The sequence below is a fragment of the Mixta sp. BE291 genome, assembly GCF_031457955.1.
GTDB lineage: Bacteria > Pseudomonadota > Gammaproteobacteria > Enterobacterales > Enterobacteriaceae > Mixta.
The window spans coordinates 285073-334653 of record NZ_JAVDXN010000006.1 but is presented as its reverse complement, the minus strand read 5'-3'; the positions used below and the strand labels follow the sequence as shown (position 1 = coordinate 334653).

The window sequence follows — 49581 nt, the reverse complement described above, 5'->3', positions numbered from 1 at the left end:
CAGGGCGAAGGGTAAAGCGGGCGGGGCGCATAAACGCACTTAACGCTGTAAGTCATCCAAACGCGACAACATAGCCTGAAAAGGGATGCCTCAAATACCGAAAGCTAAGGTGGCGGGAGGTCAGGGCGAAGGGTAAAGCGGGCGGGGCGCATAAACGCACTTAACGCTGTAAGTCATCCAAACGCGACAACATAGCCTGAAAAGGGATGCCTCAAACACCGAAAGCTAAGGTGGTGGGAGGTCAGGCCGAAGAGTAAAGCGTCCCGCGCCAGGGATGGTGCGGGTCGAGCTGTCAGGGATGACGTTGTTTGCGTCTTTACGATCGGCCTGACCTCCTGCCGCAGACACCTCGCTGTAAGAGGCGTCCCAGTCCCAAAAGCCGCAGCGATAAAACCGCAGACACCTCGCTGTAAGAGGCGTCCCAGCCCCAAAAGCCGCAGCCACAAACCGCCCCACAAAAAAAGGCGGCCCAACGGCCGCCCTCTCATTGCACTACTTCACAGCCATCCACGATCAGCTAAGGCTCTTCGCTGCAGCACGCTGATCTTCCGCCTGACAAACGGCGGCGGTAAACAGAATATCGGTAGATGAATTCAGCGCGGTCTCCGCCGAATCCTGCAACACGCCGATAATAAAGCCCACCGCCACCACCTGCATGGCAACATCATTAGGAATACCGAACATATTACAGGCCACCGGAATCAGCAGCAGCGAGCCGCCCGCCACGCCGGATGCGCCGCAGGCGCATAGCGAAGCCACCAGACTCAGCAACACCGCGGTCGGCACATCAACATGAATGCCCAGCGTATTCACCGCCGCCAGCGTCAGCACGGTAATGGTAATCGACGCGCCCGCCATACTAATGGTTGCACCCAGCGGAATAGACACCGAATAGGTATCCTCATCCAGATTCAGCCGCTTCGCCAGCGCCATATTCACCGGAATATTCGCCGCCGAACTGCGGGTAAAGAAAGCAGTCACGCCGCTCTCGCGCAGGCAGGTAAACACCAGCGGATAAGGGTTACGACGAATCTTCCACCACACCAGAATCGGGTTAAACACCAGCGCCATCAGCAGCATACAGCCAATCAGCAACATAAGCAGATGAGCATAATCCCACAAGGCAGAAAAACCGGTAGAGGCGAGAATCGAGGCGACCAGGCCAAAAATCCCCAGCGGCGCACAGCGAATCACAATACGCACCACCCAGGTCACTGCGTCAGACGCATCGTTCAGCAACTGCTTAGTGGTATCGCTGCTGTGACGGAAAGCGATACCCAAACCAATCGCCCATACCAGAATGCCGATATAGTTGGCGTGCATCAGCGCATCAAACGGATTTGCCACCATGCTCATCAACAGGCCGTTTAACACCTCCAGAATGCCGGAAGGCGGAGTGATCTCCGTTTGCGCCGCGCTCAGGGTCAGCACCTGCGGATAGAGATGGCTGCACACCACGGCGACCACGGCGGCAAAAAAAGTACTCAACAGATAAAGCAGAATAATCGGGCGAATATTACTCTTATGCCCTTGCTTGTGGTTGGCAATTGAGGCAATCACCAACACCAACACCAGCAGCGGCGCGACCGCCTTCAGCGCACTAACAAACAGCGTGCCGAACAGGCCTACCGCCAGCGCCGTATCTTTTGAGAACCAGGCAAGCGCAATACCGGCTACCAGGCCAATCATAATTTGTTTTACCAGACTGCCGCCAAACAGGCGCGCAATCAGCGTGGAAGAACGTTTTTCCATCGTCAGAACCAATAATAGTTATTGTGTCCGCCGCGGCTTTATAAGGCCACGAACGGCATGAGTGTTTGCCTGGGGGAGTATAAGGAAATGCGATGGCAGGAAAAGAAGAAATTATGGCTATTAGGGCGCGATCGAATTTTTTTATTTCTGTTTAATGGAATTGTGACAGTGATTACAATTGCTTCATTTGGTCTGAGCAAAATAATCAACGGGACGCTAAGCGTCCCGCAGCATATTACTTTGTTACTACGATTTACTGATTTTACCGCGATCTTTTCGGTGATTTACCCAGGTATTAATCAGCAGCGTCAGGCCCAGAATGGTGCCTACCACCGTCAGGGAAATCGCCACCGGGATATGCCAGATATCAACAACCAGCATCTTAATACCGATAAAAATCAGCACAATCGCCAGGCCATACTTCAGCATCGAGAAACGCTCCGTCACGCCCGCCAGCAGAAAATACATGGCGCGCAGACCAAGAATGGCGAACAGGTTAGAGGTCAACACAATAAAGGGATCGGTGGTCACGGCAAAAATAGCCGGGATACTGTCAACGGCAAAAATAACGTCGCTCAGCTCCACCATAATCAGCACCAGCAGCAGCGGCGTCGCATAGAGCAGGCCGTTGCGCCGCACGAAAAACTTCTCGCCTTCAAGGTTATCCGTCATGCGTAAATGGCTGCGCAGCCAGCGCACCACCGGCTTATCACCCACTGAATGCGCGTCATCCTCCTTGCTGAACGCCATTTTAAGGCCGGTAAGCAGCAGGAAAGCGCCGAACAAATAGAGGATCCAGCTAAACTGGGTCACCAGCCAGCTACCGGCGAAAATCATAATGGTACGCAGCACAATGGCGCCCAGCACGCCGTAAATCAGCACCCGCCGCTGATAGGCGGCCGGTACGGCGAAATAGCTGAACAGCATCAACCAGACAAAAACGTTATCTACCGCCAGCGCTTTCTCCAGCACATAGCCGGTCAAAAACGCCATGGTTTGCGTATTGGCTATTTCACGACTGCTGGAGCCATCGAGATACCACCAAAATGCGGCGGCAAAAAGCAGAGAAACGGAAACCCAGACCAGCGACCAGACAGCCGCTTGCTTAAAGGTCATGGTTTGTGCGCCGCGTCGCCCTTGTAAAAAGAGGTCGATCGCCAGCATGATCAGTACCACAACGGCAAAGCTGCCCCAGAGTAATGGTGTGCCAACGGTTTGCATAAATAATATCCTGTCAGTAAACAAAAACGGCTAACGTTGAAAGACGTCAGCCGTGCTGTTTATTGCAAGCAAAGCCCCGCCTTCCGGCAAGGTCTCACTTACAACGCGGAATGCATTCCGGGTTGCCCGATGACCGGATGCGTAACGCACCGTAATGACGATCAATCGGCTAACAAGTTACTCCCCTTTGCTGTAAAAAAAGATAGAAGGGCGCAGGGCAATAAACAACGGCGCTGGAGTCATATTTTGAAATATTTACATTAATTAGAATTGTTTACTTTATCGGCCGGGAACACCACGCCGGTTTGTCGGCGAATTTCTGTCAGCAGACGCGCCGTGCTGCGTGCCAGCGCCACGCCGGGATGCATAATCTGCCGCCTGGCAACCAGCCCGGCGAAATGCTCTGCTTCATCGCGCATGGTGTTGCTGTGCTGCACCGGCGACAGATCCTGCGCTGCGCCGCCGCGTGGGATAAAGGTGATGCGCTGCATCTCTGAGAGTTTCTCTATCACCAGCGAGCCCGCTTCGCCCTGGATCTCACTGGGTATCTGCGAGTCACTGACTTTTGAATGCAGCAGCGTGACGTCGAAATCGCCGTACTGCATGATCACTGAACCGTGTGCATCGACGCCGCTTTCCAGCAAGGTGGCCTGCGCCTGCACCTGCTGCGGTTCTCCCCACAGCGCCAGCGCGCTGGCCATGCAGTAATAGCCAATATCCATGATCGAACCGTTAGACCAGCGTGGATCAAAGGTGTTGGGATGCTCGCCGTTCAGGTAACGTGGATAGCGGGAAGAGTATTGGCAATAGTTGAACAGGGCCTTACGCAGCCTGCCAAGCTGCGGCAGCGTCTGCTGAATAACCTGAAAACCAGGCAGGGCGGCGGTTTTAAATGCCTCAAACAGCACCACCTGATGTTCTGCGGCACAGGCGAGCATGTGTTCGACTTCCTCCAGGTTAGAGGCCAGCGGCTTTTCACAGATCACATGCTTGTGATGACGTATAAACAGCAGCGCCTGTTCGCAGTGCAGGGCGTTGGGGCTGGCGATATACACCGCATCGATCTCCGTGCTGGCGGCCATCTGTTCCAGTGAAGTAAACAGATGTTCGGCCGGACAGCTTTTAGCAAATTCCTGCGCCTGTTCCAGCGTGCGCGAGTAAATAGCGGTCAGCGCCATCTTTCCGGTTTGCTGTGCGGCCTCGACAAACTGCCGGGTAATCCAGTTAGTGCCTACAATAGCGAAGCGAATCATAGAATTCCGACTCCAGAGCCTGAATAAAGAAGAGCAGAGTACCATGCGCGTTGGGCTGCGCCACGGCAAAGCGCGGTTGCTGATTTGATCCTGCGATCCGCCTTCCAATATCATGGTCTATTCCCCAATAGAGCAACCGCAACAGAAGGATGCGATGTGAGCGTTAAACATGTTCTTAACTGGACCAGTATTCTGGTCGCGATCCCGGTAGGCTGCGCGGCATCGCTGGTAACGCTGGGCTTCCGTCATCTGATTGAATTAATTAACCAGTTACTGTTTCATACCGATCGCGACATTACCGTGGCGATGACCGTCTGGCCCTGGTATTGCTGGCCGCTGATTGTCGGGCTGGGTGGCGTGGTTGCCGGTTTTTTTCTGCGTTATGCCATCAGCCTGGAGCGCCAGCAAACCAGCAAAACTGACTATCTGGATGTAATTAACGCCCGGCTGGACGCGGTGCCGACCAGAACCTCGCTGTTCCGTGCGCTTTCCTCGATCGCCAGTATCGGCAGCGGCGCGTCAATTGGTAAAGAGGGGCCGATGGTGCAGCTCTCCGCGCTGTGCGGCAGCCTGCTGGGGCGTTTTTGCTTTAAATCTACCGCGATTAACAACAGTGAAATTGTGGCGATGGCCGCCGCTGCCGGTCTGGCCTCGGTTTATCATGCGCCGCTTGCCTCGGCGATTTTCGTCGCGGAGATCGCCTTCGGCATCACGGCGCTACAGCGGCTGATCCCGCTGATTATCGCGGCGGCAACGGCGGTAATGACCATGTGGTCGCTGGGCCTGCGCAACGCGCTTTATCCGTTTGCTGACGTACAGTTTCAGCTGGATGCGACCACGCTGCTGCTGACGGTCGCCGTCGGCCTGCTATCCGGCCTGTTGGGCTGGCTGCTGATTAAAATGATTGGCCGCAGCAAAGCGCTTTTCGCTTATATCTCGTCGTTGCCGCTGCGCCTTGGCCTAGGCGGCCTGCTGGTGGGGACGCTGGCGCTGGTCTCCACCGATATCCTTGGCAACGGCTATGAAGTGATTGTGAAGATTATGGCGGGAGACTATCTGCTGCCCGCGCTGCTGCTGTTGCTGGTATTGAAAATGAGCGCCACGGCGCTGTCGGTGGGATCGAATGCGGTGGGCGGCCTCTTTACCCCTTCGCTGCTGGTGGGCGCGCTGCTGGGGGTGATTATCGCCACGCTGGGGCAGCAGGCCGGGCTGCCGATCGGCAATACGCTGCTGTTTGCGGTGGTGGGCATGGCTGCGGTGCTGGCGGCGATCAGTCAGGCGCCGCTGATGGCGATGCTGATGGTGCTGGAAATGACGCTCAACAGCAGCCTGCTGTTTCCGGTGATGATCGCCGCCGTGCTGGCAGCGATGGTGGCCTGGCGGCTTCAGGCCAGCAGCACCTATCCGGTAGTAACACAGCATTTTAATCGCGCCGACGCCAAGCTCGATTTCGATAACAGCATTATTGAGCAGCTTATTGTGCCGGGCGCCGCTTTACAGCCGCATGAGTCGGTAGGGCGCGCACTGGCGGTCAGCTCGCTGAAAAAAGAGCGCTATGTCTACGTGATTAACGATCTTGGCCATTTTCTTGGCGTGGTGTCGATTCACGACATTTCACGCAAAATTCTTGACCATGAAATTACGCTCGATTCGCCGGTGATTCTGGTAATGGATGCGCAGTTTCCCTGCGTGTTTCGTAATCAAACGATCCGCGAGGGATGGGAAGCCTTTGCTCAGGTGACGCTGGAGCGCCTGCCGGTATTAAACAACCCGCAGGAGCGCAAATATCTCGGCGCATTGACCAAAACCAGCCTGATAAAAAAAGCGAAAGATTTTATTTAACCGGCGTTGCCCTGCAGCGCCTGGTGCGTCAGCCAGAGGCGGGTATCAAACTCCAGCTGATGATAATCTGGCTCCATATGACAGCAGAGCTGATAAAAGGCTTTGTTGTGTTCTTTCTCTTTAATATGCGCCAGTTCATGCACCACGATCATGCGCAGAAAGGCTTCCGGCGCCTGGCGGAACAGCGTAGCGACGCGGATCTCCGCGCGGGCTTTCAGCTTGCCGCCCTGCACCTGGGAAACCGCCGTGTGCAGGCCGAGGGCATGTTTGATGACGCGGATTTTGCTGTCATAGATCACTTTATTCAGCGGCGCGGCGTTGCGTAAATAGCGGTTTTTTAACGCCAGCGTGTAGTCATACAGCGCTTTATCGCTGGTGACGCTGTGCATGGCGGGATAGCGCTGTTGTAACACTTCGCCAAGGCGTTGCTGTTCGATAAGCGTTTGCACCTGGCGCAGCAGCGTTTCAGGATAGCCCTGTAGATAAATTAATGACGACATGACGCGGCTCGAATAAAAAGGCAGTATACTGCGCCCCCGCTTTCGGGGCGAAAAGATGCGCAATAGTACCACGCCGAGGAATCCATGAGCCAATTAGAACTGAGCCAACGTACGCTGACCTTACACCGCTTTCCGCGTATGCAGGAAGAAAACCCGCTGCAGGCGTGGGACTCCGCCGACGAGTATCTGCTGCAGCAGACGCTGCCCGCGTCGGAAGAGGGGCCGCTGCTGGTGTTTAACGACAGCTTCGGCGCGCTCGCCTGCGCGCTGGATCGCCCGCTCTACAGCATTAATGATTCATGGATTAGCCAGCAGGCGACGCGGCAAAACCTGCGCGATAATGAGTTGGATGAGGATCGGGTTACGCTGCTGGACAGCATGGCGCCGCTGCCTGCAGCACCCGCCTGCGTGCTGATTAAGATCCCCCGTACGCTGGCATTGCTGGAGCAGCAGTTACGCCAGCTGCGCGAGGTGGTGACGCCGGAAACGGTGATTATTGCCGGTGCGCGCGCAAAAGATATCCATACCTCTACCCTACAGCTGTTTGAACGCATTCTTGGCCCGACGAAGACCTCGCTGGCGTGGAAAAAAGCGCGCCTGGTTTACAGTACCTTTGCCGCTCCGGCGCTGAAACCGCAGGCGGAGACGCTGAGCTGGCCGCTGGAGGGTACGCCGTATCAGATCCATAACCACGCGAACGTCTTTTCCCGCGGCGGGCTGGATATTGGCGCGCGTTTCTTTATGCAGCATCTGCCCGATAATATCACCGGCGAAATCGTTGACCTCGGCTGCGGCAACGGCGTGATTGGTTTGCTGGCGCTGGAAATGAATCCGCAGGCGGAAGTGCATTTTATGGATGAGTCCTGGATGGCGATTGCTTCCAGCCGCCTGAACGTTGAGCTGAACCGCCCGCAGGATATGGCGCGCAGCCACTTTCAGGTGAATAACGCGCTCAGCGGCTTCCCGGCGGATCGTCTGCATGCGGTGCTGTGTAATCCGCCTTTCCATCAGCAGAGCGCGATTACCGATCATATCGCCTGGCAGATGTTCCGCGACGCGCGGCGTTGTCTGCAATATGGCGGCGAGTTGCGTATCGTCGGCAACCGCCATCTCGATTATTACCGCAAAATGAAAAAGCTGTTTGGCAACTGCACCACCGTCGCCTCCAATAACAAATTTGTGGTGCTGCGTTCGGTGAAGCTGCGTTGAGATGACGCGCGCTTGCCGTAGCCTGAATGTTGCTGGTCAGATGCTCAGCGCCAGTTCCGTTCCCTGGGCGATGGCGCGGCGTGCATCCAGTTCCAGCGCCACGTCCGCGCCGCCAATAATATGCAGCCGCTTACCGGCTGCCTGCAGCGGCGCGGCCAGCGTCCGATCGGGATCCTGACCGGCGCAAATAATCACGTTATCCACCGGCAGCGTAAGCGCCTTGCCGTCGCGCAGAATATGCAGCCCCTCGTCATCAATGCGCTGATACTGCACGTTTCCCCACATCTCTACGCCGCGCGCCAGCAGGCTGCTGCGGTGGATCCAGCCGGTGGTTTTCCCTAACCCGGCGCCTGGCTTGCCCGCTTTGCGCTGTAACAACCAGATCTGACGCGGGCTGTGAACCGGCTGCGGCGTGGTAAGGCCGCCGCGCTGCTGTAAACTTTTATCGATGCCCCACTCCTGACAAAAGACGTCAATGCTCAGGCTGCTGGCACGATCGTGGTGGCTGAGATAGCTGGCGGTATCGAAGCCGATACCGCCCGCGCCGATAATCGCGACCCGCGCGCCAACCGGCTTTTTATCGCGCAGCACATCGAGATAGCTCAGCACCTTGTTATGCGTGACGCCTGCAATCGTCGGCATACGCGGCACGATGCCGCTTGCCAGAATCACCTCGTCAAAATCGCGCAGCATCTCCGCGTCGGCCCGACAGTTCAGGCGGAGATCGACCCGATAGCGCTGCAGCTGGGTGCGGTAGTAACGCAGCGTTTCATTAAACTCCTCTTTGCCGGGGATCTGGCGCGCCACGTTAAACTGGCCGCCAATGGCGCTGGCGGCATCAAACAGCGCGACCTGATGCCCGCGCATGGCGGCATTCACCGCAAAGGCTAATCCGGCGGGGCCAGCGCCGACCACCGCCAGCTTTTTCTGGCGGCTGGCAGGCGTGACCGGCATCAGCGTTTCATGGCAGGCGCGTGGATTCACCAGACAAGAGGTGACGTGACCGGCAAAAATTTGATCGAGACAGGCCTGATTACAGCCGATACAGGTATTGATCTCGGCGGCGCGGTTAGCCTGCGCCTTGGCGACAAAGGCGGCATCGGCGAGAAACGGGCGCGCCATTGAGATCATATCCGCACAACCCTCATCCAGCAGCCGCTGCGCCACGTCCGGCTGGTTGATACGGTTAGTGGCGATCAGCGGTAGCGTGACCTGCTGTCGTAACAGACGGGTAACCCAGCCAAAAGCGGCGCGGGGAACAGAAGTGGCGATGGTGGGAATACGCGCCTCATGCCAGCCGATGCCGCTGTTGATAAGCGTCGCGCCCGCCGCTTCGATAGCCTGCGCCAGCGCGATAGTCTCTTCCAGCGTATTGCCGTCCGGCACCAGATCGAGCATCGATAGCCGATAAATAATAATAAATTCAGGCCCGGTGGCGGCGCGTACCGCCTGCACAATACCTACCGCGAAGCGCATGCGGTGCGCGAAGTCGCCGCCCCATTCGTCATCGCGCTGGTTGGTGCGCCGCGTGAGGAATTGATTAATCAAATAGCCTTCCGACCCCATAATTTCTACGCCGTCATACCCGGCCTGCTGCGCCAGCGCCGCGCAGCGCGCAAAATCGGCGATCAGCTGCAGGATAGCGGCATGGCTCAGAGCCTGCGGAGTAAAAGGATTGATGGGCGCCTGCAACGGCGAAGGCGCGACCAGCGCAGGCTGATAGCTATAGCGGCCTGCATGCAGGATCTGTAAGGCGATTTTCCCGCCGTGCTGGTGAACCGCGTCGGTGACGGTGCGATGGTGCGCCAGTTCGGTATCCGCGTTCAGCACTGAGCCGCCCGCCACGACCACGCCTTCAGGGGAAGGGGCAATCCCGCCGGTAACGATCAGCGCAACGCCGCCTGCGGCACGTTCAGCGTAAAAAGCGGCCAGCCGCGCCGCGCCGTCTGGTCGCTCTTCGAGACCGGTATGCATCGAACCCATCAATATGCGGTTTTTGAGCTGGGTAAAGCCAAGATCGAGCGGATCGAAAAGCGATGGCGTGGTCGACATAGAGCTGCTCACCTGAATGTTAAATTATTGTTGTGTGGTCGGATGAGTTGACTGTAGCGTTCAGGCTAAGAAAGAAAAGCAGCAGCGGGTCAGGCTGTGAGATGTATCAAAAAAGCGGCGCGCCAACGGCAAAACGCCTGCCCCGGTGGCGGGCAGGCGGTACAGAGAGAGGGTGCGATCACGGCTGATTCAGCGCGCGCTGCTGGCTAAGCAATATGCCTTCCAGCACCTGCACTTCATTTATTACTTCCTGACGCAGCTGATCAAGCTGTGCGTCACTGCTTTCGCTCTCTTCTAACTGCTGACACAATTTTTCCAGCCGTTCGGCATTCAGCAGCCGCGCGCCGCCTTTAAGCGTATGGGCGAGGGTAACGATGTCAGCATGCGTCTGACATTGCTGTAGCTGTGCCACCAACTGACGATGGCTATCAATCGCGCTGGTAATTAATTTGTCGCAGGCGGCTGGATCGACATCGCTCAGCTGCTTAAGCAGCCCATTGCCTGCCACGACCGATACTCTGGCAGGAACCGAGGTAGAGATAAAACTACGAAGGGTATCGATATTCGCCGGTTTAAACAGGCAGCAATTCATTCCGGCATCGACGCAGCGCTGCTGGACCGACTTTTCCGCTGCGGCGGTTAGGCCAACAATCGGCACCGGCGGCAGGCCCTGTTCCGCTTCGCGCTGGCGCAGCGTGCGGGTCAGGGTAAAACCATCCATATCAGGAATATTACAGTCGGTGATAATGATATCGATGCTGTTTCTCTGCTGCTCCCAACAGGCCAGCGCCTGACTGGCCCGTTCCGTTTCAATTACCTGATGACCAAGGTATTTTAGCTGTTGCGCAAGCAGCAGACGGTTTGGCGCGTGATCCTCCACAATCATAATACGCATCCCGCGGCTCGGGTTATGCTGTTTGTTTGCCTGCTCCACCTCCGCGATGGTTTCGCACAGCGGTACGCAAAAACTAAAGGTAAACACGGAGCCTGCGCCAGGTTCACTTTCCACGCTGATCTCGCCGCCCAGCAGGTGCGCCAGATGGCGACAGATACTCAGGCCAAGGCCCGTTCCCGCCTGCTGACTTTGTCGGTCACCCGCCTGAACAAAAGGATCAAAGATCTTGTGCAGTTCATGCGGGCTGATGCCGCAGCCGGTGTCGCTCACCTTCAGAACGTAGGAGCCGCGTTTATTGGCCAATTCGCTGGCGTCCGGCTGCTGATACAGCGCGATTTCTACTTTACCCGCATGGGTGAATTTCAGCGCATTGCTGAGTAAGTTAGCGACGATCTGATTAAACATGGTGGCATCAATCAGGACGTTGGGCTGCACCACGCTGATCGACTTACGAAACGTCAGATCGCGCATTTCGGCTTTGCTGTGAAACAGAACAAATAGCTGCTCGACAATGGTCACCAGATTGGTCGGCGTCGGGTCAGGCTCCAGAACGCCTGATTCGATTTTTGATAGATCCAGCACGTTGCCAATCAGATTTTGCAACACGATGGCGGAATCGTGAGCGGCGGTGATATTCGGTCCAAGCGGCTGAGGCGAATGACGCATTTCCAGCTCCAACAGGCCAATAATGGCATGAAGCTGAGTACGGATATCGTGGCTGGTATTCGCCAGAAAACGGCTTTTAAACTCGTTCGCGCGATCGGCCTCTTCTTTGGCTTTCTCCAGCGCATTGAGCAACTCATAACGTTCAGTAATATCCAGCCAGCCGCCAATCACCCCGACAATATTGTCCGCATGATCGCGATAGGGCAGCGCCCAGTGCAGGGCATAATATTCGCGCCCCTGATAATGCAGATTCAGATCCTGCACCAGCGGCTTGCCTTCCTTAAAGGTCTGTTCATAAATCTCCTGAAAACGCTGCCTGATTTCAGGCCCGGCGGTCAGCACATCAAGCGCCGTGCCCAGCATCTGTTCACGCGGCATCTGCAGGAAGTCGACGTAGGCCTTGTTACAGTGCAGCAGGCGCATCTCGCGGTCGCGTACATACATCACTACCGGTGATTCATCAAACAGCGTATTGGTGAAGGTTAACTGGTTTTTTAGCGTCTGTTCTGCCTGGGTGCGCTCGCGAATAACGCGTTGCAAATGCCGGTTCCAGAGCAGCACCAACAGCGTAAGCAAACCGACGCCCAGCGTGACCTTAATAATCGCGCCACGGTAATATTGCCAGTAATCGTTGCTGTCGCCATGACGCGCGTTCTGCCAGCGCAGCACGATCTTTTCCCGCGTTTCCCGTGAGATATCCAGCAGGGCCTTATCAATAATGTTCATTAACTCTACGTTTTCCGGCTGGGTTGCCATCACAAAACGTGCGGGCCGGTTGCCCAGCGTGCGGCTAATTTTCAGATGACCGGCGTAATGGTTATTTAACTGATAATCGGCAATGATTTTGGGCTGAATAATGGCGTCAACTTCGCCCTTTGCCAGTAATTCAAACGCCTGGCGTGCGTTCTCTACCACATGGATTTTGTTGCTCGGATGCTGCTTTTGTATCCAGCTCAGCATCGGACTGCGTTTTTCAAGCGCCAGCGACTTTCCCGGCGGCGTCGACAGCGACCACGCGGGATCGTCATTATTTTTTTGCACCAGCACCCACGGTGTGACGATATAAGGACGCGAATAGATCAGGTGGGGATCGTGATGATCCGGCTCCAGCTCCGCCAGCCGAAGCGCCAGAATATTATGATCCTGGGCTGCGAAAGGCTCAGGGTAAACAAACTTGATACCGGTGCGTTCACTGATCAGCTGCAGAAGCTCGGCTTCAATCCCGCCAGGCTGATTATCATCATTGACCATCGAAAGCGGGGCGATATGCCAGTTTGGCACCACCGGAATCACCGGATGTTGCCGTAGCCAGATCTCATCTTCCGCATTAAGCAGCAGCGGATTAGCTTTAAGTACAAAAGTTGAATCCAGCCCCCAGTTGGTGGCGATGCGCAGGCGGCCCGCCAACGGAATATGCCGCAGCGCGATATCTATTGCCTTAGCCAACTGCGGCTGGTTTGCCGAGACGCCAAAAGCAAGGTTCATGTCGGGAACCGATCGGCTGGCGCTCAGGTTAATGCGTCCGCTGTAGCCATAGCGTCGGATAAATTCAATGCTGGCGGCGCTGCCCCACATGGCATCAGCCTGACCAAAGGCGACGGCGGCCAGCGCCAGTTCCGCATCGCGATAATGCTTTAGCCGCGCATGAGGAAAATAATCTTGCAGCTGAGGGCCGAACGTTGCCGCTTCGGTCCAGGCCAGCACCGGTTCCGTGGCGCTGGCAAAATTAACCGGGGTGCGATCGTTTTGCGCGATAATCGGCCGATCCAGCAGCCAGGGCGGCGTGGCGATAACGCCTTCGGTGCCGTGTAGATGTGGGTTATAAAAGGCCAGCATATCCAGCTGCTGCGCTTTAAGCGCCTCAATGGCTTCCGCGGGCGTCGCATACTGCGTGATCTGCAACCTGACGTTCAGCATCTTTTCCAGCGCGGCAAGATAGTCCGCCGCGATCCCAGCGAATTTTCCTGGTTCCATATTGTGATAAATCGGTGGGTGCGGCGGCCCCGGCACACCCACACGCAGCTGCTCGGGGTAATTGAACCGGTTTAATTCTTTAAGCTCTTCTTTAATTGGAACCACTATATCAGTATGCACTTGTAGTTCTAATTGAGGGAGTTGCGCAAGAACAGGGAAATTAACAATAAATAAAACAAGGTAAAAATATAAATTCCTTTTTATCATTAGCGTCGTCCTGAAACTTTTATGTTGCAAAAAATGAATAAATGGCGGGGAGTAACTTCTTATTTGGGATGGTTTTTTATTTGCGACTTTACTGAGGATAATAGGTTTTTTCCTGTGTAAAGAATAGCGGCTTCAACATATGTTATTTATTTTGAGACGTTTCTTGTATTAAGAAGCCGTGTTTGTTCTTCGCGCAAACAGGCTTCAACCCTGATGAAACAGGGTATCAGTGCGCTTATTTTTATGCTAAAAGTATCAGGAATTGTCTCAGGTCTCTATGCCTTGTTTGGGGCGCCGTGCCCGCTCGGTAAGCTGGGGGCAGCGGCCGAAATTAATCTTTCTGGTTATTGTTAAGCGTATCTGTTCGCTTAAGGAAAGCACAAGAACGCATTTAATAATCGAGAGAGTAACGATAGATATTAATAAAATCTGGCCAAGTCTTTGCGTCCGTTCCCTGACGGCACGTACTTAATTGATTTATGCGTATACTCATCGGTAATGATTCAAGGAGTGAAGAGATGACGAAAACGAGCGCCCGGCCGTTACGGGTAGCGTTACTGGACGATCATCCTATGATTCGCACAGCGTTTGAGATCTGTATTAATGCTGAGCCGGATATGATGCTAATCAACGCTTTTGGCTCCAGCCAGCAGCTGTTTACCGAGCTGCCAGATTTACAGCTTGATGTGTTAGTGCTTGACTTCTTATTAGGCGAAAAGGAATTGGATGGCCTGGCCTTGATCAAGCAACTACGCAATCACTATCCCCGCTTAAATATCCTTATTTCGTCCGCCATGGAAAGCCCGGCGGTGGTGAAAATGGTGCTTAATGCGGGCGTGAAAGGTTTTATCGGTAAAAGCCAGGACATGAGTGAAATGATCCAGGCCATTCGTCAGGTTGGGCATGGACGTAACTGGCTTTCACGCGATATGGCCTATGAGATTGAAGATTTGTATGTGATCCATGAAAATCTCAGGAACCCGCAGGCAGGAAATAATCAAAAGGGCGGCCTGTATGAAAAGGTAAAGTTGCTTAGCCCGCGTGAGGTGGAGGTTATTCGTTGCTTTCTTAACGGCATGAGCGTTTCGCAAATCGCCGTTAAATTTAAACGCAGCCGCAAAACCGTAAGCGGGCAAAAGCAATCGGCATTGAGAAAGTTGGGGCTGCGTTCCGATAGCGAACTGTTTAAATACAGTAATGACCTGCTGTCACGATCCTGATGGGTTTGCTGACGTGGGATTATCAGCCTGCCTGGCGATCCCACGTTACGCAGTAATGCCAGACGGCCCTTACGCCTGGCGCTGGATCCAGGAATAACGTAAGGCGTAACCGTCAGAAAAATGTGAGTTACGGCGATAGCTGGATTGCGGTTCGGCATTGCAATAGGTACAAACCGGCAACACCTCGATGTGTGCTGCCGGTATTTTCATATCCAGCAGCATCTGCCGCCCGAGCGCCGGAAGATCGAACCAGATCCCCTGATTTGTTGGCTTTGCCTGCGGTCGCACCGCGCGCGGATTAACCGGCTGCGTAACAAACCACTGCGGCGCGGTTACGCGTGGGTTCGCGGTTATCGTCTGCAACATATCTTCACCAAGCTCGTAGCAGCAGGGCGCAATGGCTGGGCCTATCGCCGCAAACAGGCTGTCGGGCGTTGCGCCTAATGCCAGTAATCGGTTTACCGCCTGCGGCAACACGCCTGCCAGCGCCCCTTTTAATCCTGCATGTACCGCCGCAACATGATGTTGCCGCGTATCGGCAATCAGCACGGGCAAACAATCGGCGGTATACACGGCGACCGGACGCGAGTCGGTTGCGATAACGCCATCCGCTTCGCATTGTTTACGTGGAAAAGCCTGTTCAGACATCACCACCGTCGGGCTGTGTCGCTGATGACCACAGGCGCTCTCTTCAGGCGGCGCCATGCCAGCGGGCAAAAAAGCATGTTCCAGCCAACCAAGAGAAGCCAGCAGGGCAGAGGTGCGAACAGGAGCGCCATCATTTTGCATAAATCATCCTTACAGGGAGCCAGCGACTAACCGGTAAGCCCTCATTAAACAGGATGCGGCGTGCCCTGGCTACCGGGGCGATCCGATTAATTTTTATGCCGCCTTAGGTAAATAAACGCAAAGTGTTTACGGCAGCTTTAGGGATAATCTCCGGCAAGCATTATTGCCTGCGCGTTTAGCGCCACAATCGGCTTATTGATTGCATGCGTTATTATTTCCGTGCGCATAGCCCAACAGGACCGGCATTTATTAGGCCGTCATTGTTTTTTCTTATAGTAGAAAATAAAAAACAAGGCGGGTAAAAAATGAGATGCAATACTCGTAATGAGATATGCGTCTATTTAAATATAACCTTTTTAACTGCAGGTGTTTAATCGTGGGTGAATAACTAAAATAACACAACCAATTGTTTATAATGGTTATTTTTTATTTTATGCTATTAATTGTATGGCAAGGGTTAATCCTCCTATTTACCCGTTTTATACATTCGCTTTAGATAAAATTACATTTAGCTTAACAGGGCTGTAATTGTTTTTTCACAATCTGCTAATTATCATAAAACGTGGTACTGCTTATTTTACCGGGGCTTTATTTAAACCTTCCGGTATTTCCTGATGAAGTTTAACAGTCGCCCAGGTTTGCCTGTATTTATCCGAACGGAGACGACGATTTTGACGACCCTGAAACCCCTGTTAGCGAAAAACCGTAGTTGGGCATTACAAAAAACGCAGCGTAACCCGCGCTATTTTGAACGCTATTTGCATCAGCAAAAGCCGCACTCGCTGTGGATTGGCTGTTCAGATAGTCGCGTACCGGCGGAAGTATTAACCGGTGCCGATCCCGGAGAGCTGTTTGTGCATCGCAATATCGCCAATATGGTGGTAACCGATGACGATAACTTTATGAGCGTACTGCAATATGCGCTGGAGTACCTTGAAGTAAAACGCATCGTGCTGTGCGGACACTATGGCTGCGGAGGCGTACAGGCCGCCGTCGCGCTGCCTGAAAGCCCGCTGGCGCAGGAAGATTCCCCGCTGTCGCGGCGTATCGCGGCGCTGCGCAGAGCGTTAACGAACGGGCTGGCAACGTTTAACGCCGCCGATGGGGCGGATAGCACGCGCCTTAACCAGCTGGTTGAGGCGAATGTGCTGGCGCAGTTTGCCACCCTCGCGGCCAGCGGCCCGGTGCGACAGGCATGGCGTAGCGGTAAGGAACTGGATCTGTTCGGCTGCGTTTATGATCTCCAGTCAGGGCATTTAACCGAATTAATTCAGCAATCTGCAGAGGAAACATCGTCATGAATGTGAAGACGCTGCGGCAGGATTTGCCTGCCGGCCTTGTGGTGTTTCTGGTGGCGTTGCCACTGTGTCTGGGTATTGCTCAGGCCAGCGGCTTACCGCCGTTTGTTGGTCTGTTAACCGGCGTCATCGGCGGGCTGGTCGTTACCTCTTTTAGCCCTTCGCGCTTTGCAGTAAGCGGCCCGGCGGCGGGCCTGGTGACTATCGTGGTCGCCTCTATCGCCTCACTGGAATCCTTCTCCGCCTTTTTGCTGGCGCTGGTGCTGGCGGGCGTGATTCAGGTGGTGCTTGGCCTGCTGCGGGCCGGACGTTTTATTGCGCTGGTGCCCGGCAGCGTGATCAAAGGTATGCTGGCGGCGATCGGTATTTTGTTGATTATGCAACAGATTCCGGTTGCGCTCGGTGCCAGCGGCGAAAGCGAACTGCGCGCGCTTTTTAGCGGCGAGTTTAATTTTTCCAGCTCCGCGATTATGGTTGCCGCGGTGGGGTTGCTGATCCTCTGGGTCTGGACCACGCCCTTGGTGAAAAAGGTCAAGGCGCTAAGCTGGATCCCTGGCCCGCTGATTGCCGTGCTGTTTGGCGGGCTGGCAACCGTGTTTGGCGAGCGGCTACAGCCGGAGTTTATTACCAACCTGCCGCGGATTTCGCTGCCGAAATTCGATAGCCTTGGCGCGCTTGTAGCCGAGCTGGAAAGGCCGGACTGGGAGGCGTGGCGTAATCCGTCGGTATATGTTGTCGCCGTTACGCTGGCGCTGGTTGCCAGCCTGGAAACGCTGCTTAGCCAGCAGGCGCTGAACAAACTGCGTCCGCAGAATCCCGCGCCGTCGCCCAATAGAGAGATGGTGGCGCAGGGCATTGGTAATACGCTGGCTGGTTTTCTTGGCGCGTTGCCGATTACCGCCGTTATCGTGCGTAGCTCAGTGAACGTCAGCGTAGGCGCACAGAGCAAAATCTCTATTTTGCTGCACGGCGTGCTGCTGCTGATATGCGGCCTGTGGTTCAGTGAGTTGCTGAACGTGATCCCGCTGGCAAGCCTGGCAGCGGTGCTGCTGTATACCGGCTATAAGCTGGCGACGCCGCGTCTGTTTGTCGATCAAATCCGCATGGGCGCGCAGCAGTTTGTGCCGTTTATCACTACCATTGTCGGCATTATCGCGTTTGGCATGCTGGCCGGGATTGGACTTGGCATTGCCACGCAAATTCTGTACAGCGTTTATAAAAGCCATCGTAACGCGATGCATCTTACCCGTTACGATGATCACTACGTATTGCGCCTACAACAAAACCTCACCTTTATGCATAACCCGCGTTTGCAGAAGCTGCTGGATAAGATCCCGGAGAACAGCGTGGTGATTGTCGATCACGACAATGTGCATTATCTTGATCCGGACGTTAAAGCGGTGCTGAAAGATTTCGGCGAAAAAGCGCCGCGGCGCGGTATTCGTCTTAATCAGTGGCCGGTAGCGGTAAAATAGCGCTCTGGTTAACCTTTACAGGCACGCAATGCGTGCCTGTTTTATTTTTACGACTGAAGAAGATTCATCCTGACGATGGCGCACGTCATGATAAGATGCGCCGCTGCGCCAGAATCACATTGGCACGAAGGATAATATGCCGTCTTAATAGATCCGCCGATGGATGGTCTGGACGACAAGATCAACGTAACAGGTACGTTCGGCTATGCGATTCACGTTTTTTGCTAAAGATAAACCGTTTAATAATGCTCTTATTCTGTTTGTTTTTACGCTCTTCTTTTGTTTCATTGGCGGTCACCTACGTCAACCTGCGGAGCTGTCGCTGTTCTGGCCAATCAATGCGCTGTTGACCGCTATTTTTGTGCGTTTTTCCTGGCTGCATCGCCCACGCTACTATCTGGTGTGCTACAGCGCGATGGTGGTTAACGACGCGCTTTTTTCCGGCTGGACGCTCCCCGCGTTTACCCTGAACGGCGCTAATCTGCTGTTTATTTTAGTCGCCGTCGCTATGCTGATTCAGCGGCCCGGCCTGATTAACGCTTCGAGCCGGGTAAAAAGCGCGCTGAGTATCTTCCCGGCCTGCCTGCTGGCTTCCGTCGCCTGCGCCAGCTGGGGCGCGCTGGCGCAGGGGCTGCTGGTCAACGAACGCTTTCTGCTGGCCTGGAGCGACTGGCTGAGCGAACAGTTTTCTACTGGCGTCCTGCTGCTGCCCTTTTTACTGACGCTGCCGCGCCGACCTTCGCTGCTGTCAACGCTACGTCGCTGGCAGCACTGTTTACCGATCGGCGCGCTGATGGTATCGATCGCCGCTGCGGCGGTAATTGGCGGCGGCGGCAGCCTCTCATTTCCCGTTCCGGCGCTGATCTGGTGCGCCATTAGTTATCCGCTGTGGCTGACCAGCGGGCTGACGCTGTTAACCGGCATCGGCGAGATTATTTTAGTGGTGCATGGCGTGATGAATATTCAGGGAGACGACAGCCTGTTGCCGCTGGGGCATCTCGCCTCTGCACGCCTGGGCGTGGCAACGGTGGCGATTAGCCCGCTGATCGTCGCGGTGAGCATGGAGTCCATCAGGCAGCTTAATCATCAGCTGGCGCTACGGGCTAATCACGACTTTCTTACGCGTCAGCTTTCGCGTTCCGGCCTGTATGAACGCCTGCATCAGCTGGAGAAAACCAACGCGCTGCGATCGCGCGCTATCGGCGTTTTGCTGATCGATATCGATTATTTTAAAGCAATTAACGACAACTACGGACATGATGCGGGCGATGCGGTGTTGTTTGACGTTGCGCAGCGTATGCAGCAGGTCGTGGGATCGGCAGGTCTGGTATGCCGTTTCGGCGGAGAAGAGTTTTTAGTGCTGCTATTCGATTTAAACGATCGGCAATTGCTGGAGAAAGCGGAAACCATTCGCCAAAGCATTATGCAGCAGCGAGTGATGCTGCGCGGCAGCGCCGTTGCCGTTACCGTAAGTATCGGCGTAGCCAGCGGCAGCCTGGAAAACGGCAACGTCAGCGAGTCATTTAACCGGTTGGTTTCTGCGGCGGATAAACAGCTGTTTATCTCAAAGCGCAACGGGCGCAATCAGACCACGCCGCCGATTGATGAAAACCCGGTGGCTGACGCGCTGGCCTAACCTCGCAAGAAAAAACCGCAGCAGCTAACCTGCACTGCTGCGGGGTCAGAATGGGGTACAGATTCGGGCTTAAGAACGAATATAACTACGAATAACGTCAGCGATGGCTTTGTTCGCTTCCCGACCATTGCGGTGTTCGACTTCGGTTGCCAGGTTTTCCAGATATTTATTCAGCTTGCCACCGGTAGGGACATTACCGAACGTAATCAGCATCTGGACAATTTGACGCAGCGCCAGCAGCTCCAGCGACAGGCGTTCAACAACAGGATCTTTCTCAGACATACAGACTCCGGCAGAGACATTTCTTTTCTGGGAGATATCATACGCGGCTGCGCATTTTTCAATCGGTTAAAAAGAGAGGATAAGCAGCACTATTTTGTTGCGCCCGCGCCAGGATTTACCTGCCGACGCCTTTTTTGTTAAGGTTCAGCCAAGCTAACCGAACGGGGAAAACCATGCAGATCGATTCACCGCGCCTGACTTACCACCCCATCACTGAAAACGACTGGCCGTTTTTCCTCGCGCTGAATCAGGATCGCAACGTGATGCGTTTTGTTGCCGATCCGCGTGACGCCGACGAGATCCGTCGGGTGGCTTTTAACGTGCGTTTACCGCGCTGGCAGCCCGGCAGCAAGCATTGGCTCTGTGTGGTATTACGGGATAAAGCCTCAGGCGAGCCAATAGGCGTAAGCGGCTTTATCGATCGCGGGCAGAACACGGCGGAGGTGGGGTTTCTGCTAAGCGCCGCCTTTCATGGTCGGGGTTACGGCACGGAATCGCTGCGGGCAGTGTGTCAGGCGGCTTTTGCGCTGGGCTTTAGCAAGCTCACCGCGATGGTGACAACCGGCAATCTGGCCTCCAAAGCGGTGCTGGAGAAGGTTGGTTTTATCCAGGAGGATACGCTGCGCGAGAGCTATTACCTTAACGGCCGCTGGCAGGATGACTGGGTGTTTGGGCTGTTGCCGCCAGCTGGGCCAGCGGCAACGCAGGGTTAGCTTCAGGCCGGGCTGCTTGCCTCCACGCGTTCAAAACGCCGGGCAATCACCAGATAAGCGATCACCGCCAGCACGCCGTGGGCGGCGACAAACCATAGCGCATCGGCAAACGAACCGGTCACCGAGACCACATAGCCAATCACCAGCGGCGTGATGATACCGGCAATATTGCCGATACCGTTAAAAACGCCGCCGCACAGGCCAATCATATTTTTAGGCGCCACGTCGGAAAGCACTGCCCAGCCCACGGCGGCAAAGCCTTTGCCAAAGAACGCCATCGCCATCAGCATGATCACTGCGCTGTTGCTGTCAACAAAGTTAGCGAAAACCAGCAGGGTGGAAAACCCCATGCCAAGCACGAACGGCGTTTTGCGCGCGCGCGAAGGATGCACGCCTTTACGGATGAGCAGATCCGATAAATAACCGCCGAGGATGCCGCCGGTAAAGCCGCAGATGGCGGGCAGCGCCGCAACCCAGCCCGCCTGCATGATGGTCATGCCGCGCGCCTGGATAAGGTAAATGGGAAACCAGGTAATAAAGAAATAGGTGAGGGCGGTAATACAATACTGGCCCAGATAAATAGCCCACAGGTTACGGTTATTAAACAGGCATTTCATCTCACGCAGCGTGGTGGGTTTGGCATTATTTTTGCGCTCGGCTTCTAAATCTACCAGCGCGCCACCCTCTTTCATCAACGCTTTCTCGGCGGCGCTCAGGCGCGGATCGCTGTGCGGCTCGCGATAAAAAGCAAACCAGACAAATGTCAGCGCAACACCCAGCGCGCCCATCCAGATAAAGACATGCTCCCAGCCAAGCGAATGGGTCAGCCAGGCCATAATCGGGGTAAATACCACCACGGCCATATACTGCCCGGAGTTAAACAGCGCGGAAGCGACGCCGCGTTCGCGCGTCGGGAACCAGCAGGAGACAATACGCGAGTTCGCCGGGAAAGCGGGCGACTCCACCAGCCCGAGCATAAAGCGCATCAGGAACAGCGTCATGGCCGCCAGCGAGCCGGTCAGGCCAATCCAGCCGACCGTGCCTTGCAGGGCGGTAAAAATCGACCAGAGCAGCAGACTACAACCATACACGCGCCGGGCGCCAAAGCGATCCAGCAGCCAGCCGCCGGGAATCTGCCCAAGCGCGTAAGCCCAGGCAAAGGCGGAGAAAATCATGCCGAGCATCAGCGGATCGAGGCCCAGCTCTTTTACCACTGAGGTTCCCGCGATCGACATAGTGGCGCGGTCGGCGTAGTTAATTACCGTAATAATAAAAATTAACGCTAATACCCAGTAACGATGATGGCCTATACGCATCGCATGGCTGGCAGGTACATCAAGCTCTTTGCTGCTCATAGCTACCTCGCTATTTTATTTTTCAGGTAGGGTCAAAGGGGTACGCGGTCAAACTTTATTTGGCGGCGTCTCGCCATTAAAACAGGCGGCCAGATTGCGCAGCACGATATCGCCCATCTCCAGGCGGGTCTGCTGGGTGGCGCTGGCGCGGTGCGGTTGCAGCGTGACCTGCGGCAGGGTAAAAAAGGCTTCCGGCACATGCGGCTCATTAGCAAAGACATCCAGCCCCGCACCGGCGATGCGTTTATGGAGCAGCGCGTCCAGCAGCGCCGCTTCATCCACCAGTTTTCCGCGCGCGACGTTAATAAAAAAGCCGTCGCTTCCCAGCGCATCCAGCACCGAGGCGGTAATCATCACCTGGCCGCCGTCCGCCGAGGCCGCCAGCACCAGCACGTCCACTTCGCGCGCCAGCGCATGCAGATCGTCAATAAACCGCCACGGCAGTTCAGGGCGCGGCGTGCGGCTGTGATACAGCACCTCCATCCGGAACGCATCGGCGCGTCGCGCTATCGCCGTGCCGACCTGACCCATGCCAACGATGCCCAGTTTGGCACCGGTGACCTTACGCGCCAGCGGCAGCTGGGTTTCCGGCCAGCGACCCGCGCGCAGCACCATCTCCGCCTCGCTCATGCGGCGCAACGTGGTGATAAGCAGACCAAACGCCATATCCGCCACGTCATCCGTCAGCACGCCAGGCGTGGTGGTCACGGCGATATCGCGGCGCGCCGCATGGGTTAAATCCACCGCATCCGTGCCGATGCCGCTGATAGCGATGATTTTTAACGCGGGCAGGCGATCCATGGTGGCGTTATCCAGCCCTTTTGCGCCGCCGGTCACCACGCCCTGAATCAACGGGCCGACTTCATCCAGCAGGGCGCTGGCATCATGAGCCTGATAAAGGCGGTGCAGGTGATAGCGGGCCTGTAACTGTTGGTCGATAGCCTCCGGCAGCGGCTGAGTTAACAGAATATGAACGGGAGAAGCGTCTTTCATGATTGCGGTCCATTAGTGGGGAATAGAGCCAGCATGGACGGCGTAATAATACCTGTCTAATATAAATCGGGTATGCATTGATACAAGGTTTGAATCATGGAACTGCACCAGCTGAACTGTTTTCTGGCGGTAGCCGAGGAGCTTAATTTTAGTCGTGCGGCGGCGCGCCTGAATATGACCCAGCCGCCGCTAAGCCGTCAGATCCAGCTGCTGGAAAAAAGCCTTGGGGTGATCCTTTTCGATCGCAATAACCGCCACGTTCAGCTGACCGCCATGGGCGCACAGCTGTTAAAGGAGGCGCGGCTGATTCTGAAGCTAAGCGATCGGCTGGCGTTGTCTTTGCAGCAGAGCGCGGCGGGCGAGACCGGCAGCCTGTCGATGGGGTTTACCGCCGTTTTCTCCTGGGCGTTTATTCCCAGCCTGCTGAAAGAGATGGCGCTACGGCTGCCGGGCGTGACGTTCGATCTCTATGAGCTGGTATCGAACAAGCAGATCGCCGCTATTAAAAATAATCAGCTGGATATCGGTTTTGTGCGCCATGTGCCGCCCGATCCGCGGCTCGCCTGGCTACCGCTTAACGCTGAAAACCTGATCGCCGCGTTTCCCAGCGATCATCCGCTGGCGCGTAAACGTAAAATTCCGCTGACGGCGTTTAACCACGAGCCTTTCTTTCTGTATGCGCAAGATGAGGCGCGTTATTTCTATGATCGCATTACCGATCTGTTTGTTTTCCACCAGATAACGCCCGATTATAAATATCAGCTGGCGCAAACCCACACCATTCTGGGGATGGTTAACGCCGGTTTAGGCTGCGCTATCGTACCCGCCTCTTCAAAAACGCTTGGCTTCGCCAACGTGACGTTTATTACCCTGGAAGATGTGAATATTCAAGCGCTTAACTTCCTTGTTTACGCTAAAGATAATCCTAACCCGGTTTTGGGCAATTTTTTGAAGGCGATAACAGAATGGCATGCGCAAAATGATGAGCCGGTTAAATAAGCTGTTTTTGCGCCAGTTCCGTTTTCAGCCAGGCATAAAATATCGGCGCCGCGACTACGCCTGCAATGCCAAACAGTGACTCGAAAATAAGCATCGCCAGCAGCAGTTCCCACACTGAGGATTGTATCTTCGCGCCAAAGATTCGGGCGTTAATAAAATACTCCGCCTTATGAATAAGGATCAGGTAGATGATGACAACAATCGCTGCCTGCAGGCTAACGGAAAGCGCCACCAGCGTGACCAGCGTATTGGAGATCAGGTTGCCAATAATCGGCAGCAGGCTGCACAGAAAAGTCACGAAGGTGAGTGTCTTGGTATAGGGCAGGTGATAGCCCAGCAGAGGCATGACCAGATAGAGAAATATGCCGGTAGCCAGCGCATTAAATGCGGCCACTTTCACCTGAGCGGTTACCACGGCGCTGAAGACTTTTCTGAATGTCATAATGCGCTGCAAAAGATAATATTTCAGATTCGGCGTTGCGCCGGTTTGCTTATGTGACGCCAGAGAAACAAGGATGGCCAGGAAAATCCCTACGAAAGTCACAGCAAAAAAGTGCAGCGCTTTTTGTCCCGCATTTTGCAGGATATAAATATGCGTTTGCAGCCAGGTAAACAGGGTGCTTTCAATATCCTGATAGGTTTTGGGCATATAGTCGCCAAGAACGGGATAGAGTTTGTCATGCGCCTCACTGACGACATCATTCACCTTACGGTAAAAGTCGCCTTCGCTGGTGAAGTCCAGCGTAAAAACGTTATACAGCAGCATAAAAATGCCGAAAACCGCCGCCACTAACACCAGGCTGATAAACATCACCGCCAGCCAGCCTGAGACTTTTGACCGCAGATAGCCCTGTGAGCGTACCCGAAAAGCGTTAATGATTTCAAAGGTGACCATGCCCGCCAACAGACAAGGCAGCAGCCGCAGCGGAAACACCAACAGCGCCGCCGCAATGGCAATCAAATAGGAAGCGATTTCGCAGGCGGCTTCCTTCCTTAATGCAACATTCATTATTTAATCAGTCCTTTAATTCTTTTCAATGGAATCAGAATGCGGCCGCGTGCGTTTCAGGTTGTACGCCGTTTGCCATGAGTAAAATTATATGCAGAAACAGAATGATGATATCCCATCGGCTTCCGGAAGTGCGTGAAGTATAAACTCTTCTTCGCCATGACCAAACGCTGGGCGCATTCGTGGAGCGCGTTGTTCCTGCTGTCGGACTCGTGAATGAACGCGTCGGGGGCTCAACGTCCCTCCTCGGTGATGCGGAAGGGGGAAAGAATTGAACCGTAAGAGGAATTACGCAGAGCACATTGAATAGATAAAACCTCTCTGATTCGCACTATGTTATCGCCAAAAACTTTCAAGGTCCGAGAGGGTATTGGCTGAATAATGCCTTTTATTTCAGTGGCTTTTCGAGATTTTACCAGCCCCTGACTGAGCCACTGATGTCATGCATCAGAGCGAGTAAGTATAATTTTGAATCGATTAATGAATTGGTAGGTGAATAGCTTTTTGAACTCGCACACGTTCTCTAACGGGTTCGGTGCGGCCCATTCATCTAACCGCCGCAGCTCATTAAACATTGCCCTGAAATATGCCAGTTCTAAATTAACCATGCGCGGCGTAACTGTCTTCACTCGACTGGAGCGGGTGATCTTTCCGCTTAACCACTGTTCGGCTATAAGACGCAAAAACTTTCGCGTTAAACTCGGTTACGGGCGAGTTTAACATCGCCTCACAAGCAAGTTTTGGCTTCTATTCTTTGGGTACTACATCAACTTGAAACGTTGACTGGTAGTCCGGCTGAAAACAGGTTGCTTCGATCGGCAATACTTGAGGCTTTGGTTGAGCGTCAATCACTTTCACGTTCAGATTTTGCTGGACGCAGACCCAAATAGTTGCGTGATGCTATTAATAGCAAAGTGGATAAAATCTATTTGGACAGTATCCTGGAAATTATTGATGGACAAGACACCCTCAACGAGGTTTAGTCTTCATCGGAAAAAAGGGCAAGGATGCCCGTCTGTGAAATTTATTTAAAATCCGAAAAAAAGTTCATCTAACTATCGTTATTATCTTTCCGCAATCAATACCATTTGTTGTATTTAATATAGATGAAAGAAACAACAAGAATCCAGGTGAAGCTAAGCCACGCCGCATATTCAGGAAGAAAACGTACAAAAACGTAAATCCCCATCAGGATGATAGCGGCTGGCACTAAATAAAAAAATGACTGTATAAGCCATAAAATTGCGCGCTTCATTTGCTTAATATCTCATACAAAGCATCTGCAATTTTTTCTTCATTATTATCTCCAGAATTTATTTGGTAGATTATTTTTGACATTTGAGGTTCCACAAGAAAATAAAGCATTTCAATATTTTCTTTGCATAAATCTTGGTAATATGAAGGATCTTGGAATTTTAATCTGTTGGCGGCAGATGCGGCTATTTGTGCTTTGGCATAAAGCGTGGTTCCGTTCACAAACCACGTTGAGAAAGAATTGACAAGATTGATATGGTTTTTTTTAAAGTCGGTACTGTTAAGCACTAAGTTAGCAAGTGTCATTGATAGAGCCAATTTGCTGGCTTTGACAGAAGCGTGCTCTGCTGCTTTACCTAACAGTCGTTGAATATGAGAGACAAGATTATTGCTTTTATTATCGCCGAGGTTTTTTAGCGTTTTTCGAAAGTAAATTTCAATCATATCCAGTGATACATCGTTTCTTTTATAAATTTCACCCAAAGCAAAAACCAATCTTTTATCTTGATGCCAGGTGTCACGACATGAGCTACGGTAATATTCATTTGGCACAAAGCATGAGCCGTAATTCATAAGGCGTTGTCCACCCAATTTTACCTTTTCAATAGTAGATATATGGTCTGCATGAATGTCTTTTAATGAATGAGTGAGTGCAATCGCTAAATTTTTATTAGCCTGCATCTTCAATTGCAAATAGGTTTGTGACATACCTTACCTCCTTGCTGTATCATTTATATAATTTTTGATCGTGTTCACCAACGAGGGCAAGAAAAAAGATGCGAAGAGCAAAAAAAACATTAATTTACGTTCCTGTTGTGATTATTTTTTTTGTTATTATACCAGAAGTTATTTTTCGGATATTAACATCCGAGCAGCTTGCTCGGGTTAGCGATTTCACTAGCTTAGGAGGGTTATTCAATCCTCTATTATCGCTACTAATTTTTTTGGGTGTTTTCTCTATCGTTCTGGCTATTATCATGGTTTCCGTCACAGGTAAAATTTATCGATTAGGGTTACGCTTAAAAGATAAATAAAACCGGCTCGCTGTTTAAAATTTAGCAAACGTTGATCCAGAAACGGGCAGTGTTTGTTGGCATGTTTATCCCGATAACAGCATAACAGGCTCGCTGGTACTGGTCGCAGATGCGGCTCTGATTCGTTAAGTTCCGTATAGGGCCAGAGAATGCCAATTGCCGGGACGGCTGGTAAAACTATTTAATGCGGAGCCGTCAGCGTCTTCAACAGCGGGATAATTTTGATGACTTCTCACTTACCATCATAGGCCGGTTGCGGCAGCCTGGGATTTTTTACGTCAGCGAAAGCGTTATATAAAATAATCTGTCGCCATTTTGTCGCCACTCAAAAATCAAAAACAAAAAAGCCACTCCGAAGAGTGGCTATAAGTCGCTGATCTAACAGCTGAAATCTGGTGGCCCCTGCTGGACTTGAACCAGCGACCAAGCGATTATGAGTCGCCTGCTCTAACCACTGAGCTAAGGGGCCTGTGGGGCGGGATTATAAAGTAACTTGGCGGGACGATCCAGCAATCACTAACCGGTTGGCGCATTTTGCAGCAATTCAATCGATTGAAAATCCTTCATTTCTTTCCCCGCCGATGCGGCAACAGGATATGTCGCAAAGCGGCGTGCTTTATCCGCCTGATTGCTAATAATGCGCCACAATAGAACGTAACAAACAACAGGAGAACAGGGATGAGTGAACATACCATTACCGATATTATCGCCCCCGGCCTGCGGGTAGTGTTCTGCGGCATCAATCCGGGGAAATCTTCGGCGCATACCGGTTATCACTTTGCTTACCCCGGCAACCGTTTCTGGAAAACGCTCTGGCTGGCCGGTTTTACCACGCGGCAGCTTAAGCCGGAAGAAGAGCTTCAGCTGCTGGATACCCGCTGCGGCATTACCATGCTGGTAGAAAGGCCGACAAAGGAAGCCAGCGAGCTTTCTACAGGCGAACTGCGTGAGGGCGGCAGGTCATTGATTGAAAAAATACAGCATTATCAGCCCGCGGCGCTGGCGGTGCTGGGCAAGGATGCGTTTAAAAAAGCGTTTCGTCAGAGCAAAGTGGAGTGGGGCAGGCAGGCGATTACCGTAGGCGAGACAGAAATATGGGTGCTGCCGAATCCTAGCGGGCTGAATCGCGCTACGCAGGAGAAACTCACGGAAGCTTACCAGGAGCTGGAACAGGCGCTGGCGATGCGGGGGCAATAACTTTTGCTGACAGGTGACTGGCAATGCGGGGACAGTACTATGCCAGGCATGTACAGACGATAATACCAGGCGCTGGCAATGCGCGGACAGTAATGAATCCGGCGCGCAGGCAATAAAAAAGGCCTCCCGGTGGGAAGCCTTTTTTGCCGGTAGCGTGCTTAGTCGTCCAGGAAGCTACGCAGCACTTCAGAGCGGCTCGGATGACGCAGCTTACGCAGCGCTTTCGCTTCAATCTGACGAATACGCTCACGGGTAACGTCAAACTGCTTGCCGACTTCTTCCAGCGTATGGTCGGTGTTCATATCGATACCGAAGCGCATACGCAGCACCTTCGCTTCACGCGCAGTCAGGCCAGCCAGAACGTCATGCGTCGCGGAACGCAGGCTCTCTGAAGTGGCGGAGTCCAGCGGCAGCTCCAGCGTGGTGTCTTCGATAAAATCACCCAGATGTGAATCTTCATCATCACCAATCGGCGTCTCCATAGAGATCGGCTCTTTAGCGATTTTCAGCACCTTACGAATCTTATCTTCCGGCATCAGCATACGCTCAGCCAGCTCTTCCGGCGTCGGTTCGCGCCCCATCTCCTGCAGCATCTGGCGTGAAATACGGTTGAGCTTGTTAATGGTCTCAATCATATGCACCGGAATACGGATGGTGCGCGCCTGATCCGCGATAGAGCGGGTAATCGCCTGACGAATCCACCAGGTAGCGTAAGTTGAGAACTTATAGCCACGGCGATATTCAAATTTATCTACAGCTTTCATCAGGCCGATGTTGCCTTCCTGAATCAGATCCAGGAACTGCAGGCCGCGGTTGGTATATTTTTTAGCGATAGAGATAACCAGACGTAGGTTAGCCTCAACCATCTCTTTCTTCGCACGGCGCGCTTTCGCTTCACCGATCGACATGCGACGGTTGATATCTTTTACCTGTTCAATCGTCAGGCCGGTCTCTTCCTCAATCTGCATCAGCTTTTGTATGCTGCGCTGCACATCTTCTTCAACGTCGCGCAGCTTTTCAGACCAAGGTTTGTTCATCGCCAGCGCCGCCTGGAACCAGGTTGGGCTGGTTTCATTACTGGTAAACAGCGTAATGAAGTTCTTCTTCGGCATTTTGCACAGTTCAACACACAGCTTCATGATGATGCGCTCTTGCGTACGCACGCGCTCCATCATTTCACGCATGTTGTTGACCAGATAGTCAAACTGCTTCGGCACCAGACGGAACTGTTTAAAGACTTCAGACAGCTTCTGAATCTCTTCAATCGCATCCGCGTGGCTGCGTCCCTTGGCTTTAATCGTCAGACGTGTCGCTTCATACTGATCGCGCAGCTCGATGAATTTTTCACGCGCCAGTTCAGGATCGATGCTGTTGTCATCGTCGCTGCTGTCGCTGTCGTCATCATCTTCTTCGTCATCTTCATCGGCGCGTTCTTCTTCAGACAGCTCAGAACCAACGTGAGTCGCGGTCGGCGCCAGATCTTCTTCTGCGTTAGGATCGACAAAGCCAGTAATCAGATCGGAAAGGCGTGATTCGCCCGCCTCAACGCGATCGTACTGTTCCAGCAAATAGGTAATCGCTTCCGGATATTCGGCTACGGAACACTGCACCTGGTTGATACCGTCTTCAATACGTTTAGCGATGTCGATTTCGCCTTCGCGCGTCAGAAGTTCGACAGTACCCATTTCACGCATATACATGCGGACAGGATCGGTGGTGCGTCCGATTTCAGATTCTACGCTGGATAACACTTGAGCTGCCGCTTCAGCCGCATCTTCATCCGTGTCGGCGCTGTTTTCGTTCAGCATCAGATCATCGGCATCAGGCGCTTCTTCTACCACCTGAATGCCCATGTCGTTGATCATCTGGATGATGTCTTCGATCTGATCGGAGTCGACGATATCTTCCGGCAGATGGTCATTGACCTCGGCATAGGTCAGATAGCCTTGCTCCTTACCACGGGTGACAAGTAGCTTAAGCTGTGACTGCGGGTTTTGCTCCATAAGACGGTATCCACACTTCTGTTAATTTGATTGGTGTCGGGTCGGCTACAAGGCCAACAATAACAGTGGGGGCGTTTGGATTATTGCCGCTGCCCTCGTAGCGGCTGTCAGGGTCTGCCTGAGTATAAATCGGCACTTAAGCCGCTAAGTTTTGCTGCTGAGACTGTCATGCTTATCCTTTCGCTTGCCGACCTGAACAACACATTCTCACCACAGCGGGCAGAATGAAATGCGTCGGCTGCACCCGTACGTCTCTTAATACCGGCGCGATCGCGGAACTATTTTTTTGCCAGCGCCTGGCTTAACGAGCGAACTTCTTCTCGCTCTTCAGGGCTAAGGCCGTGCGTTCTGGAGCGTGCGATCAACGCTTCCAGCCGCTGCTCCAAAGCGGAGTCATACATTTTCGCCAGAGAGTCCTGGAACATCGCCTCGACTTCTTCATCAACGATCATGTGGTTCCATGTCGCCAGAGTTTCAAGGTGCTGGCTAAAATTTGTGCCGCGATATAACTCTAGTAGCTGGCCAGTGGTCAGGCCAGGATTTGCGATGCAACTCTTTACCAGCTCCATAAAAAGCGGCAATCCCGGCATGTTGAGCTGTTCCAGCCCCTGCAACGAAGGCACCATCGCCGCCAGCTGCGGATTTTGTACCAGCAGCCCTACAAGTATACGCATAGTTGTGCGTTTTAGCTGGGGCGCCGCAGGCTGCACGCCGCTTTCAGCCTGTTTCGGCATCAGCTTTTCCAGCTGGCTGTCATCCAGAATGCCGAGCATATTGCCCAGCTCCTGACGCAGGTAAATGCGCAACGTTTCGCCCGGGATCTGCGTAATCAACGGCAGCGCCAGCGTACTTAAACGCGTACGGCCATCGCGGGTACTCAAATCAACCTGCGGCAGCAGTGTATCGAACAGGAAGCTGGAGAGCGGCGATGCCTGCTCCATCCGCGCTTCAAAGGCGTCTTTGCCTTCTTTACGTATCAGCGTATCGGGATCTTCTCCGTCGGGCAGAAACATAAAGCGTAGCTGACGTCCGTCATTCATGTAAGGCAGCGCGGTTTCTAATGCGCGCCAGGCCGCTTCACGCCCGGCCCTATCGCCGTCATAACAGCAAACCACGGTATCAGTGCTGCGAAACAGCAGCTGAATATGGTCGGCGGTGGTGGAAGTGCCTAATGAAGCGACAGCGTAATCAATGCCAAACTGCGCCAGCGCCACCACATCCATATAACCTTCCACCACCAACAGCCTGGCCGGTTCGGGATGCTGCTTTTGCGCTTCATACAGGCCATACAGCTGGCGGCCTTTATGAAAAATATCGGTTTCCGGCGAGTTCAGATATTTTGGCGTGCCGTCACCTAACACACGCCCACCGAAACCGATAACGCGGCCGCGCTTATCGCGGATGGGAAACATCACGCGATCGCGGAAGCGATCGTAGCTGCGGCCTTGATCGTTGGTAACCAGCATACCGGCATCCGTTAACGACTGGCGATCGTCAGGATTACGGCCAAAGCGCTTCAGGGCGTTATCCCAGCCGGGCGGCGCAAAGCCGATAGCAAAATGCGCGATCACTTCATCGCTTAATCCGCGTTGATTGAGATACGTGCGTGCGCCAGCGGCCTGTGACTGCGTCAGCGCCTGCTGATAGAACTCGGCCAGACCCGTCATGAGCTGATATAAACTCTGGCGCTGATGACGTTCCAGCTGGCTGGGACCGCTGCCCGCTTCATAGGGCACTTCCAGCCCGTGTTGCGTTGCCAACTCTTCAATGCTTTCGACAAACTCCAGACGATCGTAGTTCATCAGGAAATCGATAGCATTGCCGTGGGCACCACAGCCAAAGCAGTGATAGAACTGTTTCTCACCGTTAACGGTGAAGGAAGGGGTTTTTTCGTTATGGAAAGGACAGCACGCGTGGAAATTCTTACCCTGTTTTTTCAACTTAACGCGGGCATCAATCAGATCCACAATGTCCGTGCGGGCAAGTAAGTCATTAATAAAAACGCGTGGAATTCGTCCGGCCATAAGCCCCGTTTTCTTCGCTCATAAACGAAAATAAGCCGCGCTTCCTTCCGGAAAGCACGGCCTCTAACTTGACTCTGTCTGCGTTTAACACGCGGTGGAAGCGCGAAGCCTCCGAAGGAAACTAGTACAGACGAGTGCGGCGTGCGTTTTCGCGAGCCAGTTTCTTGGCATGACGCTTAACAGCAGACGCTTTAGCGCGCTTACGTTCAGTAGTCGGTTTTTCATAAAACTCACGACGACGAACTTCAGCCAGAACGCCTGCTTTCTCGCAGGAACGCTTGAAGCGACGCAGTGCTACGTCGAACGGCTCGTTTTCACGTACTTTAATTACCGGCATGTAACTCTCACCTCGATAAATTCGGTCTTTTGCTGACGTCAGCGTCAGCTCATTTCAAAATGGTGCGGAATTTTACAACAATCGCGGCTGCGTTGTAAAGCAACATTGCGCTTTTCAAACCAACAGAGCCCCTGGCGGCTGCCGGTTTTTTGCAGGCCAAGGAGTATACCGTATAGCGCGCAGCTGCGTTCACTCTTTTTTCGTTTTTCGTTCATAAAACAGACAGTCGTCCCAGAAAATCGCCTCAGCGTGCGTGCTGGCTGTGATACACTGCGCGCCGCAACTGAGAGGTAAAGCAACCATGCGCGTTCTGGGTATTGAAACATCCTGTGATGAAACCGGCATTGCCATTTATGACGATGAGGCCGGTTTGCTCGCTAATCAACTCTATAGTCAGGTGAAAGTCCATGCCGATTATGGCGGGGTGGTGCCGGAGCTGGCTTCGCGCGATCATGTGCGTAAAACGGTGCCGCTGATTCAGGCAGCGTTAAAAGAAGCGGGTCTGCAGGGCAAAGATATTAATGCGGTGGCGTATACCGCCGGTCCTGGCCTAGTGGGCGCCCTGTTAGTCGGCGCGACCATCGGCCGCTCTCTGGCATTTGCCTGGCAGGTGCCTGCGGTGCCGGTACACCATATGGAAGGGCACCTGTTGGCGCCGATGCTGGAAGATAATCCGCCAGCGTTTCCTTTTGTTGCGCTACTGGTATCGGGCGGCCACACGCAGCTGATCGGCGTGACCGGGATTGGTGAATATACGCTACTGGGCGAATCAATTGATGATGCCGCCGGTGAAGCCTTCGATAAAACCGCCAAACTGCTTGGGCTGGATTATCCTGGCGGGCCGTTGCTGTCACGTATGGCGCAACAGGGCACGGCGGGCCGCTTCACATTCCCGCGTCCCATGACCGACAGGCCAGGGCTGGACTTTAGCTTTTCAGGTCTCAAAACCTTTGCAGCGAATACCATCCGCGAAAACAGCCATGATGCGCAGACGCAGGCTGATATCGCGCGCGCTTTTGAGGATGCGGTGGTGGATACGCTGGCAATCAAATGTAAGCGAGCGCTGGATCAAACCGGTTTTAAACGGCTGGTGATGGCGGGCGGCGTCAGCGCGAACCGAACGCTGCGGGCAAAGCTGGCGGACGTGATGCAGGCGCGCGGCGGCGAAGTGTTTTATGCGCGCCCTGAATTCTGCACGGATAACGGGGCGATGATCGCTTACGCCGGTATGGTGCGTTTAAAAGGCGGTACGCGCGGCGAGCTTGGCGTTACCGTGCGTCCTCGCTGGCCATTAGCTGAGTTACCCGCGATTGCATAATAGCGCTAAAAGATGCTGTTATTTATAACAGCATCTTTATTCCATTTTTAGTTGCCCACGATTTTATTCATCAACCCGCCAAAGATGGGCACATCGTTGACAGTATTTCTTTCCATTAAATCACAGCAAAAGCAATGCTGAGGGATAACAGCGTCTTGTCACCGGGGGACGGAAAAAGATAAACCTGGCAGCAAGCTCATTGCCTTATTTTTTGTTTTTCTTTTTCCATATTTTGCCTTCCTGTCCACGCCATAACCGTTGGATATTATCGTGATGGCGTAACAGAATCAGGCAGGAAAGCATAGCAACGGGGAAAGTAAACTGCGGCTTAAACCACCAGACATAGAAAGGGGCGATAAGCGCGCTGACAATCGCGCCCAATGAAGAGTAACCGCTTAGCAGCACGGTGAGCAGCCAGGTGCCGGTCATCAGGCCGGTGAGATCCCAGCCGATAGGCGCGATGGCACCAAAGGCAGTGGCAACCCCTTTACCGCCGCGAAAACGGAAGAACACCGGATAGATGTGGCCCAGGCAGGCGGCGATAGCCGTCAGGCCAAGGTAAATCGGCGAAATGCCTAATGACCAGGCAAGCCAGACGGGCAGCATACCTTTAAGAACGTCAAAAACCAGTACGGCAGCCGCAGCGCCTTTGCCGCCTATCCTTAGCACATTCGTCGCGCCGGGATTGCCGGAGCCGTTATGGCGTGGATCGGGAAGACGTGCGAGCCGGCAAACTAAAATAGCGCTGGAAATGGAGCCGCACAGATACGCGAAAATAATCATACCAAGCGCGATTGCACTCATAACACCGTTCCGTTTCGTAAGGGTCGTTTTATTCTCATCATCAGTGGATAATACGCACAATTCGCCGGAAGTGGTATCCGGTTAACGCAAAAACAGAGAGTGCCTGCATGGATATCGTATTTATTGAACAGCTGTCGGTAATCACCACTATTGGCGTTTACGACTGGGAACAGACCATCCAGCAAAAGCTGGTTTTCGATATCGAATTGGCATGGGATAACCGCCAGGCGGCGGCCAGCGATGATGTGAATGATTGTCTGAGCTACGCGGATGTTGCCGCGGTCATTATTGAGCATGTCGGGCAAGGGCGTTTCGCATTGGTAGAACGGGTCGCGGAGGAGGTCGCTACCATGCTGATGACCCGCTTTGCCACGCCGTGGGTGCGCATCAAACTCAGCAAGCCCGGCGCCGTGGCGCAGGCGGCGCAGGTTGGCGTAATCATTGAGCGCGGAACGCGTCAGCGCTAGCGGGGACAATTCTGAAATAGATCCAATGTGATTGCTATCACAGTGAAACCGAACCACATTATGGCTGTCAAAAACGCGGCGTTACGCTGAGTTGGCGCATTTTCTCGCGGCTACGTTCCTGACGTCCGCTTTTTTAATGGTTTACACATTGGGGTAGAGGATATTTGATGGCAGATATTCATCAGCTTTGGGTGGCTGCAATCCTTGGCGTTGTGGAAGGATTGACGGAGTTTCTCCCAGTTTCATCCACGGGGCACATGATCATTGTTGGACATCTGCTGGGTTTCGAAGGGAATAAGGCAGAAACGTTTGAAGTTGTGATTCAGCTTGGTTCTATTCTCGCCGTGGTATTTATGTTCTGGCGGCGTCTGTTCGGCTTAATCGGCATCCATTTCGGCGAAGTTAAGCATGAAGGCGTGGGTACCGGGCACCTGACGCTGATTCATATTCTGCTGGGCATGATTCCAGCGGTGGTGATCGGCCTGGCCTTCCACGATCAAATCAAAACGCTGTTTAACCCCATTAACGTGATGTATGCGTTGATCGTCGGCGGCGTGCTGCTGCTGGTGGCAGAATTCTTTAAGCCGAAACAGCCAAAGGCCGCAGGGATTGATGATATCACTTACCTGCAGGCGTTTATGATTGGTTGCTTTCAGTGCCTTGCTCTCTGGCCGGGCTTTTCCCGTTCGGGTGCGACCATCTCCGGTGGGATGCTGATGGGCGTGAGCCGCTATGCCGCCTCTGAATTCTCTTTTATCCTTGCCGTGCCAATGATGATGGGCGCTACCGTGCTGGATCTCTATAAGAGCATGGGCTTCCTGACGATGGCGGATTTCCCGATGTTCGCGGTGGGCTTTGTTACTGCCTTTATCGTGGCGCTGATTGCTATCAAACTCTTCCTGCATATCATCAAGCGTATCTCTTTCGTGCCTTTTGCCATCTACCGTTTCATCGTAGCGGCTGTGGTTTATATGGTATTTGTATAACCGCTATCGGCAGCAAAAAAAGGAGGCGCATGCGCCTCCTTTTTTACGCCTTAAGCCTGATGGCTTTGACGTTCCCGCCACTTTTCCAGCGCCTCAATGCGACGACGCGTCAGCTCCTCACGCACCTGCGCACCTTTAAACCCGGCTTCCACCACGGCCTTGGGCGCAACCGCCTGCACAACAGCAAACGCCTCGTGCAGATAGCGTCCTTGTGGATAATCGTTGTTTTCCCACCCGGCACGTCCGCGCGCATCCGCTTCGCTGGTTTGCGCCAGCTGGTTAACGCGCTGCGGTTTACGCCAGGCATCCATCCGATCGAACAGCGCAACCAGCCGCTCGGCGGTCTGATTTTCAACGGTATGCACCACATCGTGAAACTCCGCCACCAGCACGGAGAGATCGCGGATATGATTCGGGACGCGCAGGCGGCGACAAATATCCTCCACCAGCGGCACGCCAGCAAGGCCGTGCCCCGGATGGCTGGGCCATTTTTCCGGCGGCGTTAGTCCTTTTCCTACGTCATGACACAGCGTGGCGAAGCGCACATCGACCTCCGCCGTGAGCTGAGCAGCGATAGCCACAGTCATCAAGGTATGCACGCCGGTATCAATTTCCGGATGCCATTTGGCCGGTGCCGGTACGCCGAAAAGGTTATCGATTTCCGGCAGCAGCACTGCCAGCGCGCCGCAGTCGCGCAGCACCTGAAAGTAGACCTGGGGATTGGGCGTGCGTAGCGCGTTTTCCGTCTCTTTCCAGACGCGCTCGGCGGTCAGATGCGCCAGCTCGCCGCTGACGGCCATGGTACGCATCAGCGTCATGGTTTCATCGGCAATGCGAAAACTTAAATGCGCGTAGCGGGCCGCAAAACGCGCAACGCGCAGGACACGCAGCGGATCTTCAACGAAAGCCGCAGAGACATGGCGCAGCAGGCGTTTTTCCAGATCTAACCGGCCATGATAAGGATCGATATAGTTGCCGTTTTCATCCTGCGCGATCGCATTAATCGTCAGATCGCGTCGCTGAAGATCCTGCTCCAGCGTGACATCCGGCGCGAACCAGGTCACAAATCCGGTATAGCCGCTGCCCGATTTACGTTCGGTGCGGGCTAACGCATATTCTTCCCGGCTGACAGGATGCAGAAAGACCGGAAAATCGCGTCCTACCTGCTGATATCCCTGCTCCAGCATTATTTCAGGCGTAGCGCCTACCACCACCCAATCTTTGTCTTTGACCGGCAGCTTCAGCAAACCATCGCGAACCGCGCCACCGACAAGGTAAGTTTTCACTACGGAGTTTCTCCAGAGTTCAGCAAGTTAATATCAGGCGTGCCGACGCCATCCTTCCAGACCGGCAAAAAGTGTCCGCAAGGCATATTCAGTCACAACAATAGCAGAATTACGGGTATGACAGCAGCAGGGCGCATGATTAGCCCTGCTGCGGTCGCGATAAGCAAAAAAGCGTGGTGGCGTGTTAGTTCATCCAGCGATTATTCTGCTTGCGGCACGGGATCATATGCGGCAACAGCAGACCCAGCAGCAAACCTACGCCTGCGACGCCGCCGCCATACATAAACCATTGCATAATAATGGTGCGCTGCTTGTCATCCAGCTGTACGTTCGCGGCATTAACCTTCTTCTGCGCCACGATCAGCTGATTGCGCAGCTGCTGATTTTCTTCTTTCAAACCGTTGATCACGGCATCGCTGGCCGCCACTTTTTTCTGCATATCCGATGTGCGCTGGTTCCAGCTGCCGTCGATATTAGCCAGCTTATCGGTAAGCTCTTTTACCTGCTGCTGAAGCTGCGGCACGCGCGTGCGCAGGCTGGGCTCGACGCTCAGCTGCGCCAGCGGGATCCAGTTGGTTTTTCCTTCTGCATCACGGATCTGACCGTACTGAGTAGTGCCATTGGTTTGCAGCAGGGTAACTTGTTCACCGGCATTCAGCTTGCCAACCAGGCGATATTGATCGCCCGGACCGCTACGAACCCAGGTGGATAATTCATCAGAAATATAGCGTTTTTCTTCGGCGTGGGCGGGGGCAGTAACGCTGAAAGCCAGCAAAGTCAGGCCAATAAAATGTGATTTTTTCATTCGATATCGTTTTTTCATCTGTTCCGGAAAAATTTTAGGGCACAGTCTGGATAGGCTACGCAAAAATCTGAATGAGAACTATCCTGGTCTCAGAGTGATGCGGTCATGCTCGCGAAAGCATAATAAAGCAGAGACAGCAGCGGGTTATCTGCATTACTCTTCGGTTTATTCCTGAAATCTGCGCCAGTGAAAGATTGAATGAGAAATTATGACCATTGAAATTGAGTTAAAGTTCATTGCTACGCCGCAGGCGGCAGAAAGGCTGGGTAGCCAGCTGGCTGCCTTGCCCCATCAATACAGCGCACCGCTGGCCCTGACCAACACCTATTTTGAAACGCCGGATAACCAGCTGCGCCGCTGGGATATGGGGCTGCGTATTCGCGGCATTAATGAAACCTGGGAAATGACGCTGAAAGTTGCCGGGCAGACGCTGGGCGGCCTGCATCAGCGCCCGGAATACAATGTCGCATTAACCCAACCGGAGCTGGATATCGCGCGTCTTCCTGCGGAGATCTGGCCTGAAGGTTGCGATCTGAACGCATTACAGCAGCAGCTTAAGCCGCTGTTTACCACGCACTTTAAGCGTGAGCGCTGGCTGGTCACCTATGGCAACAGTGAAATCGAAGTGGCGCTGGATCGCGGTGAGGTGAGCGCGGACGAATTCAGCGAGCCGCTACAGGAAATCGAGCTGGAGCTAAAACAGGGCGATCTGGCTGACGTGCTGGCGCTTGCTGCGGAACTCGGCCAGGCGGAAGGTTTGCGCCTTGGCAGCCTGAGTAAAGCGGCACGCGGTTACTGGCTGGCGCAGGGGAAACCGCAGCAGCCAGTCCGTCCGCTGCCGATTCTGCAGGCAAAACCCAAAGCCACGGTAGAAGAGGGGATGCAGGCGGCGTTAACGCTGGCGCTTAAGCAGTGGCAGTATCATGAAGAGCTATGGCTGCGCGGTGAAGCGGCGGCGCGTGAAGCGATTCTGGAAGCGCTGGAAACCGTACGCCAGACCTTTACGCTGTTTGGCGCGCTGGTGCCGCGTAAGGCCAGCAACGCCCTGCGGCAGAAGCTGACCGGCCTGATTGAAACGCTGGAAAATACGCAGCCGACAGCGCAGGAGATCTGCTACAGCCCGCAATGGCTGGATGCGCAGCTTACCTTTACCAGCTGGTTGATTAACGCTGGCTGGCAGCCCTTTATCGATCAGAAAAATGCCGCCCGGCTGCAAGGCTCGTTTAAACGCTTCGCCGATATCATGCTGGGGCGCGTGGCTGCCGATCTGAAAGAAACCTTTATGACGATACGTCAGCATAACGAGTATCTGGATAAACTGACGCGTCTGTCACGTCAGCTGCTGGCCGTGCATTTGCTGGCTGGCGCCTATCCGGCGCATGACGTCGAGAACTGGCTACAGCCCTGGCGGCAGCTGGCGCAGGCGATTCAGGCGGATCGTTATCATGAGCTGGATCTGCTGTGTCGCCAGGCGCTCAGGCAGCCTGCCTTTTGGCTTAACGGCAACGTCTGATCATTTTTCAGGGAGAAGCTATGCTGCCAACCTTAACCGGACCGCTGCCTGAACAGCTGCAGCAACAGGCGGAGAAAACGGCGGAGCGGCTGCAATGTTCGCTTGCGTCATTGAGTCTGCAACAACAGGCGATGCTGGCCTTCAGTGATTTTGTTGCCGATAGTCTGCAACAGCATCCGGAATGGTGGCAGCAGCTCACACAGCAGGCTCCGCAGCCCGATGAATGGCGATATTACACCGAATGGCTCAATGAACAGCTGCAAACGGTAACGGATGAAGCGACGCTAATGCGCCAGTTGCGTCTGTTCCGGCGTCAAATGATGGTGCGCATCGCCTGGATGCAGACCACCGGTGAATGCAGCACGCAAGAGACGCTTCAGCAGCTGAGCGTGCTGGCCGAAACGCTGATTGTCGCCGCGCGAGACTGGCTGTGGCAGGCCTGTTGCAACGATTTTGGCACGCCGTGTAACGCGGCGGGAGAGCCGCAGCCGTTGCTGATTCTCGGCATGGGTAAATTAGGCGGCGGCGAGCTGAATTTCTCTTCTGATATCGATCTGATTTTTGTTTGGCCGGAAAACGGCTCGACGCGTGGCGGACGACGCGAACTGGATAATGCGCAGTTTTTCACCCGGCTGGGGCAGCGCTTAATCAAAGTGCTCGATCAGCCAACGGCGGATGGCTTTGTTTATCGGGTTGATATGCGCCTGCGGCCTTTCGGCGACAGCGGCCCGCTGGTGCTCAGCTTTGCCGCGCTGGAAGATTACTATCAGGAGCAGGGGCGCGACTGGGAACGTTACGCGATGGTGAAGGCACGGCTGATGGGCAACAGCGACGATCGCTGGAGCCAGGAATTGCAGCAGATGCTGCGTCCCTTTATCTATCGCCGCTATATCGATTTCAGCGTGATTCAGTCGCTGCGCAATATGAAGGGCATGATTGCGCGTGAAGTGCGTCGGCGCGGCCTGAAAGACAATATCAAACTGGGCGCCGGAGGGATTCGCGAAAGCGAGTTTATCGTGCAGGTGTTCCAGCTTATTCGCGGTGGACGCGAGCGCACCTTGCAGCAGCGCGCGCTGCTGCCAACGCTCTCTGCTATTGAAGCACTGCATCTGCTGTCGCCGCCGCAGGTTAGCGCGCTGCGTGAAGCCTACCTGTTTTTACGTCGCTTAGAGAACCTGTTACAGAGCATCGCCGATGAGCAAACGCAAACGCTGCCGACTGATGGGTTAAATCAGGCACGCCTTGCGTGGGCGATGGGCTTTGCTGACTGGGCGGCATTACTTCAGGCGCTGGAACAACATATGGCGCAGGTGCGACAGATTTTTAATGAGCTAATCGGTGAGGATTCAGCGGACAGTGCGGAAGAGAGCGAAAATCAAGGCATGACCGAGCTTTGGCTCGATAAGCTTGAGCAAAGCGATCTGGAAGCGCTGCTGGCGCATTTTGATGAACCAGGTCGACAGCATATTTCGCGCACGTTGAACGATTTTCGGCAGGACGTGGATAAACGTACCATTGGTCCGCGCGGTCGGCTGGCGCTGGATCAGCTGATGCCGCGGCTGCTGCATGAAGTGTGTGCCCGCGCCGATGCGGATATCACGCTGCAGCGGTTGATTCCGCTGTTGTTGGGCGTGGTAACGCGCACTACCTATCTGGAGCTGCTCACGGAATCGCCCGGCGCGTTAAAGCAGCTTATTCGTTTGTGTGCCGCTTCGCCGATGATCGCCAGCCAGCTGGCGCGCTATCCGCTGCTGCTGGATGAGCTGCTCGATCCCGCGACGCTGTATCAGCCCACCGCAACCGATGCCTATCGGGATGAGCTGCGCCAGTATCTGCTGCGTATTCCGGAAGATGATGAAGAGCAGCAGCTGGAAGCGCTGCGCCAGTTTAAGCAGGTGCAGCATCTGCGTATCGCGGCGGCGGACATAGCGGGAACGCTGCCGGTGATGAAAGTGAGTGATCACCTAACCTGGCTGGCCGAGGCGATTATTCAGGCGGTGGTGCAGCAGGCGTGGAATATGATGACGCAGCGCTATGGACGTCCCTCGCATCTGCAGCAGGGAGAGCGCGGCTTTGCCGTGGTGGGCTACGGCAAGCTGGGCGGCTGGGAGCTGGGCTACCGCTCCGATCTTGATCTGGTTTTTTTGCATGATTGCCCCTCGGACGCAGTGACCGATGGCGAGCGCGCTATCGATGGCCGCCAGTTCTATTTACGCCTTGCGCAGCGGATTATGCACCTGTTCAGCACGCGAACCTCATCCGGCATTCTTTACGAAGTGGATGCGCGCTTACGGCCTTCCGGCTCGGCCGGGATGTTGGTCAGCACGCTGGACGCCTTTGACGAATATCAGCGTAACGATGCCTGGACATGGGAGCATCAGGCGCTGGTGCGGGCGCGCATCGTGTATGGCGAACCCGCGTTAAGCCAGCGCTTTGAAACCATCCGCCGCGAAATCCTCTGTTTGCCGCGCGATGCCGCAACCTTGCAAACGGACGTGCGCGCAATGCGGGAAAAAATGTATGCTCACCTGAGCCACAAGCATAAGGGCCGCTGGGATATTAAAGCGGACGAAGGCGGCATTACCGATATTGAATTTATTACGCAGTATCTGGTGCTGCGCTATGCGGCGCAGGAACCGAAGCTGGCGACATGGTCAGATAATGTGCGCATCCTGGAGCTGCTGGCGCGGCACAATAAAATAACGCAGCAGGAAGCAGAGGCGCTGACGCAGGCTTACGTCACTCTGCGTGATGAGCTGCATCATCTGGCGTTGCAGGAGCAGGCCGGGCACGTGGCGATGGAATCCTTTATGCGCGAACGGCAAGAGGTTCAGGATAGCTGGCGGCGCTGGCTGCAAACCTTGCCAGCAGAACGCTGAAAGAACCATGATGGGCGAATCAGCGTTTTAACATAGCTGTGCTATTATCGCGCGCAATATTTTTACTGCAGTCTGGAGTCTCTGTAATGAAAGTGACACTGCCCGAATTTAACCGTGCAGAAGTGCTGGTGGTTGGCGATGTGATGCTGGATCGCTACTGGTATGGCCCTACCAGCCGTATTTCACCGGAAGCGCCGGTGCCGGTGGTGAAAGTGGACAATGTCGAAGAGCGTCCTGGCGGAGCGGCTAACGTGGCAATGAACATTGCCGCGCTGGGCGCCTCGTCGCGCCTTATCGGCCTGACGGGCATTGATGATGCCGCCCGTGCGTTGGGCGTCAGCCTGCAAAACGTCAATGTAAAATGCGATTTTGTCGCGCTGCCGACGCACCCTACGATCACCAAACTGCGCGTGCTTTCCCGTAACCAGCAGTTAATCCGTCTCGATTTTGAAGAGGGATTCGCCGGTATCGATCCTGAGCCGCTGCATCAACGTATTGCCGCCGCGCTGCCGCGTTCCGGCGCGCTGGTATTGTCCGATTACGCCAAAGGGGCGCTGGCCAGCGTACAGCAGATGATTCAGCTGGCGCGCGCGGCCAACGTGCCGGTGCTGGTGGATCCTAAAGGCACGGATTTTGAGCGCTACCGTGGCGCGACGCTGCTGACGCCGAATCTCTCTGAGTTCGAAGCGGTGGTAGGTAAATGTCAGGATGAGACGCAAATTGTTGAGCGTGGCATGCAGCTGGTGGCGGACTATGAGCTTTCGGCGCTGCTGGTGACGCGCTCGGAAAACGGCATGACGCTGCTGCAACCCGGCAAAGCCCCGCTGCATTTACCTACTCAGGCGCAGGAAGTTTATGATGTTACCGGCGCAGGCGATACCGTGATTGGCGTGCTGGCCGCCTCGCTGGCCTCCGGCGACGATCTTGAGGCCGCCTGTTTCCTTGCCAATGCCGCTGCTGGCGTGGTGGTGGGTAAACTGGGTACCTCAACCGTATCGCCAGTGGAGCTGGAAAATGCTATCCATGCGCGTCCGGAAAGCGGCTTCGGCATTATGGATGAAGCACAGCTGAAGGAAGCGGTAGCGCTGGCGCGTCAGCGCGGCGAAAAAGTGGTAATGACCAATGGCGTGTTTGACATTCTGCATGCCGGTCACGTCTCTTATTTATCGAACGCGCGCAAACTGGGCGATCGCCTGATTGTAGCGGTAAACAGCGATGCCTCAACCCGTCGCCTGAAAGGCAGCAGCCGTCCAGTTAACCCGTTGGAAAATCGCATGATTGTACTGGGCGCGCTGGAGTCGGTGGACTGGGTGGTCTCGTTTGAAGAAGATACGCCGCAGCGCCTGATCGCAGGCGTGCTGCCCGACCTGCTGGTGAAGGGTGGTGATTACAAACCAGAAGAGATTGCCGGTAGCGAAGAAGTTTGGGCTAACGGGGGAGAAGTGCGCGTGCTGAATTTTGAGGACGGTATTTCCACCACCAATATTATCAAGCGGATTCGTTCATAAGCGCGAGCCATAAACGACGGCAGGCTAACGCTATGTAGCCTGCCGCGGGTATTAACGGTTCGGGTCTTCTGTCTTTACTACATCTTCTGAAGCTGGCGTTGCTGGCGTTGTTGGCGTTGCCGCAGGGATGGCCGCAGGTGAGGCCGGTGTGGCTGCGGGTGATGATGCCGGTGCAGAGGCTGCGTTTGTCTGCATGCCCGATGTTGTCTGGGTGCCCGACGTTGTCTGCTGACTCGGTGTTGCTGGTGACGCCGCAGGCGTTACCGGCGTGGTCGGCGTGGCTGATGTCGATGCATTGCCGCTCTGGCTTTCCAGGGCCGCCAGGCGCTGTTCCAGCACCGCCAGCTTTTCACGCGTACGCAGCAGTACCTGCGTCTGCACATCAAACTCTTCACGGTTTACCAGATCCATACGCGTCAGCTGCGCCTGCAGGACCTGGCGGATTTTCTTCTCAACATCATCGCCAAATTCGCGAATGCCTTTCGGCATTGCTTCATGTACCTGACGAGCAAGTTGTTCAATTTTTTTCGGGTCAATCATGGCCGTTTCCTGGTCGCAACAAAGTTAACTTAAGTGTAATGCCTGTCTGGAAAAGGATAAACCTAAAATGGCAGTTGCATATGCGTGATAAGCATATGCTGCTATTGTGCGTTGCCGGAGAAGTGGTTTGGCGTTATAGTAAATTCGCTTATTCTCAGGGCGGGGCGAAATTCCCCACCGGCGGTAAATCAGCATCAGCTGAAAGCCCGCGAGCGCTTCCGGTTTCACTATCGGAAGGTCAGCAGATCCGGTGTAATTCCGGGGCCGACGGTTAAAGTCCGGATGGGAGAGGATAACGGTTCTGTCGGGCCCCAGGCTCGCCTCGCGTTATTTTTATGCACTCCTCAAGCACGCCCTGATTCTGGTAACCACAATATTGATAAGGTTTATTTACCATGAATCAGACGCTACTTTCTGAATTTGGCACGCCGGAACAGCGTGTAGAACGCGCCATCGCCGCTTTGCGCGAAGGCCGTGGGGTAATGGTACTGGATGACGAAAACCGCGAAAATGAAGCAGATATGATTTTCGCGGCCGAAACCATGACCGTTGCGCAAATGGCTTTAACCATTCGTCACGGCAGCGGCATCGTCTGCCTGTGCCTGACCGAGCAGCAGCGCCAGCAGCTGGATCTGCCGATGATGGTAGAGAACAACACCAGCTCTTTCGGCACCGGCTTTACCGTAACCATTGAAGCGGCTCAGGGCGTGACAACCGGCGTTTCCGCGCAGGACCGTCTGACCACCATTCGCACCGCCATTGCTGATAACGCTCGCCCCAGCGATTTAAATCGTCCGGGCCACGTTTTCCCTCTGCGCGCGCGTGAAGGCGGCGTATTGTCGCGCGGCGGTCATACCGAAGCGACCATCGACCTGGTTTCATTAGCCGGTTTTAAACCCGCAGGCGTGCTGTGTGAGCTGACCAACGATGACGGCACCATGGCCCATGCGCCAGAAGCGATTGTTTTCGCCAAACAGCATGATATGCCGCTGGTGACGATTGAAGATCTGATCGCTTATCGTCGCAGCCATGAGACGCGTCAGGCAAGCTAAAACGTGCAGCCGCGTTCAGCAATAAAAAAGCCGGGTTAATCCCGGCTTTTTTTATCGTTTGGCGTAGAAGATATGATTGCCAATAGCTGCGGTTTGCGAAAAGGCGCTACGCCAGGCAGGCGTTACCGTTTGATTGTGATAGTAGGTTGCGCCATTAGTCACATCAGAAAGCTCGCCGTTAACAATTTGGTGAGCTATCTGTTGTGCCCGCTGCCAGCTTTTATCGTTGTTGTCTGGATAGCTGAATGCGTTCTTTTTTAAGTGAGTCCATGAAAATTGCTTTGGTGCGTAAACCACCGGACAAATTTGCTTAACATCCCAGTTAGCACGATTCATCGTTACCGATGCCACGGCTATCTGCCCTTTTAGCGGTTCCCCGCGTGCTTCATGATAGATATTCATAGCCAGACAAAGTATGGCGCCTTGAACCAGCATAATAATTTCGTAAATTCCGTCATTAACCAGAGGTTAAGGGAGTTTACGAAGCGGCAGAAAGTAAAAATAGCAGACAGGTCTCGAAAATTCCCTCAATGAACTATGTCATTGATATATCATTGCCTTCGTAATTATTTTCAGATTAATAGCATCAGCCGATTCCGCTGGTTTGCAGCAGCGTCAGGCTAAAGCCCATCACGGTCATACCGCATAAAACGCCATAGCTGGGATTACTGTGCGGATCGATATCACGCGCCAGCGGCATAAGCTCATCAACGGATAACGCCACCATAATACCGGCAACGGCCGCCATAATGGCTGCAATCAGCACCGGTGAAATTGCCGGACCTAACAACCAGAACGCTAATATGCCGCCAAGAATCTCCGCCATGCCGGAAATACAGGCCCAAAAAAGCGCCTGCGCTTTCGAGCCGGTCGCGGCATACATCGGGCCGGCCACTGCCAGGCCTTCCGGGATGTTATGAATTGCCACCGCTAAAGCGATGCCCAGCCCAAGTTCCAGATCGCTGCTGGCAGTTACAAAGGTTGCGATGCCTTCCGGGAAGTTATGCAGGCTAATGCCCAGCGTCAGTAAAATTGCGGTGCGTCGCAGGTTGCGCGTCGGCGGATTAGCCACCATCAAATCTTGCGGATGCTGATGCGGCAATAAACGGTCAAGAGCAAAGTAACCGAGCAGGCCCAGCAGAAACATGCCGTAGCCTAATAACGGCGACATGCCTGGCGTCTCCAGCGCCGCTGGCAGCATCTCCATCAGCGAGATGAGCAGCATAATGCCGGCAGCAAACCCCAGCGCAAAGGCCAGCATACGGTTGGAGGGTTTTTGTCCTATTACGCCTAAAAACGCGCCGACAAAGGTCGCTGCGCCAGCCAAAATAGTCAAAAGCAGAGGAACTGACATTATACTCTTCCCAATGATAATGATTCTTATCAAGGTTATTTAAATTCTGACAAAAAGCGAGGGGGTATTAGGTAAAGTTTTGTCTGACTGATAGTCAAAATTTTTGAACGTGTTTGTCATGCTTATCCGCCAGCATTCGCCCGTTAAAGCGCGTAAGGTACTTCTCAATCGAATCACAGCCTGTTGAGGATGCTATGAAACCCTTACGCATGCCCGCGCTGTTTTTGGGACACGGCAGCCCAATGAACGTGCTGGAAGAGAATGACTATACCCAAACCTGGCGCGAGCTGGGCGAAAAGCTGCCGAGACCGCAGATGATCCTGGCAATATCTGCCCACTGGTACACCCGCGGAACCGCAGTGACCGCAATGGAAAATCCACGCACGATTCATGACTTCGGCGGCTTTCCGCAGGCGCTGTTTGATACGCGTTATGCTGCGCCCGGCTCGCCTGAGCTGGCGCAAAAGATCGCCGGGATGCTGGCGCCGTTAGATGTTCACCTGGATCATAGCTGGGGGCTGGATCATGGCTCGTGGGGCGTTCTCATCAAAATGTACCCCAATGCGGACATTCCGGTGGTGCAGCTGAGCATTGATGCTACGCAACCCGCAGCATGGCACTTTCGGCTGGGGCAAAAGCTGGCGGCGCTGCGAGAGCAGGGGGTAATGGTTGTTGCCAGCGGGAATGTGGTGCATAACCTGCGCATGGCGCGCTGGCAGGAGGATGGCGAGGTGTATCCATGGGCCAGCGCGTTTAACCAGTACGTACGTGACAATTTGAGCTGGCAGGGCGAGGCGACAGCGCATCCGCTGGTAAATTTTATGCAGCATCCGGGGGCGGCGCTGGCTAACCCCACGCCAGAACATTATCTGCCGTTGTTATACATATTAGGTTTGCGTCAGCCAGACGAGGCCGTTACCGTGCCGATCGATGGCATGGTGATGTCCGCGCTGAGCATGTTATCGGTTCAGGTGGGATAACGTCGGAAGAATCAAAAGGGCAGCCTGAGCGGCCCTTTTTGGTTACTCAATAAAAGCGTGCGGGTAGAAGCGCGACAGATCCTGCGTGATTAACGCCTTGTCTTCACGCAGGCCAATGCCTGCGGGCTGATCGTTCACCAACCAGCTGCCGATCAGCGTGTAGCTGTCGCCAAACTGCGGCAGAGGATGAAACTGCTGCACAATCATTCCTTCTTCGCCATAAGGGCCATCAACACGAGCAATTTCCTGGCCATTTTCTACGATGCGGATATTGGCGCCTTCACGGGAAAATAGGGGCTTCACCACATATTTGTCCATGGCGGGTACATTATCTTCCGCAAAATAAGCGGGCAGCAGATTAGGGTGATTCGGGAACATCTGCCACAGCATCGGCAGCAGCGCTTTATTCGAAATAATGCTCTTCCAGGCTGGCTCCAGCCAGCGCACGCCAGCATCGTTCAGCTTGGTTGAGAAAATCTCGCGCAGCATAAATTCCCACGGGTAGAGCTTAAACAGATTACTGATAACCTGATCGTTAAGATCGGTAAACTGGCCCTGCTCGCCCAGTCCAATATCATCAATAAACAGAAAGTCGCTCGGTAATCCCGCCTCGCTGGCGCAGTCCTGTAGGTATTGCACCGTACCGCGATCTTCAATGCTGTCGCGATAGCAGGTGAAATGCAGCAGGCTAAAGCCATGCTGCTGATGCAGCACAGCAAAACGCTCAATCAGTTTTTCCTGCAGACTATTGAATTGATCGCTGCCTGCCGGCAGTTTGCCCGCGTTAAGCTGATCTTCCAGCCACAGCCACTGAAAGAAAGCGGCTTCATACAGCGATGTTGGCGTATCAGCATTATTTTCTAACAGCTTAGCATCGCCGCTGCCGTCCCAGGCCAAATC

At 54.1% G+C, this 49581-nt stretch carries 40 protein-coding genes, 1 tRNA gene, 1 pseudogene and 1 riboswitch (1 of these 43 only partly in view); of the genes and pseudogenes, 18 read left to right on the top strand and 24 right to left on the bottom strand.

What is annotated here, in order from left to right; translation table 11 throughout:
* Positions 1 to 513 precede the first annotated feature (513 nt).
* The 3 genes from sstT to J2X14_RS16055 all read right to left on the bottom strand — a co-directional run bounded on the left by sstT (position 514) and on the right by J2X14_RS16055 (position 4226).
* On the bottom strand, positions 514 to 1752 hold the full coding sequence (gene sstT, locus J2X14_RS16065; RefSeq protein WP_352412173.1) for a serine/threonine transporter SstT: 1239 nt from the start codon (positions 1750 to 1752) through the stop codon (positions 514 to 516).
* 246 nt (positions 1753 to 1998) lie between these two features.
* Positions 1999 to 2973, bottom strand: a complete 975-nt coding sequence (locus J2X14_RS16060; RefSeq protein WP_352412172.1) for a TerC family protein — start codon at positions 2971 to 2973, stop codon at positions 1999 to 2001.
* 260 nt (positions 2974 to 3233) lie between these two features.
* Complete coding sequence (locus tag J2X14_RS16055; protein WP_352412190.1) at positions 3234 to 4226, bottom strand: Gfo/Idh/MocA family protein; 993 nt, start codon at positions 4224 to 4226, stop codon at positions 3234 to 3236.
* A gap of 156 nt (positions 4227 to 4382) precedes the next feature.
* Between J2X14_RS16055 and J2X14_RS16050 the strand changes: the two genes are divergently transcribed.
* Positions 4383 to 6068 (top strand): chloride channel protein, encoded by a 1686-nt coding sequence (locus tag J2X14_RS16050; protein ID WP_352412171.1) that lies wholly within the window; start codon positions 4383 to 4385, stop codon positions 6066 to 6068.
* Here J2X14_RS16050 and J2X14_RS16045 read toward each other — a convergent pair.
* Positions 6065 to 6568, bottom strand: coding sequence for a M48 metallopeptidase family protein (locus J2X14_RS16045; RefSeq protein WP_352412170.1), 504 nt, complete (start codon positions 6566 to 6568; stop codon positions 6065 to 6067). The two genes, J2X14_RS16050 and J2X14_RS16045, sit on opposite strands and share 4 nt — an antisense overlap.
* Positions 6569 to 6652: 84 nt before the next feature.
* On the opposite strand from J2X14_RS16045, the gene rlmG reads away from it, so the two are divergent.
* Positions 6653 to 7777, top strand: a complete 1125-nt coding sequence (gene rlmG / locus J2X14_RS16040) for a 23S rRNA (guanine(1835)-N(2))-methyltransferase RlmG (RefSeq protein ID WP_352412169.1) — start codon at positions 6653 to 6655, stop codon at positions 7775 to 7777.
* A 36-nt stretch (positions 7778 to 7813) separates the two neighbouring features.
* On the opposite strand, the gene J2X14_RS16035 is transcribed toward rlmG, so the two are convergent.
* Together J2X14_RS16035 and J2X14_RS16030 are read right to left on the bottom strand one after the other, a co-directional pair.
* Complete coding sequence (locus J2X14_RS16035; RefSeq protein WP_352412168.1) at positions 7814 to 9829, bottom strand: oxidoreductase; 2016 nt, start codon at positions 9827 to 9829, stop codon at positions 7814 to 7816.
* A 178-nt stretch (positions 9830 to 10007) separates the two neighbouring features.
* Complete coding sequence (locus J2X14_RS16030) at positions 10008 to 13571, bottom strand: ATP-binding protein (protein WP_352412167.1); 3564 nt, start codon at positions 13569 to 13571, stop codon at positions 10008 to 10010.
* A 518-nt stretch (positions 13572 to 14089) separates the two neighbouring features.
* Here J2X14_RS16030 and J2X14_RS16025 point away from each other — a divergent pair.
* A complete protein-coding gene (locus J2X14_RS16025) occupies positions 14090 to 14791 on the top strand; it encodes a response regulator (protein WP_352412166.1) in 702 nt (233 codons plus the stop codon).
* Between the two features lie 69 nt (positions 14792 to 14860).
* Here J2X14_RS16025 and J2X14_RS16020 read toward each other — a convergent pair whose 3' ends face one another.
* Complete coding sequence (locus tag J2X14_RS16020; protein ID WP_352412165.1) at positions 14861 to 15580, bottom strand: purine nucleoside phosphorylase YfiH/LACC1 family protein; 720 nt, start codon at positions 15578 to 15580, stop codon at positions 14861 to 14863.
* A 614-nt stretch (positions 15581 to 16194) separates the two neighbouring features.
* On the opposite strand from J2X14_RS16020, the gene J2X14_RS16015 reads away from it, so the two are divergent.
* The 3 genes from J2X14_RS16015 (at position 16195) to J2X14_RS16005 (ending at position 19989) form a co-directional block, all read left to right on the top strand.
* Positions 16195 to 16881, top strand: coding sequence for a carbonic anhydrase (locus tag J2X14_RS16015; protein ID WP_352412164.1), 687 nt, complete (start codon positions 16195 to 16197; stop codon positions 16879 to 16881).
* The gene (locus J2X14_RS16010; protein ID WP_352412163.1) at positions 16878 to 18353 is read left to right on the top strand and encodes a SulP family inorganic anion transporter; all 1476 of its coding nucleotides are present in this window, start codon (positions 16878 to 16880) and stop codon (positions 18351 to 18353) included. The genes J2X14_RS16015 and J2X14_RS16010 overlap by 4 nt, the downstream gene beginning before the upstream one ends.
* A 205-nt stretch (positions 18354 to 18558) precedes the next feature.
* On the top strand, positions 18559 to 19989 hold the full coding sequence (locus tag J2X14_RS16005; protein ID WP_352412162.1) for a GGDEF domain-containing protein: 1431 nt from the start codon (positions 18559 to 18561) through the stop codon (positions 19987 to 19989).
* 69 nt (positions 19990 to 20058) lie between these two features.
* Here J2X14_RS16005 and J2X14_RS16000 read toward each other — a convergent pair whose 3' ends face one another.
* Positions 20059 to 20271, bottom strand: a complete 213-nt coding sequence (locus tag J2X14_RS16000; protein WP_352412161.1) for a hypothetical protein — start codon at positions 20269 to 20271, stop codon at positions 20059 to 20061.
* Between the two features lie 173 nt (positions 20272 to 20444).
* Between J2X14_RS16000 and J2X14_RS15995 the strand changes: the two genes are divergently transcribed.
* The gene (locus J2X14_RS15995; protein WP_352412160.1) at positions 20445 to 20984 is read left to right on the top strand and encodes a GNAT family N-acetyltransferase; all 540 of its coding nucleotides are present in this window, start codon (positions 20445 to 20447) and stop codon (positions 20982 to 20984) included.
* A 2-nt stretch (positions 20985 to 20986) separates the two neighbouring features.
* On the opposite strand, the gene J2X14_RS15990 is transcribed toward J2X14_RS15995, so the two are convergent.
* Positions 20987 to 22339, bottom strand: a complete 1353-nt coding sequence (locus J2X14_RS15990) for an MFS transporter (RefSeq protein ID WP_352412159.1) — start codon at positions 22337 to 22339, stop codon at positions 20987 to 20989.
* Positions 22340 to 22387: 48 nt separating this feature from the next.
* The gene (locus J2X14_RS15985; protein WP_352412158.1) at positions 22388 to 23332 is read right to left on the bottom strand and encodes a 2-hydroxyacid dehydrogenase; all 945 of its coding nucleotides are present in this window, start codon (positions 23330 to 23332) and stop codon (positions 22388 to 22390) included.
* Between the two features lie 96 nt (positions 23333 to 23428).
* Here J2X14_RS15985 and J2X14_RS15980 point away from each other — a divergent pair, with 96 nt between their 5' ends.
* Positions 23429 to 24331, top strand: coding sequence for a LysR family transcriptional regulator (locus J2X14_RS15980; protein WP_352412157.1), 903 nt, complete (start codon positions 23429 to 23431; stop codon positions 24329 to 24331).
* Here the strand turns inward: J2X14_RS15980 and J2X14_RS15975 are convergent.
* The 3 genes and pseudogenes from J2X14_RS15975 to J2X14_RS15965 all read right to left on the bottom strand — a co-directional run bounded on the left by J2X14_RS15975 (position 24324) and on the right by J2X14_RS15965 (position 27302).
* Positions 24324 to 25340 carry an AI-2E family transporter gene (locus tag J2X14_RS15975; protein ID WP_352412156.1) on the bottom strand — a complete coding sequence of 339 codons (1017 nt, stop codon included), beginning with the start codon at positions 25338 to 25340 and terminating at the stop codon, positions 24324 to 24326. The two genes, J2X14_RS15980 and J2X14_RS15975, sit on opposite strands and share 8 nt — an antisense overlap.
* Positions 25341 to 25843: 503 nt before the next feature.
* Positions 25844 to 26075 (bottom strand): annotated as a pseudogene (locus J2X14_RS15970) (phage integrase); the annotation flags it as partial.
* Between the two features lie 516 nt (positions 26076 to 26591).
* A complete protein-coding gene (locus J2X14_RS15965; protein ID WP_352412155.1) occupies positions 26592 to 27302 on the bottom strand; it encodes a hypothetical protein in 711 nt (236 codons plus the stop codon).
* Between the two features lie 68 nt (positions 27303 to 27370).
* On the opposite strand from J2X14_RS15965, the gene J2X14_RS15960 reads away from it, so the two are divergent.
* Positions 27371 to 27628, top strand: a complete 258-nt coding sequence (locus J2X14_RS15960; protein ID WP_352412154.1) for a hypothetical protein — start codon at positions 27371 to 27373, stop codon at positions 27626 to 27628.
* A gap of 393 nt (positions 27629 to 28021) precedes the next feature.
* Here the strand turns inward: J2X14_RS15960 and J2X14_RS15955 are convergent.
* Positions 28022 to 28097: transfer RNA gene (locus J2X14_RS15955), tRNA-Ile, on the bottom strand.
* 209 nt (positions 28098 to 28306) lie between these two features.
* On the opposite strand from J2X14_RS15955, the gene mug reads away from it, so the two are divergent.
* Positions 28307 to 28825, top strand: a complete 519-nt coding sequence (gene mug / locus J2X14_RS15950; RefSeq protein ID WP_352412153.1) for a G/U mismatch-specific DNA glycosylase — start codon at positions 28307 to 28309, stop codon at positions 28823 to 28825.
* A gap of 158 nt (positions 28826 to 28983) precedes the next feature.
* Here mug and rpoD read toward each other — a convergent pair whose 3' ends face one another.
* The 3 genes from rpoD to rpsU all read right to left on the bottom strand — a co-directional run bounded on the left by rpoD (position 28984) and on the right by rpsU (position 33189).
* Entirely contained in the window at positions 28984 to 30828 is a 1845-nt protein-coding gene (gene rpoD / locus J2X14_RS15945; protein ID WP_352412152.1) for an RNA polymerase sigma factor RpoD, read from the bottom strand.
* A 278-nt stretch (positions 30829 to 31106) separates the two neighbouring features.
* A complete protein-coding gene (dnaG, locus tag J2X14_RS15940; RefSeq protein WP_352412151.1) occupies positions 31107 to 32852 on the bottom strand; it encodes a DNA primase in 1746 nt (581 codons plus the stop codon).
* Positions 32853 to 32973: 121 nt separating this feature from the next.
* Complete coding sequence (gene rpsU, locus J2X14_RS15935; protein ID WP_001144069.1) at positions 32974 to 33189, bottom strand: 30S ribosomal protein S21; 216 nt, start codon at positions 33187 to 33189, stop codon at positions 32974 to 32976.
* A gap of 301 nt (positions 33190 to 33490) precedes the next feature.
* On the opposite strand from rpsU, the gene tsaD reads away from it, so the two are divergent.
* The gene (gene tsaD, locus J2X14_RS15930; protein ID WP_352412150.1) at positions 33491 to 34507 is read left to right on the top strand and encodes a tRNA (adenosine(37)-N6)-threonylcarbamoyltransferase complex transferase subunit TsaD; all 1017 of its coding nucleotides are present in this window, start codon (positions 33491 to 33493) and stop codon (positions 34505 to 34507) included.
* 204 nt (positions 34508 to 34711) lie between these two features.
* Here the strand turns inward: tsaD and plsY are convergent, their stop codons facing one another.
* Complete coding sequence (gene plsY / locus J2X14_RS15925) at positions 34712 to 35311, bottom strand: glycerol-3-phosphate 1-O-acyltransferase PlsY (protein ID WP_352412149.1); 600 nt, start codon at positions 35309 to 35311, stop codon at positions 34712 to 34714.
* Between the two features lie 107 nt (positions 35312 to 35418).
* On the opposite strand from plsY, the gene folB reads away from it, so the two are divergent.
* Both folB and bacA read left to right on the top strand, forming a co-directional pair.
* On the top strand, positions 35419 to 35778 hold the full coding sequence (gene folB, locus J2X14_RS15920) for a bifunctional dihydroneopterin aldolase/7,8-dihydroneopterin epimerase (RefSeq protein ID WP_352412148.1): 360 nt from the start codon (positions 35419 to 35421) through the stop codon (positions 35776 to 35778).
* Between the two features lie 167 nt (positions 35779 to 35945).
* Complete coding sequence (bacA, locus tag J2X14_RS15915) at positions 35946 to 36764, top strand: undecaprenyl-diphosphate phosphatase (RefSeq protein ID WP_352412147.1); 819 nt, start codon at positions 35946 to 35948, stop codon at positions 36762 to 36764.
* Positions 36765 to 36814: 50 nt separating this feature from the next.
* On the opposite strand, the gene J2X14_RS15910 is transcribed toward bacA, so the two are convergent.
* On the bottom strand, positions 36815 to 38050 hold the full coding sequence (locus tag J2X14_RS15910; protein ID WP_352412146.1) for a multifunctional CCA addition/repair protein: 1236 nt from the start codon (positions 38048 to 38050) through the stop codon (positions 36815 to 36817).
* 184 nt (positions 38051 to 38234) lie between these two features.
* The gene (locus tag J2X14_RS15905) at positions 38235 to 38855 is read right to left on the bottom strand and encodes a TIGR04211 family SH3 domain-containing protein (protein ID WP_352412145.1); all 621 of its coding nucleotides are present in this window, start codon (positions 38853 to 38855) and stop codon (positions 38235 to 38237) included.
* 208 nt (positions 38856 to 39063) lie between these two features.
* Between J2X14_RS15905 and J2X14_RS15900 the strand changes: the two genes are divergently transcribed.
* The 3 genes from J2X14_RS15900 to hldE all read left to right on the top strand — a co-directional run bounded on the left by J2X14_RS15900 (position 39064) and on the right by hldE (position 44755).
* The gene (locus tag J2X14_RS15900) at positions 39064 to 40368 is read left to right on the top strand and encodes a CYTH domain-containing protein (RefSeq protein ID WP_352412144.1); all 1305 of its coding nucleotides are present in this window, start codon (positions 39064 to 39066) and stop codon (positions 40366 to 40368) included.
* A gap of 20 nt (positions 40369 to 40388) precedes the next feature.
* The gene (gene glnE, locus J2X14_RS15895; protein WP_352412143.1) at positions 40389 to 43247 is read left to right on the top strand and encodes a bifunctional [glutamate--ammonia ligase]-adenylyl-L-tyrosine phosphorylase/[glutamate--ammonia-ligase] adenylyltransferase; all 2859 of its coding nucleotides are present in this window, start codon (positions 40389 to 40391) and stop codon (positions 43245 to 43247) included.
* 86 nt (positions 43248 to 43333) lie between these two features.
* Positions 43334 to 44755 (top strand): bifunctional D-glycero-beta-D-manno-heptose-7-phosphate kinase/D-glycero-beta-D-manno-heptose 1-phosphate adenylyltransferase HldE, encoded by a 1422-nt coding sequence (hldE, locus tag J2X14_RS15890; RefSeq protein ID WP_352412142.1) that lies wholly within the window; start codon positions 43334 to 43336, stop codon positions 44753 to 44755.
* Between the two features lie 51 nt (positions 44756 to 44806).
* Here hldE and ubiK read toward each other — a convergent pair whose 3' ends face one another.
* Complete coding sequence (gene ubiK / locus J2X14_RS15885; RefSeq protein WP_352412141.1) at positions 44807 to 45295, bottom strand: ubiquinone biosynthesis accessory factor UbiK; 489 nt, start codon at positions 45293 to 45295, stop codon at positions 44807 to 44809.
* 146 nt (positions 45296 to 45441) lie between these two features.
* Positions 45442 to 45593, top strand: a riboswitch (FMN riboswitch).
* A 97-nt stretch (positions 45594 to 45690) separates the two neighbouring features.
* On the opposite strand from ubiK, the gene ribB reads away from it, so the two are divergent.
* Positions 45691 to 46347 carry a 3,4-dihydroxy-2-butanone-4-phosphate synthase gene (gene ribB, locus J2X14_RS15880; RefSeq protein ID WP_352412140.1) on the top strand — a complete coding sequence of 219 codons (657 nt, stop codon included), beginning with the start codon at positions 45691 to 45693 and terminating at the stop codon, positions 46345 to 46347.
* A gap of 51 nt (positions 46348 to 46398) precedes the next feature.
* On the opposite strand, the gene J2X14_RS15875 is transcribed toward ribB, so the two are convergent.
* Both J2X14_RS15875 and zupT read right to left on the bottom strand, forming a co-directional pair.
* Positions 46399 to 46782, bottom strand: coding sequence for a cell wall hydrolase (locus J2X14_RS15875; RefSeq protein WP_352412139.1), 384 nt, complete (start codon positions 46780 to 46782; stop codon positions 46399 to 46401).
* Positions 46783 to 46933: 151 nt separating this feature from the next.
* On the bottom strand, positions 46934 to 47701 hold the full coding sequence (zupT, locus tag J2X14_RS15870) for a zinc transporter ZupT (protein WP_352412138.1): 768 nt from the start codon (positions 47699 to 47701) through the stop codon (positions 46934 to 46936).
* A 194-nt stretch (positions 47702 to 47895) separates the two neighbouring features.
* Here zupT and ygiD point away from each other — a divergent pair, with 194 nt between their 5' ends.
* On the top strand, positions 47896 to 48681 hold the full coding sequence (gene ygiD, locus J2X14_RS15865; RefSeq protein ID WP_352412137.1) for a 4,5-DOPA-extradiol-dioxygenase: 786 nt from the start codon (positions 47896 to 47898) through the stop codon (positions 48679 to 48681).
* A 42-nt stretch (positions 48682 to 48723) separates the two neighbouring features.
* Here ygiD and J2X14_RS15860 read toward each other — a convergent pair whose 3' ends face one another.
* On the bottom strand, positions 48724 to 49581 hold the 3' portion of the coding sequence (locus J2X14_RS15860; RefSeq protein WP_352412136.1) for a glutathionylspermidine synthase family protein. 303 nt of this gene lie beyond the right edge of the window; the window shows 858 of its 1161 coding nt (coding positions 304-1161); its start codon lies beyond the right edge, outside the window; the stop codon is at positions 48724 to 48726.

What these genes read in the sequence shown, in the direction of transcription:
- tsaD (WP_352412150.1), top strand. Translation starts at nt 33,491, where the DNA reads ATGCGCGTTCTGGGTATTGAAACATCCTGTGATGAAACCGGCATTGCC.
- hldE (WP_352412142.1), top strand. Translation starts at nt 43,334, where the DNA reads ATGAAAGTGACACTGCCCGAATTTAACCGTGCAGAAGTGCTGGTGGTT.
- J2X14_RS15995 (WP_352412160.1), top strand. Translation starts at nt 20,445, where the DNA reads ATGCAGATCGATTCACCGCGCCTGACTTACCACCCCATCACTGAAAAC.
- rlmG (WP_352412169.1), top strand. Translation starts at nt 6,653, where the DNA reads ATGAGCCAATTAGAACTGAGCCAACGTACGCTGACCTTACACCGCTTT.
- J2X14_RS16030 (WP_352412167.1), bottom strand. Translation starts at nt 13,571, where the DNA reads ATGATAAAAAGGAATTTATATTTTTACCTTGTTTTATTTATTGTTAAT.
- J2X14_RS16035 (WP_352412168.1), bottom strand. Translation starts at nt 9,829, where the DNA reads ATGTCGACCACGCCATCGCTTTTCGATCCGCTCGATCTTGGCTTTACC.
- J2X14_RS16060 (WP_352412172.1), bottom strand. Translation starts at nt 2,973, where the DNA reads ATGCAAACCGTTGGCACACCATTACTCTGGGGCAGCTTTGCCGTTGTG.
- J2X14_RS16045 (WP_352412170.1), bottom strand. Translation starts at nt 6,568, where the DNA reads ATGTCGTCATTAATTTATCTACAGGGCTATCCTGAAACGCTGCTGCGC.
- J2X14_RS16055 (WP_352412190.1), bottom strand. Translation starts at nt 4,226, where the DNA reads ATGATTCGCTTCGCTATTGTAGGCACTAACTGGATTACCCGGCAGTTT.
- J2X14_RS15975 (WP_352412156.1), bottom strand. Translation starts at nt 25,340, where the DNA reads ATGAATGTTGCATTAAGGAAGGAAGCCGCCTGCGAAATCGCTTCCTAT.
- J2X14_RS15960 (WP_352412154.1), top strand. Translation starts at nt 27,371, where the DNA reads ATGCGAAGAGCAAAAAAAACATTAATTTACGTTCCTGTTGTGATTATT.
- J2X14_RS16000 (WP_352412161.1), bottom strand. Translation starts at nt 20,271, where the DNA reads ATGTCTGAGAAAGATCCTGTTGTTGAACGCCTGTCGCTGGAGCTGCTG.
- J2X14_RS15905 (WP_352412145.1), bottom strand. Translation starts at nt 38,855, where the DNA reads ATGAAAAAATCACATTTTATTGGCCTGACTTTGCTGGCTTTCAGCGTT.
- ygiD (WP_352412137.1), top strand. Translation starts at nt 47,896, where the DNA reads ATGAAACCCTTACGCATGCCCGCGCTGTTTTTGGGACACGGCAGCCCA.
- J2X14_RS15990 (WP_352412159.1), bottom strand. Translation starts at nt 22,339, where the DNA reads ATGAGCAGCAAAGAGCTTGATGTACCTGCCAGCCATGCGATGCGTATA.
- rpoD (WP_352412152.1), bottom strand. Translation starts at nt 30,828, where the DNA reads ATGGAGCAAAACCCGCAGTCACAGCTTAAGCTACTTGTCACCCGTGGT.
- J2X14_RS16005 (WP_352412162.1), top strand. Translation starts at nt 18,559, where the DNA reads ATGCGATTCACGTTTTTTGCTAAAGATAAACCGTTTAATAATGCTCTT.
- ribB (WP_352412140.1), top strand. Translation starts at nt 45,691, where the DNA reads ATGAATCAGACGCTACTTTCTGAATTTGGCACGCCGGAACAGCGTGTA.
- rpsU (WP_001144069.1), bottom strand. Translation starts at nt 33,189, where the DNA reads ATGCCGGTAATTAAAGTACGTGAAAACGAGCCGTTCGACGTAGCACTG.
- plsY (WP_352412149.1), bottom strand. Translation starts at nt 35,311, where the DNA reads ATGAGTGCAATCGCGCTTGGTATGATTATTTTCGCGTATCTGTGCGGC.
- J2X14_RS16020 (WP_352412165.1), bottom strand. Translation starts at nt 15,580, where the DNA reads ATGCAAAATGATGGCGCTCCTGTTCGCACCTCTGCCCTGCTGGCTTCT.
- J2X14_RS15980 (WP_352412157.1), top strand. Translation starts at nt 23,429, where the DNA reads ATGGAACTGCACCAGCTGAACTGTTTTCTGGCGGTAGCCGAGGAGCTT.
- mug (WP_352412153.1), top strand. Translation starts at nt 28,307, where the DNA reads ATGAGTGAACATACCATTACCGATATTATCGCCCCCGGCCTGCGGGTA.
- dnaG (WP_352412151.1), bottom strand. Translation starts at nt 32,852, where the DNA reads ATGGCCGGACGAATTCCACGCGTTTTTATTAATGACTTACTTGCCCGC.
- J2X14_RS15985 (WP_352412158.1), bottom strand. Translation starts at nt 23,332, where the DNA reads ATGAAAGACGCTTCTCCCGTTCATATTCTGTTAACTCAGCCGCTGCCG.
- ubiK (WP_352412141.1), bottom strand. Translation starts at nt 45,295, where the DNA reads ATGATTGACCCGAAAAAAATTGAACAACTTGCTCGTCAGGTACATGAA.
- bacA (WP_352412147.1), top strand. Translation starts at nt 35,946, where the DNA reads ATGGCAGATATTCATCAGCTTTGGGTGGCTGCAATCCTTGGCGTTGTG.
- J2X14_RS15875 (WP_352412139.1), bottom strand. Translation starts at nt 46,782, where the DNA reads ATGCTGGTTCAAGGCGCCATACTTTGTCTGGCTATGAATATCTATCAT.
- J2X14_RS15965 (WP_352412155.1), bottom strand. Translation starts at nt 27,302, where the DNA reads ATGTCACAAACCTATTTGCAATTGAAGATGCAGGCTAATAAAAATTTA.
- glnE (WP_352412143.1), top strand. Translation starts at nt 40,389, where the DNA reads ATGCTGCCAACCTTAACCGGACCGCTGCCTGAACAGCTGCAGCAACAG.
- J2X14_RS16015 (WP_352412164.1), top strand. Translation starts at nt 16,195, where the DNA reads ATGAAGTTTAACAGTCGCCCAGGTTTGCCTGTATTTATCCGAACGGAG.
- folB (WP_352412148.1), top strand. Translation starts at nt 35,419, where the DNA reads ATGGATATCGTATTTATTGAACAGCTGTCGGTAATCACCACTATTGGC.
- zupT (WP_352412138.1), bottom strand. Translation starts at nt 47,701, where the DNA reads ATGTCAGTTCCTCTGCTTTTGACTATTTTGGCTGGCGCAGCGACCTTT.
- J2X14_RS16025 (WP_352412166.1), top strand. Translation starts at nt 14,090, where the DNA reads ATGACGAAAACGAGCGCCCGGCCGTTACGGGTAGCGTTACTGGACGAT.
- J2X14_RS16010 (WP_352412163.1), top strand. Translation starts at nt 16,878, where the DNA reads ATGAATGTGAAGACGCTGCGGCAGGATTTGCCTGCCGGCCTTGTGGTG.
- sstT (WP_352412173.1), bottom strand. Translation starts at nt 1,752, where the DNA reads ATGGAAAAACGTTCTTCCACGCTGATTGCGCGCCTGTTTGGCGGCAGT.
- J2X14_RS15900 (WP_352412144.1), top strand. Translation starts at nt 39,064, where the DNA reads ATGACCATTGAAATTGAGTTAAAGTTCATTGCTACGCCGCAGGCGGCA.